Genomic DNA, 57186 nt, shown 5'->3' with positions numbered 1-57186 from the left:
GTCGACCCGGCCGGGGCGAAGCGGACCACCGAGTTCCGGCAGATGGTCGCCGGGGTCAACCAGGCCGGCCTGCGCGTGGTGATGGACGTCGTCTACAACCACACCTCGGCCGCCGGCACCGACCCGAAGTCGGTGCTCGACCAGGTCGTGCCCGGCTACTACCAGCGGCTGCTGGAGGACGGCACCGTCGCCAACTCGACCTGCTGCGCCAACACCGCCCCGGAGCACGCCATGATGGGCAAGCTCGTGGTGGACTCCCTGGTCACCTGGGCGAAGGCGTACAAGGTGGACGGCTTCCGGTTCGACCTCATGGGTCACCACCCGAAGGCGAACATCCTGGCCGTCCGCGCCGCCCTGGACAAGCTGACCCCGGCCCGCGACGGCGTGGACGGGAAGAGGATCCTGCTCTACGGCGAGGGCTGGAACTTCGGCGAGGTCGCCAACGACGCCCGGTTCGTGCAGGCCACCCAGGCCAACATGGCCGGCACCGGGATCGGCACCTTCAACGACCGGCTCCGCGACGCGGTGCGCGGCGGCGGCCCGTTCGACGGCAACCCGAGAATCCAGGGCTTCGCGTCCGGGCTCCTCACCGACCCCAACGGGGACGACGTCAACGGTTCGGCCGCCGAGCAGAAGGCGCGGCTGCTGCACCAGCAGGACCTCATCAAGGTCGGGCTGACCGGCAACCTGCGCGGCTACCGGTTCACCGACTCGTCCGGCCGGCCGGTCACCGGCGCGCAGGTCGACTACAAAGGCTCGCCGGCCGGTTACACCGCGGCGCCCGGCGAGGCGGTCACCTACGTCGACGCGCACGACAACGAGATCCTGTACGACGCGCTGGCGTACAAGCTGCCGCAGGGGACCTCGGCGCAGGACCGGGCCCGGATGCAGGTGCTCGCCCTGAGCACGGTGGTGATGGGGCAGGGGACCGGGTTCGTGACGGCCGGCTCGGAGCGGCTGCGCTCCAAGTCGCTGGACCGCAACTCGTTCAACTCCGGTGACTGGTTCAACCAGATCCGGTGGGACTGCGCCCAGGGCAACGGCTTCGGCGCCGGCCTGCCACCCGAGCAGGACAACAAGGACAAGTGGCCGTACGCGAAGCCGCTGCTGGCCGACCCGAAGCTGGTGCCGGACTGCGCCGCCGTCGACCTGGCCGACGCCCGGTACGCGGAACTGCTGACCATCCGGCGGTCCTCGCCGGTGTTCGGGCTGACCACCGCCGACCAGGTGCAGAAGCGGGTCACCTTCCCGCTCTCCGGCGACCGGGAGACCCCGGGCGTGATCACCATGACCCTCGACGCCCGCGGGCTGGGCGGGACGTGGAAGTCGGTCACCGTGGTCTTCAACGCCACCCCGGAGACGGCGACGCAGACCGTCACCGGCCTGCGCGGGGCGAACGTGGCGCTGCACCCGGTGCTGCGGAACTCCGCCGACCCGGTGCTCCGGACGGCGTCCTTCGACCGGGCCGGCGGCACGTTCACCGTTCCGGCGCGCAGCGTGGCGGTCTTCGTCCAGAGCTGACTCCGAACGCGGTCCGGCCCCCTGCCACGAAGTGGCAGGGGGCCGGACCTTTGCGTCGAGCCGTACGTCGACCGCTGCTCAGTTGAAGCAGTCTTCGACGGTGTTGGCGCAGTTGGTGGGGTCGTTGTTGGTGATGGTGGACTTGTCGTCGAGCTTGACCTTGCCCTCGTTGTTGAGGACGCCGCCGGCGACGCGGTGGAGCTTGGCGGTGTCGGTGGCGGTGTTCTTGGTGACGTGGGTCTTGGTCAGGGTGACCTTGCCCTTGTTGTTGAAGATGCCGCCGCCGTTGAGGGCGGTGTTCTTCTTGATTTCGGTGTCGCGCAGGGTGAGGGTGGCGTTGTCGTCCTTGTCCCTGTCGTTGCGCTCGGTGAAGCCGTCTTCGACCTTGACGAGCCATTCGCCGTTGAAGATGCCGCCGCCGAAGCGGTTGGCGGTGTTCTCGACGATGGTGCTGTCGGAGATGGTGGCGGTGGCGTCTTCCTTGTCGTTGGCGTAGCCCCAGTGCTTGCCGCCGGTGTTGACGATGCCGCCGCCGTTGCCGTCGGCGTGGTTCTTGGCGACGAGGACGTGGTCGAGCTTGAGAACGGTGTTCTCGGCGTAGATGCCGCCGCCGTTCTCGCAGGCGGTGTTGCCGGTGATGGCGGTGAAGCTGATGGTGACGAAGCCGCCGGAGCTGAACAGGCCGCCGCCGTTCTTGCCGGCGCGGTTGTCCGACAGGGTGCTCTTGACGGCGTCCTTGCCGTGGTCGGAGCCGACGATTTCGACGGTGCCCTCGTCGTGCTCGTCCTTGTTCTTGTCGTAGGGGTTCTCGATGCTGTTCGGGCCGTACTGGTCGTGCTTGGTGTTGTCGCCCTTACCGTTGGCGATGCCGCCGCCGTTGCCGCCGGCGGTGTTGTCGTCGACGTGGGAGTCCTTGACCTTGAGCACGCCCTCGTTGAAGATGCCGCCGCCGTCCTCGCGGGCGTGGTTGTTGGTGACCTTGCTGTCCTCGAGGCGGACCCGGCCGAAGTTGGCGATGGCGCCGCCGTTCTCCTCGGCGTTGTTGTCGGTCAGCTTCACCTTGATCAGGTTGGCGCTGCCGCCCCGCTCGACCAGCACGGCGCCACCGTCACCCTCGCCCCGCTTGTCCTTGTCCTTGTCCTTGTCCTTGCCGTCGTCCCACGACCCCGAACCCTGCGGACCGGAGTCCTGGGCGACCGGCGCACCCTGAGCCACCGGAGCGCCCTGGGCGACCGGCGCGGCCTGCACCGCGGTGGCGGTCTGGGCGCCCATGACGGCCGCCGGGGCGGCCGGAGCGGCCGGCGCGGTCTGGGCGGCGGGCGCCATCGGCGCGCCGTTGCCCGGGCCACCCGGGGCGCCGTTGCCCGGCCCGCCGCTGCTCGGCCCGCCGTTGCTCGGTCCGCCGCTGCTCGGTCCGCCGTTGCTCGGTCCGCCTCCGCCGCCGTACTTGAAGGCGGTGGCGTTGCCGCCCTTGACCGTGAGGTCCTTCAGGGTCAGCTCACCGCCGTCGACGACCCGGAAGATCCGGAAGGTGTCCTCGGAGTCCCGCTTGATCGTCGAGCCGTTGCCCTTGATCGTGATGTCCTGCTTGATCTCGGGCAGGGCCGCGCCGAACTTGCGGTCCTTGCGGTCCAGCTCGTAGGTGCAGTTCTCGGCCAGCTTCAGCGTGCCGCCGTGATCCCGGTTCGCCAGATCGAGCGCCTCGACCAGCTCGTCGTCGTCACACGGCACCTCCCGGACCTTCCCGTGGTCCGCGCCGTCCGCGTCCCACTCACCACGGTCCCGGGCGTCCTTGTCCTTGTCCTTGTTCTTCTCGTCCTCACGGGCGCCCTTGTCGCCGTCGGAGGCCTTCTGCGGCGCGGCCACGCGGTTCTCGGCCACCCGTTCCGGCGCGCCGGACTTGTCGTTGTCCCGGGCCGCGAGGCCACCGAGGGCCGCCAGCCCGACGACGCCGGTCAGCCCGGCCACGCCGGTGGCGACCAGGAGGGCCCGCCGCCTGCCTCCCGACGGGGTCATCGGGCCCCCGCCGTCGCTTTTCGTTACGTCGTTGGACATCAGAGCCTTCCGCCCTTTCGGTCTACCTAAAGGGGTCGCACCGCCCCAGGTCGAGCGACCAGCTACAAATCGGTTTGCAGCCTCTGATCGCCACCGTATGAGAAGGATCCTCGCGACGCGGACGGATCTAAAGAAATCGCGCATTTGACTCACGTTCGGCCCGACGGCCCAGCCGGGGCCGCAGGCCACCAAGCGGGCGCGAGCGCCGCAAACGACGACGGGCCCGGCACCGGCGTCGTTACCGCGAGGAACCTCGCAGACGCCGGCGGCGGGCCCGCCGGTGGTCGTGCCTGTCGGTCAGCCGGGCAGGCGGGGACCGGCCTCACGCTGCTCGGCCAGCCAGGTCTCCACCTCGTCGGAGCGGCGCGGCAGGCCGGCCGACAGGTTCACCGGGCCGTCGGCGGTGACCAGGATGTCGTCCTCGATGCGCACGCCGATGCCGCGCAGCTCCTCGGGGACCAGTTCGTCCTCCGGCTGGAAGTAGAGCCCGGGCTCGACGGTGAGCACGTAGCCCTCGCCGAGCGGCCCGTCCCGGTAGGTCTCCTTGCGGGCGTTGGCGCAGTCGTGCACGTCGAGGCCGAGCATGTGGCTGGTGCCGTGCAGCGTCCAGCGGCGGTAGACCGTCGACGCCGGGTCCATCGCCTCGTCGACGCTCACCGGCAGCAGGCCGAGGTCCTTCAGCGCCTCGGCGAGCACCCGCATGGCGGTCAGGTGGACCTCGCGGAACGCCACGCCCGGCTTGATGACGTCGATGCCGGCCTGCTGGGCGGCGTAGACGGCGTCGTAGACCTGGCGCTGGAGCGGGGTGAACCGGCCGTCGACCGGGAGTACCCGGGTGACGTCGGCGGTGTAGAGGTTGCGGTTCTCCACGCCCATGTCCATGAGCAGCAGCTCGCCCGGGCGGGTGGCGCCGTGGTTGTGCACCCAGTGCAGGATCGTGGCGTGCTCGCCGGCGCCGACGATCGAGCCGTAGCCGACGTCGTTGCCGTCGTGCCGGGCGCGCAGCGCGAAGACGCCCTCCAGCAGCCGCTCGGAGACCCCGCGGTCGGCCGGGAGCGCCCGGGCCACGTCCTCGAAGCCGCGGACGGTGGCGTCGCACGCCTCCTGGAGCTGGGCGATCTCCCACTCGTCCTTGACCAGCTTCAGCTCGGAGATCGCGATGGCCAGCTCGCGGTCGCGGCCCGGCTGCCCCTCGGCGCGGGCGCCGTCGTAGGGCCGGATCGCGGCGTCCACCCGGGCGTCGAAGCCGCGCAGCACCCGCGTGCGCCCCGGCGCCAGCTCGGCCAGCGCCGCGTCCAGCTCGGTCAGGTCGGCGGTGGGCAGGCCCAGCTCGGTCGACTTCTCCTTCAGCGTCGGCCGCCGGCCCACCCACAGCTCGCCGTGCCGGCTGCGGAAGAACTCGTCGGTCGCCCGTGACGACCGGGGCCGCATGAACAGGGTGGCCTCGCCGCCCGGCCGGAGCACGAGCACGCTGTCCGGTTCCAGGTCGCCGGTCAGGTACGCGAAGTCGCTGCCCGGCCGGAACCGGTGGTCGGTGTCGTTGGCGCGTACCTTCTCGGTGCCGGTCGGGATGACCAGCGTCTCTCCCGGGAAGGCCTCGGCCAGCGCGGCCCGCCGCTTGGCGTGGTTGGGCACCTCCGGCCGGGGACCGACCGGCAGCTCCGTGTCCCGCCAGCCCTGCCGCATGAAGGCCAGGAACGCCTCCGGGAAGTCCGGGTCGTGCGATTCGGTGCCGTCCGCCGGCTTGCCCTGCTGCTGTGCCCGCTCCTCGGCCATGATCCGCCTCCTTGCGCCTCGTCGCTGACGGAGACGGTACCGCGCGCGGGAGAGCGGGGAGTGCCTGCGGTGCCGCGACGGCGGCTTCCGGCGCGTGGGAAGATGATGACCATGTGCGGACTCCTGGCCTTCTTCAGCGCGCGCGGTGACGCCGCCGCTCACCGCGACCACATCGCCGGAGCACTGGAGTGCCTGCACCACCGCGGCCCCGACGAGACCGGGGTCGAGGTGGTCGGCGATGCCTCCGGCCGGTACGCGGACGGGGTGTTCGCGCACAAGCGGCTGGCGATCATCGACGTGGCGCTCAGCCACGAGCCGCTGCCCTACGCGGGCGGCCGCTACCTGCTCACCTTCAACGGCGAGATCTACAACTACATCGAGCTGCGCGACGAGCTGATCCGCGACTACGGCGCCCAGTTCGCCACCAACGGCGACGGCGAGGTGATCGTCGCCGGCTACCACTACTGGGGTGAGCAGGTGCTCACCAAGCTGCGCGGCATGTTCGCCTTCGTGATCTGGGACCGGCAGGAGCGGCGGGCCTTCGGCGCGCGGGACTACTTCGGCATCAAGCCGCTGCACTACCTGGAGACCCAGGACGGGCTCTACCTCGCCTCCGAGAAGAAGGCGCTGCTGCCCTTCGCGCACTCGGCCTACCAGGGCGACGCGGGGATCGACGCCGCCAACCTGAGCCACTACCTGACCCTCCAGTACGTGCCGGAGCCGGGCACGCTGCACCGGGGGATCAGCCGGATCGGGTCGGGGGAGTACCTGACCTGGACGCCGGGCGGCCGGATCGAGGTGCGTCGCTGGTACCGGCCGGTGTTCCGGCCCGCCCCGGTCTCCGACGAGCAGAAGCTCTACCACGAGATCCGGGAGACGCTGCGGGAGAGCGTCCGGATGCACATGCGCTCGGACGTGCCGGTGGGCTCGTTCCTCTCCAGCGGCATCGACTCGACCGCCGTGGTGGCCCTGGCCCGCGAGTTCAACCCGAACATCCTGACCTTCACCGTCGGCTACGACGTGCCGGGCTACTCCGAGATCGACGTGGCCCAGGACTCGGCCCGGCACCTCGACGTGACCACGATCCCGACCAAGATCGGGCCGCAGGACATGATCGAGGCGCTGCCGAAGATCGTCTGGCACCTGGACGACCCGGTGGCCGACCCCGCGCTGGTGCCGCTCTACTTCGTGGCGAAGAAGGCCGCCGAGCACGTCACGGTGGTGCTCTCCGGCGAGGGCGCCGACGAGTTCTTCGGCGGCTACACGATCTACCGGGAGCCGCTGTCCCTCAACGCGGTCAACAGCCTGCCGGGCGGGGTGCAGAAGGGCCTTCGGGCGGTCTCCAAGGCCATCCCGCAGGGCGTGAAGGGCAAGAGCTTCCTGGAGCGCGGCACCACCCCCATCGAGGAGCGCTACTACGGCAACGCCCGGATGTTCACCGAGGAGGAGAAGCAGCACCTGCTGCGCCGCTACGACCCCTCGGTGCGCTACACCGACGTCACGGCCCCCATCTACGCCGAGGCCACCGAGCTGGACGACGTCACCAAGATGCAGTACGTCGACCTCTACACCTGGCTGCGCGGCGACATCCTGGTCAAGGCCGACCGGATCTCGATGGCGCACTCGCTGGAGGTCCGGGTGCCCTTCCTCGACCGCGAGGTGTTCAACGTGGCGGCGGGCATCCCGGTCGACCTGAAGCTGCCGCCGCGCTCCGAGGCCACCAAGTACGCGATGCGCCAGGCGTTGCAGGGTGTGGTGCCGCCGGCCATCGTCAACCGCAAGAAGCTGGGCTTCCCGACCCCGACCCGGGTCTGGCTGCGCGGCGAGATGTACGAGTGGGCCCGGCACGTGCTGGCCACCTCCGGCGCGGGCGACCTCATCGACCTGTCGTACGCGATGCGGCTGCTGGAGGAGCACAAGCGGGAGGAGGCGGACCACTCCCGCAAGGTGTGGACCGTGCTGATCTTCTGCATCTGGCACGCCATCTTCGTGGCGAAGACCCTCGACCCGGGCATCCAGCGCAACCAGTCCGCCCTGCTCACCAAGCCGGTGGTCGGCAGCATGGTCCGCTGACGCGGAAGGCGCGGAAAGGGCCCCCGGGTACGCCCCGGGGGCCCTTCTCAGTGCGGCGTCACCGGCCGGTGCAGGTGACCGTGGGCAGGGTGTTGGTGCCGGAGAAGTTCGCCGTGAAGCCGAACGTGGTGGTGCCCTCCGGTGGAACGCTCCCGTTGTAGGCGGCGTTGGTGACCGTCACCGCCGCCCCGCTGCTGCTCACCGTGCCGTTCCACAGCTGGGTGATGCTCTGGCCGCTCGGCCAGGTCCAGTTCGCGGTCCAGCCGGCGTACGTCCGGGTGCTGTGGTTCATGATCATGACCTCGCCCTGGAAACCGCCCTGCCAGGCGCTGACCACCTTGTAGACCGCCATGCAGGCGCCCGACGGCATGGTCGGGGTCGGCGTCGGTGAGGTCGGGGTGGGGGTCGGGCTGGTCGGGCCCGGCGTCGGCGTGGTGGGGTTCGGCGAGGGCGTGCCGCCCGAGCCGATCCCGGTCACCTCACCGTTGCCGCCGTCGAAGGTGACGTCCGAGCAGCCGAAGAAGTTCTCCTGGCTGTCCGAGCGGACCCAGCGGGAGTAGATGATGTGCCGGCCGCTCTTGTTGGCCGGCAGCGAACCGGTGAAGTAGTAGTGCCCGTCGTTGGTGCCCACCGACCCCCGCTGCGGCGGGTTGGTCACCTGGAGGAACGGCTGCTCCTCCAGGTCGCTCCAGGCCAGCGGCCGGGTCGGGCTCCAGCTGTCCTTGGTCACGTAGAAGTAGAAGGTGCCCGGGTGGTGGGCCCAGTTGCTGTAGCGGAACTCCATCGACCGCCCGGCGGTCAGGTGGGTGACCGGCCAGTCGGTGCGGGCCAGGTCGTAGCCGCCGAAGTTCGGGTTGCCGCCGCTGCACAGCTTGCCGTCGGGGATGAACCCGACGGTCCGGCCGCCCGCGTCGGAGCGCAGCACGCTGAACCAGTTGTAGAGCGAGTTGGCGCCGCTCTGGGCGACCGCCGCCGAGCAGGCGGGGTTGTTCGGCCGGATCTCCCCGGTCGCGGTGAGACCGTCCTTCCAGCACAGGTAGGTCCGGGCGCCCGGTGTCATCGCCGCGCCGTGCGCGGCGGCCGGGTCGGGGCCGGTGACCAGGGCGAACGCGCCCAGGGCCAGGGTGGCGGCCGCGGTGAGCAGCGCGGCCGTACGGGATCGGTGCACGGGATCTCCTGACTCGCGGGGCGCGACCGCACCGGCCCGCCCCGCTGCGACGAGCGGATGCGACGATCGCGGTGCCACGCCCGGCGGTCGGAGTGCGGCCGGGGCCGTCGGGGGACGCGCACCGCCTGCGGTCCGTGCCACGGACCGGTGAGTGCCCTCGCGTCGGCTCGACCCGGCGGCCGGTGGCGCGGCAGCCCCCGCGCCCTCCCGGCACGCGCAATCCCATCACGTCCGGGCATCCCGCGCAATAGCCGCCCGTCGATGCGGGCGTCTCGTCGCGCCGGGCCCCCGCCATGCGCCAGGATCGGGGGTACGACGGACGGAAGGAGCCCTGATGGGGTACGCGGTGGTGCTCGGCGAGGCACTGGTCGACCTGCTCGACGCCGAGCACGACGGGGAACCCGTCTACCGGCAGGCGATCGGCGGCGGGCCGCTGAACGTGGCCGTGGCGGTGGCCCGGCTCGGCGGCGACGTCCAGTTCGTCGGGTCGCTCGGCGACGACGCGCTGGCCACGCGCATCCGCGGCTTCCTGGGCACCGCGGGCGTGGGGCTGGACGGGGCGGTCACCGTGCCGGCGCCGACCGCGCTGGCGGTCGCCACCTTCGCGGGCGCGGAACCGGACTTCCGCTTCTACGGCGAGCCCCGGTCGTACGCGCTGCTCACGGCCGACGACCTGGACGTGGCCCTGGTCGAGGGCGCGCAGGTGCTCTACTGCGGTTCGATCGTGCTGCTCGACCCGCCGGTGCTGGCCGCCGCCCGCCGGGCCTGGGCGATGGCCGGCGCGCTGCGCGTGTTCGACCCGAACGTGCGCCCGAGCCTGCTCACCGGCCCCGGCGCGCTGGACGGCCTGCGCGCGCTGGTCGCCGAGTTCGCCGCGAGCGCCCACCTCGTCAAGCTGAGCGCGGCCGACGCGCGCCACCTCTACCCGCGGGAGCCGGTCGAGGGCGTCGCCGCCTACCTGCGGGAACTGGGCGCGGGGACCGTCGTGGTCACCCTCGGCGCGGACGGCGCGCTGGTCGCCGCCGCCGACGACGTGGTACGCGTCCCCGCGCCGAAGGTCGACGCCGTGGACGCCACCGGCGCGGGCGACTCGGTGATGGGCGCCCTGATCGCCGATCTGCTGCACGCCGGTGAGCCGGTGGACCCGGCCGGCTGGCGCGACCGGGTGGCCTTCGCCCTGCGGGTGGCCGGCCTGGTCTGCGAGTCGCCCGGCGGGGCCACCGCGATGCCGACCCGGGAGGCGGTGGCCGAGCGGTTCCGCTGACCGGCCGCCCGGGTCAGCGCGGGCGGGCCAGGGTGAGCACGGCGGTGAGGGACAGGGCGGCGGCGCCCGCGAGCACGACCGCCATGGGCACGGCGCTGCCCTCGCCGCCGAGACCCACCAGGGGCGCGGCCAGCGCGCCGATCACCGACTGGACGGCGCCCATCAGCGCGGCGGCGGTGCCGGCGTGCCGGGCGTGCGCGTCCAGCGCCAGCGCGGTGCTGTTCGGCGTCACCATGCCCAGCGAGCCGACGAAGGCGAACAGCGTCACCGCGACCACGGCGAGGCTGCCGGCCAGCGCGCCGGTGAGCACGCCGGCCGCGGCCACCACGCCGACCACGAGCGCGGTGGCCAGCAGCCGGCGCGGGCTGAACCGGTCGAGCAGCCGCGCGTTGGCCTGCCCGGTGGCCACGAGAGCGAGCGCGTTGAGCCCGAAGAGCAGGCTGAACGCCGCCGCGGAGACGCCGAAGACGTCCTGGAACACGAACGACGACCCGGAGATGTACGCGAACAGCCCGGCGAAGGCGAAGCCCTGGGTCAGCGCGTACCCGAGGTAGACCCGGTCGGCGACCAGCGACCGCATGGTCCGGGCGGTGGCGGCAAGGCCGCCGGTGCTGCGGCGCTCCGCCGGCAGTGTCTCCGGCAGGCGCAGGGCGACCGCGACGGACAGCAGCAGCCCGATGGCGGCCAGGGTGAGGAAGACCGCCCGCCAGTCGCCGAACCGCAGCACGAGGCTGCCCACGCTGGGCGCGGCCACCGGCGCGACGCCGAAGACCAGGGTGAGGCGGGAGAAGTACTTGGCGGCCGCCCGGCCGGAGTAGAGGTCGCGGACCACGGCCCGGGCGACCACCACCCCCATGCCGCCGGCCAGGCCCTGGGCGAACCGCGCGGCGGCCAGCATCGGCGCGCTCGGCGCCGCCGCGCAGGCGAGCGCGAGCAGGGTGTACGCGACCACGCCGACCAGCACCGGGCGGCGCCGCCCCCACCGGTCGCTGAGCGGGCCGGTGACGAACTGGCCGACGGCGAGGCCGATGAGGCAGGTGGTCAGCGAGAGCTGGATGCCGGCCTGGTCGGCACCCAGATCGCGGGTCATGGCCGGGAACGCGGGGAGGTACATGTCCAGCGAGAGCGGGCCGATCGCGGTGAGCGTGCCGAGCAGCACCAGCAGCGTCGCACCACCACCGCCGGCGGCGGGCGGGTGGGCGGTCGGGCGCGCGGCGGTCCGCACGGTCTGGCTCACGAGGTCCCCCTGAGATCGGTGATCGCCGGGTAACCTTAGCTCTGGACTCAGAACTATTGCGCTGTGAAGCAGGTGACTCCGTGGCGAGTGAAGAGGCCGTCGCGCGGTTCGGCGCCGTCGTGGGGGAGCTGCACCGGCTGCTGCGCCGCAAGGTCGTCGCCCGGGTCCACCGGGATTCCCTGCCCGAGGCGCAGGTGGAACTGCTGCACCTGGTCCGCGCCGAGCCGGGGATCAGCGGCAAGGAGGTGGCGCGGCGGCTCGGCACCGCGCCCAACACGGTCAGCACCCTGGTCCACGACCTCACGGGCGCCGGGCTGCTGGCCCGCGAGCGCGACCCGAACGACCGCCGGGTGGTGCGGCTCACCCTCACCGACGCCGCCCGCACCCGGATGGCCGACCACGCGGCCCACCGCAGCGCCCTGCTCACCGAGGCCCTGGCCACCCTCGACCCGCCGGCCCGCGACGCGATCCTCGCCGCCGCCCCGCACCTCGACGCCCTGCTCGACGCCCTGCGCGCCCGCCCCTGACCGGGGGCGCCGGCCCCTGACCGCCCTGTGCGCCCGGCCCCTGACCGCGCGGGCGGTCAGGCGGCGCCGTCGAGCTCGGCGTAGCCGCGGCGGGCCGCGATGAGACCCGGGCGGGCGCCGAACGGCGACTCGGCGGCCACCCGCTCGGGCGGGGCGCTGCCGGTGTGACCGGCCCGGATCAGCCAGGCCTGCCGGGCGAGCTCGGCGTGCTGGGCCCGGACGAACGCCACGTCGACCGGGTCGCCGTGCCCGGGCACGACCACCGTGGCCGGCGTGGTCAGGCGGAGCAGCGCGGCCACCGCGTCCGGCCACTGCACCGGGTACGACTCCTCGAAGGCCGGCGGCCCGCTCTGCTCCACCAGGTCGCCGGCGACCAGCACGTCCGCGTCCGGCACGTGCACCACCAGGTCGGCGTCGGTGTGCCCGTGCCCGGGGTGGTGCAGCACCACCCGCCGGCCGCCGATGTCCAGCACCGCCTCGCCCTGGACCGGGTGGGTCGGGGCCAGCAGCTCGGTCCGGGCCAGCTCGGCGGCCAGCTCCGGCTGCTCCGCGCGCATCTCGTCCGACGCGGCCCGGCGCAGCTCGTCGGGGTGGTCCCGGAGCACCGCCGCGGCCTGGGCGTGCGCGTAGACCGGGCGGGGCGGGTCGGCGGCCAGCGTGGCGTTGCCGAAGCAGTGGTCGAAGTGGTGGTGGGTGTTGACGATCGTCCACGGGTGCGGGGTGACCGCCCGGGCCGCCCCGGCCAGCTCCCGGGCCTGGGCGGCGGTGGAGAGGGTGTCCACCAGCAGCGCCGCGCCGTCGCCCACCACCAGCGTCACGTTGACGTGCAGCAGCGGGTCGCGCAGCACGTGCACGCGGTCGGCGACTTCGACGAACCGGGCGGTCATGACGCCCGCACGGCGCGCTCGACGAAGCGCTGCCGGTCGACCAGCGCCCGCTCGACCCGCCCGGTGGCCACGACCTCGTTGCCGTCGGTCACGACCACCTCGAAGGTCAGCCGCCGGCCGTCGACCTTGACCAGCTCGGCCCGGGCGGCCACGGTCCGGCCGACCGGGGTGGCCGCGCGGTGCTCCAGCTCGACGCGGGTGCCGACGGTCGTCGACCCGGACGGCAGCCGGGTCGCGGTGGCGGCCACCGTTGCCGCCTCGGCCAGCGCGAGCACCCGGGGCGTGCCGAGCACCGGCACGTCGCCCGAGCCCACCGCCTGCGCGGTGTCCGTGTCGGTGACGGTCAGCTCGACCCGGGCGGTCAGGCCCGGGGCGAAGGGCGGCTCCGGCTGCTCCTGCATGCGCCGAGCCTAGTGCAGCGGCCCCGGGCCCGGGCGGCGTCCGGACCGCCCGACCGGCGGCCTCCGGCGGGGGCGATCGGCCCCGGCCGCGGCGGTCGGCGTCGGCGGTCCCGTCGCGCGCCGTTAACCTTGTCGGCGATGGCCGTGCTGACTGATCCCCCGCCCCCCGCCCCCGCCGGACCGACCGCGTCCCCCGACGGCGGGCGCCGTCGCGTGGTGGCGATGACCATCTGGGGGATCGCCTTCGTGGCCGCCTGGTTCGCCATCGGCCTGCCGACCGACCCGGCGTACGCGTTCCTCTGGATCTGGGCGGGCACCATCGCCTGGCACTCGTCCCGCCCGTGGCGCAGCCACCTGCGCTTCGCCCGGGACTGGATCCCCGTCGTGCTGCTGCTGGCCGCGTACAACCTGTCCCGGGGGTTCGCCGACAACGGCGCGACGCCGCACGCCATGGAGCTGGTCGTCGCCGACCGCTTCCTGACCGGCTGGGCCACCGGCGGCGAGGTGCCCACCATCTGGCTCCAGCAGCACCTCTACCGGCCCGACCAGGTGCACTGGTGGGACGTGCTGGTGAGCTGGATCTACTTCTCGCACTTCGTGGCGACGCTTGCCGCCGCCGCGGTGCTCTGGCTGCGCGACCGGTCGCGCTGGGGCGCGTACATGCGGCGGTGGGGTTTCCTCTGCGCGGCCGGGCTGGCCACCTACTTCCTCTACCCGGCCGCCCCGCCGTGGTGGGCCGCCCAGAACGGGCTGATCGGCGACGTCGCCCGGATCTCCACCCGCGGGTGGAAGGAGATCGGCATGCACGGCGCGGGTAACCTGCTCAACGCCGGGCAGATCGCCTCCAACCCGGTGGCCGCCATGCCGTCGCTGCACACCGCGTTCGCCCTGTTCGTGGTCCTGTTCTTCCTGCGCGCGACGCGGAAGCGCTGGTGGCCGCTGCTGCTGGCGTACCCGCTGGCCATGACCTTCACGCTGATCTACAGCGGCGAGCACTATCTGATCGACGTGCTGGTCGGCTGGGCGTACGTGGGGCTGACCTTCCTCGTCGTGGGGCTGGCCGAGCGCTGGTGGGCGGCCCACCGGGCGCGCCGCGCCGCGCTCGCCCCGGCCGGGGAGGCGGCGCCCGCCGACGTGCCGCCCCGGGCGGCCGACCCCGCCCCCGCCGCTCCGGCCACGCCTGCGGCCGACCCGGCACCTGCCACCGACCCGGCCACGGTGCCGGCCGAGCGCTGACCCCTCAGCCCGGCCGGCGGCGGGCGGCGTGGGCCCGTGCGGTCAGCTCCGCCGCCAGCTCCCACGCCTCGGCCAGGTCCCGGTCCAGGGCCGCCGCGCCCGAGCCGCCGGCGGTGTCCGCGTGCACGGTGGCCAGCCGCAGCCGCCGCTGCGCCGGGCCCTGGGTCACCCGCACACTCTGGATCCGCGCGTACGGGACCAGCGTCAGCCGGCGGGTCAGCAGGCCGGAGCGGGCCACGAAGACCTGCTCGTCGAGGCCGGCGCCGACTTTGGCCCGGCTCAGCGGGCGCAGCCAGCGGGCGCGCCGGGGCGGCAGCGTGGCGGGCAGCGCCGCCAGCCGTACGCCGGGGAGCACCTCCGTGACGACCAGCTCACCGGTGTGCGCGTCGCCGACCGGCAGCAGCCGGTCCGGGCGGTTCCGGTCGTCCGGCTCGGCGGCCGAGTAGCCGGCCACCTCCAGCCGCAGCCGCAGCCAGCCCTTCATCCGCCACAGCAGCGGCCAGGTCACGCCGATGGTCTGCACCCGGTGCAGCGGCACGGTCTGCACCCGGGTCTCCAGCAGCCCGTTGCGGACCCGCAGCGTGTCGCCGTCGCGGTCGAGGCGGAAGCTCCAGTCGTCGAGCACCCGGCGGACCGGTTGCAGCACCACGCCGGCCATGGCGGTCAGCGTGCTGGCCACCGCGATGAACGACCAGGACCCCTCGGAGACGAACTGCGCCGCCACGAAGGCCAGGCCGAACGGGAGCAGGAACGCCTGCGGGGTGAGCAGCTGGCTGACCAGCAGGTCCCGGTTGCGGACGGCGTGCAGCAGGCGGCCCGCCGGGGCGGGCGGGGCCGGCATGCCGGGGGCGGCGGGGACGGGCGGGGCGGCCTCGGGAGCGCGGCCGGCCACGGCGAGCAGCCGCTGCCGCAGCGCGGTCGCCTCGGCCACGCTCAGGTACGCCAGCGGCGCCTCGGTCTTGCCCCCGCCGACCACCTCCAGCCGCAGCTCGGCCAGCCCGGTGAGCTGCGCGAGCAGCGGCCGGACCACCTCCACGGCCTGCAGGCGTTCCAGCGGGATCGCCCGGGTACGCCGCCAGAGCAGCCCCTCGTGCACCCGCAGCTCGCGCCCCACCACGTGGTAGCCGGTGTTCCACCAGCTGACCACCGACAGCACGGTGGCGCCCAGGACGAAGATCGCGACCAGCACGGCGAACCAGCCGAAGCCGACCCGGGACAGCGTCGACCAGGAGAGCCCGGCGATCACCACGACCAGCGACTTCGCGCCGTGCAGCGCCGGGCTCAGCGGATGCAGCCGCTGCCGCGGCTCCTCCCCGGCCGGCGGCGGCGTTCCCGGACCGACCGGCGCGGGCGGCCCCCACGGGCCTGGTCCGGCAGGCCGGGGATGACCCGGCCAGGGCGGCCCGGGCGGGCCGAAACCGGGCGGCGGTGCCGGGTGGCCGTAGCCGGGCGGTGGCGCGGGTGGGCCCTGGCCGGGCGGTGGCGCGGGGTGCCCGTACCCCGGCCACGGTGCCGCCGGGGCGGGGCCGGGTGGGTGGTCGTACCCCGGTCGGGGTGGCCACGGGTGGCCGTTGCGGGGCGGCTCGGCGCCGGCCGGGGGCGGTGCGGCGGCGGGCGGGTGCGGCGGCGGGCCGCCGGGCTCCGGCTCGGCCGGGCCCTCGCTCACAGCCCCTCCGCCCGGTCCTCGCCGAGCGCGGTGAGCCGGTCCCGCAGCCGGGACGCCTCGGCCGGCCGCAGGCCCGGCACGCGGGCGTCGCTCGCCGCCGCGGCGGTGTGCAGCTGCACGGTGGCCAGGTCGAAGGCGCGTTCCAGCGGCCCGGCGCTCACGTCGACGAACTGCATCCGCGAGTACGGCACGATGGACAGCCGCCGCACCAGCAGCCCGTGCCGGACCAGCAGGTCGTCGGCGCGCTCGGCGTAGCCCCAGGCGCGCACCGCGCGGACGATGGTGACCGCCCGCCAGGCGGCCAGCAGCAGCGCCACGCCCAGGGCCGCGCCGAGCAGCCAGTGGCCGGCGACCGCCCAGGCCACGCCGAGCACCACGAGTGCCACGGCGAGACCGATGCCGAGCCGGATCAGCTCCACCCAGATCAGGTCGCGGGAGATCGGCTGCCACCGGACGGTGTCCGGCCAGGGCTCCAGGGGGCCGGTCGGTGCCGGCGGCCGGCCGGCGAGGTCGTCACCGTTCACCGGGTGATCCGCTGCGCTCGCTCACGATTCGAGCGTAGGCGATCCGGGCACCGGTGCGACCTCGCGCAGGAAGCCGCGCGCGTCGAGGAAGTCGCCCAGCGACCCGCGGTGCGCGGGACAGGCCAGCCACGTCTTGCGCCGCTCGGGCGGGTGCAGGCGGGGATTGTTCCAGCGCAGCTCCCACACGGCGGGCGCGCGACACCCCCGCGCCGAGCAGATCAGCGCGTCGTCGGGGGAAGTGGGAGTGGTCACCGGGGCGAGTCTAGGGCCGCACGCCGGGAGCTTTAGCGCCGGGCGGCCACGGGGGGAGCCGCCCGGCGACGGGGTGAATCGTACACACGCCGGACCCCTTGTTGTCCACCCGTGTTCAGGGTTTTCCGCGCCCGGGGACGGCGCGGCGAAAATCGTCCCTCTCCCGCCCTCGGCTCTCAGCAAGGCATGACAGTCTTGATACGCACCACGCCGCTACGACGACCATGCTGTGGAGGACCGGTGGCCCAGCCGACCACGCCCGACGCCCCGATGCCGACCGAGGCCGCGCCGGACGCGCCGCCCCCGGCGACCACCACCCCGGCGCAGGACGCCACCCTGCTGGAGCGGGCGCTGTTCGAGATCAAGCGGGTGATCGTCGGCCAGGACCGGATGGTCGAGCGGATGTTCGTGGCGCTGCTCGCCCGGGGCCACTGCCTGCTGGAGGGTGTGCCCGGCGTCGCCAAGACCCTCGCCGTGGAGACCCTGGCCCGGGTGGTCGGCGGGTCGTTCGCCCGGGTGCAGTTCACCCCCGACCTGGTGCCGGCCGACATCATGGGCACCCGGATCTACCGGCAGTCCAGCGAGAAGTTCGACGTCGAGCTGGGGCCGGTCTTCGTCAACTTCCTGCTCGCCGACGAGATCAACCGGGCACCGGCGAAGGTGCAGTCGGCGCTGCTCGAGGTGATGAGCGAGCGCCAGGTGTCCATCGGCGGCGAGACCCACCGGGTGCCCGACCCGTTCCTGGTGATGGCCACCCAGAACCCCATCGAGCAGGAGGGCGTCTACCCGCTGCCCGAGGCGCAGCGGGACCGGTTCCTCATGAAGATCGTGGTGGGCTACCCGACCGACGCCGAGGAGCGGGAGATCGTCTACCGGATGGGCGTCGCCCCGCCCGAGCCGGCCCGGGTGTTCGACACCCCGGACCTGATCGCGCTCCAGCACAAGGCCGACCAGGTCTTCGTGCACAACGCGCTGGTCGACTACGCGGTCCGGCTGGTCCTCGCCACCCGGGCCCCCGCCGAGCACGGGATGCCGGACGTCGCGCAGCTCATTCAGTACGGCGCGAGCCCACGAGCCTCGCTCGGCCTGGTCCGGGCCACCCGGGCGCTGGCCCTGCTGCGCGGCCGCGACTACGCCCTGCCGCAGGACGTGCAGGACATCGCGCCGGACATCCTGCGGCACCGGCTGGTGCTCAGCTACGACGCGCTCGCCGACGACGTGCCGGCCGACCACATCGTGCACCGGGTGATGTCGACCATCCCGCTGCCGGCGGTCGCGCCGCGCCAGCAGGCAACGCCGCCGCCACCGGCCGTCCCGCACGGTGGCTGGCCCGGGCAGCGGCCGTGACCCCACCAGCCCGGCTGCCGGCCAGCGGCGAGCGTTCCGGCGCCGTCCTCGCCCGGCTGCAGCTCATGGTCACCCGCAAGCTCGACGGGCTGCTCCAGGGCGACTACGCCGGGCTGCTGCCCGGCCCGGGCAGCGAGGCGGGGGAGTCCCGCGAGTACCGCCCCGGCGACGACGTACGCCGGATGGACTGGCCGGTCACCGCCCGCACCACGATGCCGCACGTCCGGCGTACGGTGGCCGACCGGGAACTGGAGACCTGGCTGGCGGTCGACCTCTCGGCGAGCCTGGACTTCGGCACCGGTCAGTGGCTCAAGCGGGACGTGGTGGTCGCCGCGGCGGCCGCCCTGGCCCACCTGACCGTCCGGGGCGGCAACCGGATCGGCGCGGTGGTCGGCACCGGCGCGCCGGTGCCGGCGGGCCGGTGGCGGGGCGGCGCGGCGCCCGCCGGGCCGGGGACCCTGCACCGGCTGCCCGCCCGGGCCGGCCGCAAGGAGGCGCAGGGCCTGCTGCGGGCCATCGCGGGCACGGAGATCCGGCCCGGCCGCAGCGACCTGGGTGTCCTCGTCGACACGCTCAACCGCCCGCCGCGCCGGCGGGGCGTGGCCGTGGTGATCTCCGACTTCCTCGCGCCGCCGCAGCAGTGGGGCCGGCCGATCCGTAAGCTCCGGGTCCGGCACGACGTGCTGGCCGTCGAGGTGGTCGACCCGCGCGAGCTGGAACTGCCCGACGTGGGGGTGCTGCCGGTGGTCGACCCGGAGACGGGGGAGCTGCACGAGGTGCAGACCGCCGACCCGAAACTGCGCCGGAGGTACGCCGAGTCGGCGGCCGCCCAGCGCGCGGCGATCGCCGCCGAGCTGCGCACCGCCGGCGCTGCCCACCTGCGACTGCGTACCGACCGAGACTGGCTGCTGGACATGGTGCGTTTCGTGGCCGCGCAACGGCACGCCCGCACCCGAGGGACGACGCGATGATCCGTTTTCTGCAACCGTGGTGGCTGCTGGCCGTGCTGCCGGTGCTCGCCCTCGCCGCCGCCTACGTCTGGCGGCAGCTGCACCGCCGGCAGTACGCGATGCGGTTCACCAACGTGGACCTGCTGCGCACCCTGGCCCCGAAAGGGCTGGGCTGGCGGCGGCACGTGGCGGCCACCGCCTTCCTGCTCTGCCTGCTGGTGCTCGCCACCGGGCTGGCCCGGCCGGCGATCGACACCAAGGAGCCCCTCGAACGGGCGACCGTGATGCTCGCCATCGACGTGTCGCTGTCGATGCAGGCCGACGACGTGGCGCCCAACCGGCTGGAGGCGGCGCAGGAGGCGGCCAAGCAGTTCGTCGGCGAGCTGCCGGAGAGCTACAACCTCGGGCTGGTCTCCTTCGCCAAGTCGGCCAACGTGCTGGTGCCGCCCACCAAGGACCGGGGCGCGGTGACCACCGCGATCGACGGGCTGGTGCTGGCCGAGGCGACCGCGACCGGTGAGGCGGTCTTCACCTGCCTGGAGGCGATCCGCTCGGTGCCGGCGGACGGCGCGGCCGGCATCCCGCCGGCCCGGATCGTGCTGCTCTCCGACGGCTACCGCACCTCGGGCCGCTCGGTGGAGGAGGCCGCCGCGGCGGCGCAGGCGGCCAACGTGCCGGTCTCCACCATCGCCTTCGGTACCGACTCGGGTCAGGTGGACATCGGCGGCCAGCTCCAGCGGGTGCCGGTGGACCGGATGGCGCTGTCGCAGCTCGCCGAGACGACCCAGGGCTACTTCTACGAGGCCGCCTCGGTCAGCGAGCTGAAGCAGGTCTACCAGGACATGGGCAGCTCGATCGGGTTCCGGACCGAGCCGCGGGAGATCACCCAGTGGTACGCGGGGATCGCGCTGCTCCTCGCGCTCTGCGCGGGGGCGTCGAGCCTGCTCTGGTCGTCCCGCCTGATCTGAGGCGGGACGGCCGGGGCCCGGCCGGTGGTGGTCAGTGACCGCCGCCGGCCAGGACGAAGAGGACGGCCACCCAGACGGCGGCGAGGGTGAAGCCCAGCGGGGCGACGTAACGGCTCATGGGACTGCTCCGTGGCGACGGCGGTCCGGGGCGGGGCGGACCGCGGGGGTGGATCAGGGCGTACGCACACGAAGTCGTGACCGGGGTGCTCCGCCGGCCGCGCGCCACGGGCGCCCCGGCCGGCGGCCGAGGAGAGCGGGGCGGTGCGGAGGGCGGGGAAGCGGGGTCAGCGCTGCCGACTGAGTCGTGGCTCAGCGGGGCTGACGGTCGGCCCGGCCACGACTGGGAGGATCGCTATCTCGCACAGCGATCACCTCCTGCGGTCGGCGGGGCTCGGCGGCGGGCGATCCACTGCCCGCAGACGTCGATCATCGTACACCCGGCGCACCCGCGGCACGCACTCGGCCGACCGGTCCACCGGACCCGTCCGACCGGGCCGCCGAACCGGCCCCCGACCTGGCACGGGTTAGCGCTTACCCCTCGGTAACCCCTAGGCTCGCCACCGATTGGGAGATCAGCTGAGCAGAGGGGGAACCGTGGCCCGTACCGTGCTGGTGACCGGCGGAAACCGGGGAATCGGCCTGGCCATCGCGCAGGCCTTCGCCAAGCAGGGCGACCGGGTGGCGGTGACCCACCGCAGCGGCGAGGCCCCGGCGGGGCTGTTCGGCGTGAAGTGTGACGTGACCGACGCCGAGTCGGTGGACGCCGCGTTCGCCGCCGTCGAGGCCGAGTTCGGCCCGGTCGAGGTGCTGGTGGCCAACGCCGGCATCACCGACGACACGCTGCTCCTGCGGATGTCCGAGGAGCAGTTCACCCGGGTGCTCGACACCAACCTCACCGGCGCCTTCCGCTGCGCCAAGCGGGCGTCGACGAAGATGCTCCGGGCGAAGTGGGGCCGGATGGTCTTCATCTCCTCGGTCGTCGGCCTCGCCGGCGGCGCGGGCCAGGTCAACTACGCGGCCAGCAAGGCCGGCCTGGTCGGCGTGGCCCGGTCGATCACCCGCGAGCTGGGCAGCCGCAACATCACGGCGAACGTCGTGGCGCCCGGCTTCATCGACACCGACATGACCGCCGGGCTGTCCGACGAGCGCAAGGCGGAGATCCGCAAGTCGATCCCGGCGGGCCGGATGGCCAGCCCCGACGAGGTCGCCGCCGCGGTCACCTGGCTCGCGTCGGACGCGGCCGCGTACGTCTCCGGCGCCGTCATCCCGGTCGACGGCGGCCTTGGCATGGGTCACTGAGAAAGTACGGAGGGAACTGCGCAATGTCCGGACTCCTGGCCGGTAAGCGGCTGCTGGTCACCGGCGTCATCACCGACGCCTCGATCGCCTTCTCGGTGGCGAAGCTCGCCCAGGAGAACGGCGCCCAGGTCGTGCTCACCGGCTACGGCCGGCTCTCCCTGGTCGAGCGGATCGCCAGGCGGCTGCCCGAGCCGGCGCCGGTGATCGAGCTGGACGTCACCAACGCCGAGCACCTGGCCGGCCTGGCCGACAAGGTGCGCGAGCACGTCGACGGCCTCGACGGCGTGGTGCACTCGATCGGCTTCGCCCCGCAGAGCTGCCTCGGCGGCGGCTTCCTCGACGCGCCCTGGGAGGACGTGGCGACCGCGCTCCAGGTCTCCACCTACTCCTACAAGTCCCTGGCCATGGCGGCGCTGCCGCTGATGTCCGAGGGCGGCGCCGTGGTGGGCCTCACCTTCGACGCCACCAAGGCGTGGCCGGTCTACGACTGGATGGGCGTGGCCAAGGCCGGGCTGGAGTCCGCCTCCCGCTACCTGGCCCTGCACCTGGGCAAGCGGGGCATCCGCAGCAACCTGGTCGCCGCCGGGCCGCTGCGCACCATCGCCGCCAAGTCCATCCCCGGCTTCGAGCAGTTCGAGGACGCCTGGGCCGAGCGCGCCCCGCTGGGCTGGAACCTGACCGACCAGGAGCCGGCCGCCCGGGCCTGCCTGGCGCTGCTGTCCGACTGGTTCCCGGCGACCACCGGCGAGATCGTCCACGTCGACGGCGGCTACCACGCCATCGGCGCCTGAGACCCGGACCGCACGTCCCGGGGTGCCCGCCGGACCGTCCCGGCCGTCGGGGGAGAATGCCAGCATGGCGTACGACGCGTTGGTGCTGGTCTCCTTCGGCGGCCCGGAGCGGCCCGAGGACGTGCTGCCCTTCCTGCAGAACGTGACCCGGGGTCGGGGCGTGCCGCCGGAGCGGCTCGCCGAGGTCGCCGAGCACTACCTGCACTTCGGCGGGGTGTCCCCGATCAACCAGCAGTGCCGTGACCTGCTGGCGGCCATCCGGTCGGACTTCGCCGCGCACGGTCTCGACCTGCCGCTCTACTGGGGCAACCGCAACTGGGACCCGATGCTCGCCGACACGGTGGCGCAGATGCGCGACGACGGCGTCCAGCGGGCCCTGGCGTTCGTGACCAGCGCCTACGGCGGCTACTCGTCCTGCCGGCAGTACCAGGAGGACATCGCCGCGGCCCGGGCCGCGGTCGGCCCGGACGCCCCGCTGATCGAGAAGCTGCGCCAGTTCTGGGACCACCCGGGCTTCGTCGAGCCGCACGCCGACGCCGTCCGGGCCGCGCTGGCGCAGCTCGACCCGGCCCGGCGGGACAGCACCCGGCTGGTGTTCACCGCGCACTCGGTCCCGGTGTCGGCGGCCGCCACCGCCGGCCCGCACGGTGGCCGCTACACCGCCCAGCTCGCCGAGACCGCCCGGCTCGTGCACGCCGCCGCCGCGCCGGACCTGCCCTACGACCTGGTCTGGCAGAGCCGCTCCGGGCCGCCGCAGGTGCCGTGGCTGGAGCCCGACATCAACGACCACCTGGCCACGCTGCCCGGCCAGGGCGTGACCGGCGTGGTGGTCAGCCCCATCGGGTTCGTCTCCGACCACCTGGAGGTGGTCTGGGACCTGGACACCGAGGCCCTCGACACGGCCAAGCAGCTCGGCCTGGACTTCGTCCGCGCCGGCACGCCGGGCACCGACCCGCGGTTCGTGGCGATGGTCCGCGAGCTGGTGCTGGAACGGCACGCCCCGGACGGCGAGCGGTGGTTCCGCCGCCTCGGCGACCTGCCCACCTGGGACACCTGCCCGGCGCTGTGCTGCGTGCCCCCGGCCCGCCGGCCCTGAGCCGGACCACCTTCGACAACCCCAGGGGACGACACATGCATGACCGCAAGCCGGTGCAGAGCTGGCTCACCGACATGGACGGCGTGCTGGTGCACGAGGGCCAGCCGGTGCCCGGCGCACCCGAGTTCGTCAAGAGGCTGCGCGCCTCCGGCAAGCCGTTCCTGGTGCTGACGAACAACTCGATCTACACGCCGCGCGACCTCCAGGCCCGGCTGGCCCGGATGGGGCTGGACGTGCCGGAGGAGTCGATCTGGTCGTCCGCGCTGGCCACCGCCCAGTTCCTGGCCGACCAGCGGCCGGGCGGCACCGCGTACGTGATCGGCGAGGCGGGGCTCACCACGGCGCTGCACGCGGTGGGCTACGTGCTCAGCGACTTCGCCCCCGACTACGTGGTGCTGGGGGAGACCCGCACCTACAGCTTCGAGGCGATCACCAAGGCCATCCGGCTGATCAACGACGGGGCCCGGTTCATCTGCACCAACCCGGACGCCACCGGCCCGTCGGTGGAGGGCGCGCTGCCGGCCGCCGGTTCGGTCGCCGCGATGATCTCCAAGGCGACCGGGGTGGAGCCGTACTTCGTCGGCAAGCCGAACCCCATGATGATGCGCTCGGCGTTGAACACCATCGACGCGCACTCCGAGTCCACCGCCATGATCGGCGACCGGATGGACACCGACATCCTGTGCGGCCTGGAGGCCGGCCTGGAGACGATCCTGGTGCTCACGGGGATCAGCAGCCGGGCCGAGGCCGAGCGCTACCCCTACCGGCCGTCCCGGATCGTCAACTCCGTGGCCGACCTGATCGACGAGGTCTGAGCGGGCGCTAGGGACGCAGCGGGGCGTTGCAGGCGGCGACCAGGGCCTGCCGGCAGGCGGTGGTCAACGGCCGCAGCGCCGCGTCCCGCTGCTGCGCCTCGAAGGTGTTCACCGCGCCGCCCGGGGCGCTCTCCCCGGCCAGGGCGAGCACCCGGTCCAGCACGGCCGCGCGGGCGAACAGCCGGCGGGACCGCGGGTCGAAGCCGGGCGGCAGGTCCGTCCCGCCGTCCGGGCGGCGCAGCGCGGCGAGGGCGCCGGCCAGCTCGGGCCGCCACTGGGCCACGTCGAGCCGGGTCAGCGCGGCGGTCGTCTCGGCCAGCGCGGCGGCGAGTTCGGCCTCCGCCTCGGCCGCGCCGGGGGCGGTCAGCGACGCCTTCGGCGCGTCGGCCGGCAGCGGGTAGACCCGCCAGAGCACCGTCTCCCAGGTCATCCCCGAGCCGGAGGTGTGCGTGCGCACCTCCGGCACGAACCCGAGCCCGCTGGCCACCACGGCCTCGCCGGCCAGCAGCGCCGCCCCCGCGAAGTCGCCCGGACCGGGCAGCCCGCGCGGGTCACCCGGTGCGGGCAGCACCAGGCGGATCTCGTCCGGGGAGAGCTTGGCCAGGCTGGGCAGCGCATCCCGGAGGGACACGTCGGTCCAGGTGCCGGGGGCGTCGGCGACCAGGTGCTCCTCGTCGCCGGCGATCTCGTCGGCGACCTCGTCGAACGGCACCAGGCCGGCGCGCCAGGCGCGTACCCAGGCGACGAAGCGGCTCGACCGGCGCGGAGCCAGCGTGGCCGCGCCCGTTGCGGGGGAGGACATGCCGAAAGGGTACGTGCTCGCCGCCGTCGCTGTCTCGGCTGCCGCTCCGGCGGCGTGACCTGCCCCGAACTACCCCCTTCGCCCCTTTCTGTGCCGCCGGTGGGGCACCTGGTCGGCGCGTCGCCGGGCGACGCGCCGGGCCGGTGGCTAGCGTGATCACATGGCGGGGCGATACGACGGCGACGTGCTGGCGGGCGACTGGCGGCGGCGGAAGGTGATCCCGGAGGTCGACGCCGAAACCGACCTGGTGGTCGAGGACGCCGACTCCGGGTTCTGCGGCGCGGTGGTCGGCTTCGACTCCGGCGCCGTGGTCCTCGAGGACCGGCACGGCCGGCGGCGCAACTTCCCGCTGCTGCCCGCCGCGTTCCTGCTCGACGGCCAACCGGTGACCCTGCGCCGCCCGGCCCGCGCCCCGGTGCCCGCCGCCCGCCGGCGCACTGCATCCGGCTCGATCGCCGTCGACAACGTCCGGGCCCAGGTCGCCAAGGCCAGCCGGATCTGGGTGGAGGGCGTGCACGACGCGGCGCTGGTCGAGCGGATCTGGGGCGACGACCTGCGGATCGAGGGCGTGGTGGTGGAACCCCTCGACGGCATCGACGACCTCGCCGCCGAGGTGCGCGCCTTCGAGCCCGGCCCGGGTCGGCGGCTCGGCGTGCTGGTCGACCACCTGGTGCCCGGCTCGAAGGAGAGCCGGATCGTCGCGCAGGTCACCTCGCCGCACGTGCTGGTCACCGGTCACCCGTACGTCGACGTGTGGCAGGCCGTGAAGCCGCGGGCGCTGGGCATCGCGGCCTGGCCCGTGGTGCCGCCGGGGCGGCCCTGGAAGGAGGGCGTCTGCGCGGCGCTCGGGGTGGGCGAGCCGGCGGAGATGTGGCGGCACATTCTGTCCCGGGTGGACAGTTTCGCTGATGTGGAGACGCCGTTGATCAACGCGATGGAGCGGTTGATCGACTTCGTGACCCTGCCTGCTTAGTGGTTGCGGTTCAGGGCCGGGGCGACCGTGCCCGGCTCCGGGCGGTCAGGGTTCCTGGTCCGGGGATCTGGTGAAGACGAAGGTGGCGATGTCGAGGGCCACCGGGTGGCCCTCCTCGTCGCGGATGACGGTGAGGAGTTCGCCGTCCTGGGAGCCCGAGTGGCCGCGCCAGCGGTCGGGGGCCTCGGGGGTGAAGCGCAGCAGGGGGCGACCGACCGGGCCGCCCACCAGGTCGCCGGCGGGGTCGATGCGGAACTCGTACTCGTTGGCCATCCACCACCAGCGGCCGGTCAGTCCGGCCAGGTCGGCGGGCGGCGCCTCGGCCGGGCGCCACGGGGCGGGCGCGGCCGGCTCGGCGTCCAGCACCAGGGTGAGGATGTCGCGGGCCAGGCCGACGACGTGGTGGCCGGCGCGCAGCCCGTACGAGTTGGCGAAGTCGACAACGGCGGTGCGGGTCGGGCGGTGCACGGCCAGGCCCGCCACGTACCCGGGCATCGAGCCGCCGTGGCCCACGTACACGCGGTCGCCGACCCGGTAGAGCTCGACGCCCAGGCCGTGGCCGCCGGTCCAGGCGTCCAGGTCGCTGATCACCACGGGCGCGCACATCTCGGTGAGCGTCTCCGGGGCGAGCACGTCGGGAGCCGGGTCGGCCAGGAAGGCCGCCCAGCGGGCCAGGTCCTCGACCGTCGACCAGAGCTGGCCGGCCGGCGCCATCGCCCCGGTGTCGGTACGCGGCTCCTCCCGCAGCGTCTCGTGCCAGGGGTGCACCACGTAGCCGCGGGCGTACGGCTCGGTGGGGTGGTAGGTGGTGCGGCGCATGGCCAGCGGTTCGAGCAGCCGCTCGCGGAGCAGGTCGGCCCAGGGCGTGCCGGTGATCCGCTCCAGCACCCCGCCGAGCAGCCCGTACGCCAGGTTGGAGTAGTGGTAGACGCGGTGCGGCGGGTAAGCGATCTTCGCCGGGGTGAGCCCGGCGAGCAGGCTCTCCAGGTCGGCGCCCGCGGCCCGCTCCCACCACTGGCCGTCCGGCTCCCGCTGGAGGCCGCTGGCGTGCCCGAGCAGCTGGCGCAGGGTCAGCGCGCCGACCGGGGTGCCGGGCAGGTGCTTGTCCAGCGGGTCGTCCAGGGCCAGCCGGCCGGCGTCGCGCTGCTGCATCACCAGCACGGCGGTCATGGTCTTGCTGATCGAGCCGATCCGGTACTGGAGGTCCGCGTCGGGGCGGGGCTGCTCGCCGGCCAGGGCGACGTGCGCCAGGGCGCCGTCCCGGACGACGCCGAGGGCGAGGGAGGGGCCGCGCCCCTCGGCCTGGGCCCGGGCGACCAGCAGGTCCACCTGTCGGGCGGTCTCGGGCAGCAGGGCCATGGCGTCCTCCTCGGCGGTCGTCGGCGCGGTGCCGAGCTTAGGTGATCATGCGGGTCGTTGTGGGGTGCGTCGGCGTGTCACGATCTAAGGGTGGACGCCGTGTTCTGGATCGTGCTGGGTGTGCTGCTGGCGGTCGCCGAGATCTTCACGACGACGCTCTTCCTGATCATGTTCGCCGCCGGCGCGTTCGCGGCGGCCGGTGCCGCCGCGCTCGGCGCTCCGGTCGCGCTCCAGGCGCTGGTCTTCGCGGTGGTCTCCGCGCTGTCGGTGGCCCTGGTCCGGCCGGTGATCAAGCGGCACGCCATGCCGGCGCTGGAGAGCGGCGACCAGCCGTTCGGCGTCGAGGCGATCGAGGGGTCCACGGCGGTGGTGCTGGAGCCGGTCGACGCCGAGCGAGGGCTCGTCAAGATCGACGGTGAACTGTGGACGGCCCGGGCGTACGACGCGACGCGCAGGTACGCGGCGGGCGAGCGGGTGCAGGTGATAAAGGTCCGGGGCGCGACCGCCCTGGTCTGGCAGGACGAGATCTCCACCCCGGGCGGGCTGCCCGATGGGGAAAGGTGAAAATATGGAGTTTGCAGCGATCCTGTTGATCGCCGTCGCCGTGATCGTCGTGGTGACGCTGGTGAAGGCGGTGCGGATCGTGCCGCAGCAGCGCCAGGACGTGGTGGAGCGGCTGGGCAAGTACAAGCGGACGTTGAACCCGGGCCTCAACCTGCTGGTGCCGTACATCGACGCGGTGCGGACCAAGGTGGACATGCGGGAGCAGGTGGTCAGCTTCCCGCCGCAGCCGGTGATCACCTCGGACAACCTCGTCGTCTCGATCGACACGGTGCTCTACTTCAAGGTGGTCGACTCGGTCCGGGCCACCTACGAGATCTCCAACTTCCTCCAGGCCATCGAGCAGCTCACCGTCACCACCCTGCGCAACGTGATCGGCTCGCTGGACCTGGAGCGGGCGCTGACCAGCCGTGAGGAGATCAACCGGCACCTCTCCGGCGTGCTGGACGAGACCACGGGCCGGTGGGGCATCAAGGTGACGCGCGTCGAGATCAAGGCGATCGAGCCGCCGCCGAGCATCCGCGACTCGATGGAGAAGCAGATGCGCGCCGAGCGGGACCGCCGGGCCGCCATCCTCAACGCCGAGGGGCACAAGCAGTCGCAGATCCTCACGGCCGAGGGCGAGAAGCAGGCCGCCGTGCTGCGCGCCGACGGTGACCGGCAGGCCCGGATCCTCCAGGCGGAGGGCCAGGCCAAGGCGATCCGCACGGTCTTCGACGCGATCCACCAGGCCAACCCGAGCCAGAAGGTGCTCGCCTACCAGTACCTCCAGGCCCTGCCGCAGATCGCCAACGGCACCGCCAACAAGGTCTGGATCGTCCCGACCGAGCTGACCAAGGCCCTGGAGGGCATGGGCGGCGCGCTGGGCGGGCTGGCCAACATGGTCGGCGACGTGCCGTCGCCGGAGGCCACCCAGAGCGCCGGCGAGGTCGAGCGGGAGGCCGCCGAGGCCGCGCAGGCCGCCGCCACGGCGGCCCAGGAGATCCACAACGAGGTACGCGTCGCCGAGGCGCAGGCCACCGGTGGCAACGCCCCGCAGGGGCTGCCGGCGCCCGAGCCGGTCTCTCCGCAGAGCCTGCTGAACGACCCGTCGGACCAGCGCGAACGGGGCTGACCAGCCCCCGTCGGCAAATCCGAGAACCACTCATACGGCGCCCCGGCGCCTGCCACCATCGGTCTGAGGACGGGTGGTGACCAGGGCCGGGGCGCCGTTGCGCGTTCCCCCGCCGCCCGCTGGTGGAGCGAGGTGACGCATGAAGGATCCGGCGAACCGGCTGTTCTCCAGGACCCCGGTCCCGGGCGCGCACGACCCGGCCGGGCCGCTCGGCACCCGGCGTACCGGGGGCGGGTTCGGGGTGCTGCCGTTCGTCTCCGAGCCCGGGCCGGCCGCCCCGGCCACGGATGCGAGCTGGGCCTGGTCGGTCCGCCGGTTCGCCCGCGCGGCGGTCTGGCTGCTGCCCGCCTACGCGGTCCTCTACGGTCTGGTGGCGATGGCCAGCGACGGCGGTGTGGGCAACGACCCCTACCCGGCCGACGGCCAGCCGGTCTACCTCGTCGGCTGGGTGGCCGCGGTCTGGCTCGGGCTGCTCGCCCTGCTGGCCCTCGCCGGCCTGCTCGCCGCCACGCGGTGCCGGCGGATCGCCCTGGTCGGGCTGCTGGCCAGCATCGGCGGCATGGTGCTGATGCTGCCGTTCGCCGGGCTCGCCGAGCAGGCGCCGGTCTTCGGCACCACGGCGCGCAGCATCGTCCTGGTCGGCGCCACCTTCTACAGCCTGGGCTGGTTCCTCACCGGCTGGTCGGTCGCCCGGTCCGGGATGTTCTCCTACGGGGACGGGATCATGCTGATGATCGCCGCACCGCTGCTCGGGCTGGGCGGCGCGCTCATCGGCTCCCTGCAGACCTTCGGTGCGATCTTCGTGCTGGTCGCCGGCATCGGCATCGGCTACCGCTCCGGCCGCCTCGTCCCGGCGGTGATCGCCCAGGACGCGCTGGCCGCCAGCGTGACGGCAACCCCACCGCCAACCGGAGGCCCCCGCCCCACCTGACCCCTAGGCGGTCGTCCCGCCCGGTGATCATGAAGTTGGCGGCACTCAAGGAGATCCAGATCGCCGTCAACCTCATGATCGACGGATGTCCGGCGGGCTGGGAGGTCGCCGTGAGGTAACTGACAGTTGCCTGGTGAGGTGGCCGAATCGCCGTATTCGCGGTAATCCTGGGGTGCATGCCGTCTCCCCGGTCGCCGCTGTCGCGGCTCTTCACCGTGCTCCTCGCCGGCGTCCTCGCCGGGCTCGTCCTCGCGCTCGCCGCACTCCCCAGCGGCCTGCTCGGCGGGCTCGCGGCCAAGGCCGGCCTGAGCGCGTACGCGGAGCTGCCCGACGCGCTGCGCACCCCCGCGCAGCCGCAGCGCTCCTACCTCTACGCGAACGACGGCAAGACCCTGATCACCACGTTCTACGACGTCAACCGCACCGACGTCCCCCTCGCCGAGATCGCCCCGGTGATGCGGCAGGCGATCATCGCGGCCGAGGACCGCCGCTTCTACTCGCACGGCGGCGCCGACCTGCGCGGCATCGCCCGCGCCCTGGTCGCCAACGTGAGGGGCGGCGGCACCGAGCAGGGCGGCTCGACGCTGACCATGCAATACGTCCGCAACGTGCTCAAGAACGACCCGACCCGCACCGCCGAGGAGCGGCAGGCCGCCACCGAGCAGACCGTCGGGCGCAAGCTCCAGGAGATCCGGTACGCGAACGCGCTGGAGGAGTCGCTCAGCAAGGACGAGATCCTCAACCGCTACCTCAACATCGCGTACTTCGGCTCCGGGGCGTACGGCGTCGGCGCGGCCAGCCAGCGGTACTTCGGGAAGGCGCCGGCCGACCTGACCCTGGGCGAGGCGGCGCTGCTCGCCGGCCTGGTCCAGTCGCCCGACGAGTACAGCCCGATCGACGGCGACAAGGAGCAGGCGCTCGCCCGCCGGGGGTACGTGCTGGACTCGATGGCCGAGACCGGCGCGATCACCGCGCAGCAGGCCGCCGCGGCCAAGGCGCAGCCGCTCACCCTGCACCCGACCGCCCAGCCCAACGGCTGCACCGCGGTCGCCCAGGGCCACGACGACTGGGGCTTCTTCTGCGACTACCTGCGCCAGTGGTGGCTCGCCCAGCCGGCCTTCGGCAACACGGTCAAGGAGCGCGAGCAGGCGCTGCGCCGCGGCGGCTACCGCGTGGTCACCACGCTCGACCCGAAGATCCAGCAGACCGCCCAGAAGCAGGCCACCGCCGTCTACGGCTACGGCAACAAGCGGGCCCTGCCGATCGCCGCCGTCGAGCCGGGCACCGGCCGGGTGCTCGCCATGGCGGTGAACCGGCACTACAGCCTCGCCGACAACCCGGCCGGGCAGGCCAACCACCCGAACACCGTCAACCCGCTGATCTCCGGCGGCGCCAGCGTCGACGGGTACCAGGCGGGCTCGACCTTCAAGCTGTTCACCATGCTCGCCGCGCTGGAGGCCGGCAAGCCGCTCGCCACCGGCTTCGACGCCCCGGCGAAGCTGCCCACCCGCTACGGCTCCGACGCCGAGGGCAACTGCGACGGCAAGTGGTGCCCGGCCAACGCCAACCCGGAGTGGATGGACGGCTACCGCATGATGTGGGACGGCTTCGGCCGCTCCGTGAACACCTACTTCGTCTGGCTGGCCGAGCAGGTCGGCGAGGACAAGGTGGTGGAGATGGCGCAGCGGCTCGGCATCACCTTCCGGGCCGACTCCGATGCCGCCTTCGCCAAGGACGACGCGGAGAACTGGGGTGCGTTCACCCTGGGCGTCGCCGCCACCACCCCGCTCGACCTGGCCAACGCGTACGCCACCGTGGCCGCCGAGGGAACGTACTGCACGCCGCTGCCGGTGGTCTCGGTGACCGCGGCCAACGGCGAGAAGGTCGATGTCGGCCAGCCCTCCTGCAAGAGGGTGCTCGACGCCGACGTGGCCCGGGCGGCCACCGACGCGGCCCGCTGCCCGGTCGGCCAGCAGTCGGCGTACGGGCAGTGCAACGGTGGCACCGCCACCGCCGTCAACCGGATCGTCGACCGGCCGGTGGCCGGCAAGACCGGTAGCTCCGAGCAGAACGCCACCGAGACCTTCGTGGGGTTCACCCCGCAGGTGGCCGTGGCCGGCATCGCCGCGAACCCCGACGACGCGACCGACCTGGTCGGCTCGGCCGTGCAGGCCAGGGTGATCGACGCGGTCGCCAAGGTGATCAGGACGGCGGTGGACGGCAAGCCGGTGAAGGACTTCACGGCGCCCAGCCGCGAACTGGCCGGCAACCCGCAGCGCCCGCAGCCGCGCCCCACTCCCACCCCGCAACCCGACCGGCGCCAGCAGGAGCGGGACAACCTCCCCTCGGACCTGCTCCGCTGGCTCCAGGGCCGCGACCGCGGCTGACCTCGATCCGCGGTGTCACCCCGTTACCAGGGGTGACACCGCCCGGTCGAGGGCGGCGGCCACCTCGTCGGGGGTCGCGTCGCCGTCGAGCACCACGAACGACGGAAACTCGGGCAGCGCGCGGTAGGCGGCGTCCAGCGCGCGCAGGTGGGCCAGTTCCTCGGTGTCGATGCCCCGGGCGGCCACCCGCTGCTGCGCGACCTCGGGCGCGGTGGCCAGGAAGCAGACCACGGTGGGACGCGGGAAGATCGCGTACGCGGCCCGGACCGCGCGCCGCCCCCGGTCGCCGCGGGCGGTCATGATCACGTCCTGGCACCAGGTCCACCGGTCCAGCACCGCGGTGCGCCCGGTCAGCCGCGCCACCAGCACGGTGCGGGCCATCGCCAGCGCGCGCACCGTCGCCTCCAGCGCCGGATAGAGGGTACGGCCGAACAGCGCCACCCCGTCCGGCCGGCCGAGTGCCCGGGCCAGCCCGTTCCACAGCGGCCGGCCACCGGCGTTCTCGAAGTAGGCCGCCGGGACGCCCCGGTCCGTCAACCGGCGGGCGAGCGCCCGCGCCTGGGTGCTCTTGCCGGAGCCGTCGACACCGACGAGGGCGATCATCACGGAGCGGGCCACGAGTTCGGACGGTAGCCGCCCCGGGCAAATCTCCCTGAGAAAAGTCCGCGCCGGCTGTCGGATCCGGTCGGCCGGCTCCGACCCACCGGTGAGCGCGCCCGCCGGGGGCGCCGCCGGAAGCGGAGGACACCATGCGCAAGCTCGTCTACTGGGTGCACCAGTCGGTCGACGGCTTCATCGAGGGGCCGAACGGGGAGTTCGACTGGGCGGAAATGGGGCCGGAGCTGTCCGCGTACTCCATCGAGCTGACCGACCGGGCCGACGCCTTCCTCTACGGCCGCAAGGTGTGGGGGTTGATGTCCTGGTACTGGCCGCGCGCGGAGCAGATGTCCCAGGACCAGCACGACCTGGAGTTCGCCCCCATCTGGGCCCGCACCCCGAAGATCGTCATCTCCCGCACGCTGGAGAGCGCCGAGTACGGCGCCCGGGTGATCGGCCGCGACCTGGCCGCCGAGGTCGCCGAGCTGAAGGCGCAGCCGGGCAGGGACCTGCTGCTCACGGGCGGCTCCGGCGCGGCGGCGGCGCTGACCGAGCTGGGGCTGATCGACGAGTACCAGGTGGTGGTGCACCCCGTGGTGCTGGGCGGCGGCACGCCGGTCTTTCCCGGCAAGGACCGCCTCGGCCTGCGGCTGACCGGGACCCGGGGCTTCGACGGCCGGTCGGTGCTGCTGAGCTACGAGCGGGCGTGACGCCTCACCGGCCGCGGCGGCGGGGCCGGTACGTGGCGAGGACCGAGGGCAGCCCTCGCCGGAGGATCTCCGTGCGGTCACTGTCCCCGCGCAGCACCGCGGCGGCCGTCTTGCGGGCCTGCTCGGCGGTGAAGTGCGGCGGCAGCATGAGCTCCGCCGGGTCGACGACCGCGTTCACCACCACCGGCCGGTCGGCGCTCAGCGCCCGCCGCCACAGGTCCGGCACCTGGTCGGGCGAGTCGACCAGCACGCCGCCGAGGCCCAGCACCTCCGCCCACCGGTGGTACGCCACGTCCGGCAGGTCCTGGCTCGCCGGGAACATCGGGGTCCCCTCGCCGGAGCGCTGCTCCCAGCTCACGAAGGACAGGTCGCGGTTGTTGAGCACCAGCACCACGAACCGCGGGTCGGCCCACTCCCGCCAGTACTTCGACACGGTGATCAGCTCGTTGACCCCGTTCATCTGCATGGCGCCGTCTCCGATCAGCGCGATCAGCGGGCGGTCCGGGTGGGCGAACTTCGCGGCGAGGGCGTACGGCATGGCCCCGCCCATCGAGAGCAGCGTGCCGGAGAGGCTGGCCAGCATGCCGGGGCGGACCCGGACGTGGCGGGCGTACCAGGCGGTGGCCGTGCCGCAGTCCACCGCCAGCATGGCGTCGTCCGGCAGGGCGTCGTCGAGCGTGGCGAAGAGGAGCTGGGGGTTCACCGGGTTGGCCGGCTGCTCGGCCACCTCCCGCTGGGACCGCCGCCACTTGCTCGTGGCGTCGGCCAGGGTGGCTCGCCAGGCGGTCGGCACCGGCCCGGTGCCCAGCTCGCGCAGCAGCGCCCGCAGGGTCGGTGCGGCGTCACCGGTCAGGTTCACCTCGGTCGGGTAGCGCAGCCCCATCCGGCTGCCGTCCAGGTCGATCTGCACGGCCCGGGCCCTGCCCTGCGGCGGGTAGAACTCCGAGTACGGCATGTTGCTGCCCACGATCAGCAGCCGGTCGCACTCCTGCATGAGCTGCCAGCTCGGGCGGCTGCCCAGCAGGCCGATCGCGCCGGTCACCCAGGGCTCCCGGTGGTCGACGGCGGTGAAGCCGAGCAGGGCGGTGGCCACCCCGGCCCCGAGCCGGTCGGCGACGCGGCGGACCTCGTCCTCCGCGCCGAGCGCGCCCTGCCCGACCAGCATGGCGACCTTCTCGCCGCCACGCAGCACCTCGGCCGCCCGGCGCACCTCCTCCTCCGGCGGCACGGTCGGCATGCTGCTCGGGACTGCGCTGGTGTGGTAGTAGCCGTGCGCGTACGGCGGCTCCGGCACCGCCGGCTCGTCCTGCACGTCGGAGGGGAGGACCAGGGCGGTGACCGTACGCCGGGCCAGGGCGGTGCGGCAGGCCCGGTCGACCAGGTGCCGCGCCTGCGACGGGTCGTCGAGCTGGGCGAGGAAGGCCGACGCCACGTCCTTGTAGAGGGCGAGCAGGTCGACCTCCTGGTAGTAGCCGCCGCCCTCGGCGGGCAGCGCCGTGTGCCCGAGCAGGGCCACCACCGGCTGGTGGTCGAGCTTCGCGTCGTACAGGCCGTTGAGCACGTGGATGGCGCCCGGGCCGCTGGTCACGACGACGCAGCCGAGCGGGCCGCCGCCGTACTTGACGTGGGCGCTGGCCGCGAAGCCGGCCGTCTCCTCGTGCCGGACCTGGACGAACCGGGCGCGGCCTTCGGTGCGTTGGAGCGCGGACGTCATGCCGTTGATGCCGTCGCCGGGGTAGCCGTAGTAGCGGTGCACACCCCACTCGGCCAGCCGGGCCACGATGTAGTCGGCGACCGTGGCGTCCCGGGGCAGCCGGCCGTCGCCGGTGGGGTCCGCGCTCATCGTGGTGATCCCTTCGTCGCTGTCCGCTTTCCGGGGCTCCGTTCCCCGCCCGGAGCGGCGGAAACCCGGGCCGCGCCGGACCGGCCGGGCCGACCAGGCAGAATCGTGCGGTGCCCGTCCACGAGATCACCGACCCCGACGACGACCGGATCGCCGACTACCGCGCGCTGACCGACGTGGAGCTGCGGACCCGCTGGGAGCCCCCGCACGGGCTGTTCATCGCCGAGGGGGAACTGGTGCTGCGGCGGGCGCTGCGGGCCGGCTACCCGGCCCGGTCGTACCTGGTCGACGCCAAGCGGGTGGACCAGCTCGCCGACCTCGACACGGGTGACACCCCGGTCTACGCGGCCACCCCGGACGTGCTCCAGCGGGCCACCGGCTTCCACGTGCACCGGGGCGTGCTCGCCTCGTTCCGCCGCAAGCCGCTGCCGTCGGCCGCCGAGGTGCTGGCCACCGCCCGGCGGGTGGCGATCCTGGAGGACGTCAACAACCACACCAACCTCGGCGCGATCTTCCGGGGCGCCGCCGCCCTCGGCATCGACGCCGTGCTGCTCTCCCCGACGTGCGCCGACCCGCTGTACCGGCGGAGCGTACGGGTCAGCATGGGGGAGGTCTTCGCCGTGCCGTACGCCAAGTTCGAGCGCTGGCCCGCGGGCCTGGACCAGGTGCGCGAGGCGGGTTTCACGGTGCTCGCCATGACGCCCGCTCCGGACGCCGTACCGATCCAGCGGCTCGCCCGGGCGCAGCGGGAGCGGGCGGCGCTGCTCCTGGGCGCCGAGGGTCCCGGCCTCACCGCCGCGGCCCAGTCGGCCAGCGACATCCGGGTGGTCATCCCGATGCGGCGCGGAGTGGACTCGTTGAACGTGGCCGCCGCAGCCGCCGTGGCGTTCTGGGAACTGGGTCGCGACGATGCACCGCCCGGCAACGGGTAGCCGCTGCGGGTGGTCGACGCCCCGGGTGGCGAGCGTCATGCTTGCATGACCATGCGTCTCGGTGAATAATCTTCCTCGTGTCCAAGGTTCTCACCTCCCTGCCCGTCGGCGAACGTGTCGGCATCGCGTTCTCCGGCGGCCTCGACACCTCGGTCGCGGTCGCGTGGATGCGGGACAAGGGCGCCGTTCCGTGCGCCTACACCGCTGACATCGGCCAGTACGACGAGCCCGACATCGCCTCGGTGCCCGGTCGCGCGCTCAGCTACGGCGCCGAGGTCGCCCGACTGGTCGACTGCCGCGCCGCCCTGGTCGAGGAGGGCCTGGCGGCGCTGACCTGCGGGGCCTTCCACATCCGCTCGGGCGGGCGGGCGTACTTCAACACCACCCCGCTGGGCCGGGCCGTGACCGGGACCCTGCTGGTGCGGGCGATGATCTCCGACGACGTCCAGATCTGGGGCGACGGCTCGACCTTCAAGGGCAACGACATCGAGCGGTTCTACCGTTACGGCCTGCTGGCCAACCCGCAGCTGCGCATCTACAAGCCGTGGCTCGACACCGACTTCGTCACCGAGCTGGGTGGGCGTAAGGAGATGTCGGAGTGGTTGCTCGAACGTGGCCTGCCCTACCGGGACAGCACCGAGAAGGCATACTCCACCGACGCCAACATCTGGGGCGCCACGCACGAGGCGAAGACCCTCGAGCACCTCGACACGGGTATCGAGACGGTCAACCCGATCATGGGAGTCCGGTTCTGGGATCCGTCGGTGGAGATCCCGACCGAGGACGTCACGATCGGCTTCGAGCAGGGCCGTCCGGTGACGATCAACGGCAAGGAGTTCGGCAGCCCCGTCGACCTGGTGCTGGAGGCCAACGCCATCGGCGGCCGGCACGGCCTGGGCATGTCGGATCAGATCGAGAACCGGATCATCGAGGCCAAGAGCCGGGGCATCTATGAGGCGCCCGGTATGGCGCTGCTGCACGCCGCGTACGAACGGCTGGTCAACGCCATCCACAACGAGGACACCCTGGCCAACTACCACAACGAGGGCCGCCGCCTCGGCCGGCTGATGTACGAGGGGCGCTGGCTGGACCCGCAGGCGCTGATGCTGCGCGAGTCGTTGCAGCGCTGGGTCGGCACGGCGGTCACCGGCGAGGTGACGTTGCGGCTGCGCCGGGGCGAGGACTACTCGATCCTGGACACCACCGGCCCGGCGTTCAGCTACCACCCCGACAAGCTGTCGATGGAGCGTACCGAGGACTCGGCGTTCGGCCCGTCGGACCGGATCGGCCAGCTCACCATGCGCAACCTGGACATCGCCGACTCGCGGGCGAAGCTGGAGCAGTACGCCTCGCTCGGCATGGTCGGCGGCGCGACTCCCCAGCGGGTGGTCGGCGCCGCGCAGGCCGCCTCGACCGGGCTGATCGGTGCGATGCCACAGGGCGGCGCGGAGGCCATCGCCTCCCGGGGCGTCTCCTCCGTCGACGACGAGGCACTCGATCGCGCCGCCATGGAGCTGGGCGTCGACTGAGCGACGCGACGGCCCGCTGTGACGCCGGGGGCGGCCCCTGCCGCCCCCGGCGCCGCGGTCAGGCGAAGTACTTCGACCAGAGGTTGTGCGTCGGCCAGCTGGTCACCGCCCGCGAGGCGGTCCAGAGCGCCGAGTCGATCGGGGCGTAGCTGAGCCCGGACTCGTCGTCGCGCTGGTTGAACACCGCCGCCCAGCTCATCCCGTGGTAGGTGCGCACCAGGATGCTGTACGTCCCGGCGAAGCTGCCGGTGTGCCACGTGTTGCGGCCGGTGCCGCCGGTGACCGGGCGGACCGCCCAGCCGAGGCCGTAGTACCAGCCGTCGGCGTTGACCCCGGTCGGGCTGGGCACCGCGAAGACCCGGCCGGTCGAGGTGCTGTTCAGCACGGGGCTGCCGGTGTCGAACGCGGTCGCCCAGCGGACCAGGTCGACCGCCGAGGCGAGCCAGCCGCCGTTGGCGTCGTGGATGCGCATGCTGAACGTGCCGTACGGGGCGTCGACCACGGTGCCGGAGTTGTCCAGCACGGTCGGGCCGGTGTACTGCGAGCGGTAGCCGACCTCGCCGGGATGCCGGCTGACCGTCCAGCCCAGCCCCATCCGCGTGATGCCGAGCGGCGCGAGCAGCTTCTGCTTCACGTACGTCTCGTAGGGCAGGCCGCTGACCTTCTCGATGATCCGGCCGGCGAGCAGGTAGCCGTAGTTGCTGTAGGACACCGTCGAGCCGGGCTCGTGCATGAGCGGCTGGCCGGACATGAACCGGATGACGTCGGCGTGGGTCAGCTCCATCGGCACGCCCAGCGCGTTGGCGATGATCCGGTCCTTGAACACCGGGTCGAACGCCGTGAGGTCCCGGTCCCAGCCGCCGGTGTGCTGGAGCAGCCGCCACAGCGTGACCTTGGCCAGCCGCGGGTCGGCGGTCTGCCCGGCCGGCGGGGTCAGGTCCAGGAACTTGGTGATCGGGTCCCCGAGGCTGAGCTTGCCGTCCTGGGCGAGCCGGACCACCGCCGCCGCGGTCAGCGACTTGGAGAGGCTGGCCACCCGGAACGGCGAGGTGGGCTGGATGAGCATCGGCGAGTTGTTGCCGTAGCCCCGGGCCAGCACCAGCCGGCCCTGGTAGGTGACCGCGAGCTGGCCGGCGTCGATGTGCCGGGCCTGCATGAAGCTCTTCATCGTGTCGTCGAACGCGCTCAGCGCGCTCACCGCGGTGCCGGTGGCCGTCCACGTCTCCGGCGCGGCCTGCGCCGGTGCCGCCGACACCGCGCCCGCGCCCAGCGCCCCCGCCCCCGCGGCGGTGACCAGCTTCGCGAACGCCCGCCGGCTGACCGTCGTCCCGTCCATGCCTCCCCTTCCGATTGATCACGATCACCGGCACGCTACTAAAGGTGATCGAGGAGCGGGGGACCGCCCGGCACGCTCGGAATCGGCGGTGACGCAGGGTAGCGTGTCGCCCGTGTTCCCTACCGTCCGTGAGGTGCTCGCCCTGGTACCGGTGCGCCACGGCGCGCCGCGCCTGGTCGCCGGGGACGCGGGCCTGGACCGGCCGGTCCGCTGGGTGCACGTGGCCGAGGTGCCCGACATCGCCACCCTGCTCGGCGGCGGGGAACTGGTGCTCACCACCGGGATCGGGCTGCCCGCCGACGACGCGGGCCTGCGGGCGTTCATCGGCGACCTGGCCGACGTCGGGGTCTCCGGGCTCGTGGTGGAGCTGGGCCGCCGCTACGTCAGCGGGGTGCCCCGCGTGATGGCGGCCGCCGCCGAGCGGCGCGGGCTGCCCCTGGTCGAGCTGCGCCGGGCCACCCCCTTCGTGCGGATCACCGAGGCGGTGCACGCGCTGATCGTCGACGCCCAGCTCACCGAGCTGCGCGCCACCGAGGAGATCCACCAGCGGTTCACCGAGCTGTCCGTGGAGGGCGCCGAGCCGGCCGAGGTGGTCCGGCAGGCCGCCGAGCTGGCCGGCTGCCCGGTGGTGCTGGAGAACCTGTCCCGGCAGGTGCTCGCGTACGACCCGGCGGGGGAGAGCGCCGAACTGCTGCTGGACGGCTGGGAGCAGCACTCCCGGCGGATCCGGCCGGCCGGGCGCACCGCGTACGACCCGGACAGCGGCTGGCTCGTGACCACCGTGGGCGCCCGGGGCCAGGACTGGGGACGGCTGCTGCTGCGCTGGCCGGCCGTCGCCGAGCTGACCACCCGCGGCCCCGCCCCGACGCAGGGCGAGGCGCACCCGGATCCGGTGGAGACCGCCGCGGCGGCCGACCGCACCGACGGCAACCCGGCCGACGGCGGGCCGTCACCGCATCGGAGCCCCGGGACCGGCGCCACCCCGCCCACCCGGCTCACCATCCTCATCGAGCGGGCCGCCTCCACCCTCGCCCTGGGCCGGTTGATCCGGCGCGACGCCGAGGGCCTGGAACGGCAGATCCACCGCACCCTGCTCACCGCCCTGATCGACCACTCCCGCCCGGTGGACGAGGTGGCGCTGCGGGCCAAGGCGCTCGGCGTCACCCTGGACCGCCGCCACCTGGTCGGCGTGGTGGTCCGGCACCGCGCCGACGACCCGGCCGAGAGCGGCGGCCCGGGCCCCGACGCCGGCCCGGAGGCCGGTCCGGCCCGGCTGCGCGACCTCGCCGAGGCCGTCGGCCAGGCGCTGCGCGAGGCCAAGCTCACCGCGCTGACCAGCGCCGTGGACGACCAGGCGGTCGGCGCGCTGCTGGCCCTGCCCGACCCGGCGGCCGAGGAGAAGGCACTCGCCGCGTTCGCCGCCGCGCTGCGCCGGGTACGCCTCGACGCCGACCCGGCCCGCCCGCCGGCGCCCCGGTCCGCCCGCCCCGCCGACCCGGCCGCCCGGACGGTGGCGGTCGGTGCCGTACGCGCCGCCGATCCGGCGTCCCGCCCGCGCCCGGCCGGCCCGGCCGTGATCGTGGCGGCCGGTTCCGGGGTGGGGAGCCTGCGGGAGGCGCGCCGCTCGCTCGTGGAGGCGCGGCAGATCGCCGAGGCGGCCCGCCGGGACCGGCGCGACCTGCCCTACTTCCGGCTGCCGCACGTCGGGCTGGCCGGCCTGCTGCACCTGCTCCGGGACGAGCCGCGCCTGCAGACCTTCGTCGAGCGGGAACTCGGCGGGCTGCTGGCGTACGACGCGCAGCACCCGAGAGAGCAACTGCTCGGCACCCTCCGGGCGTACCTGGAGCAGGGCCGCAACAAGTCCGCGGCGGCCGCCGCCGCCCACCTGTCCCGGCCGGCCTTCTACGAGCGGCTGGCCCGCATCGGCCGCATCCTCGACGTCGACCTCGACTCGGTGGACCAATGCCTTTCGCTCCATGTGGCCCTGCTGGCGCTGGACGCCGTCCGCACCCCCTGACGGCTCAGGTGGTCAGGTCAGGGCCGTGAGGGCCTTGGCGTAGGGGGCCGGGACGTAGGTCGGGCCGCCGGGGGTGAAGACGTCGGAGGTGGCGGCGGTCGACCAGGCCGTCGCCGGGACCGCGTCGACCAGGGCGCGGACCACCGGGGCGTCGCGCCACTGCTCCTGCTCGGCGAGCAGGCTCAGCGCGACCACCGACTCCTCCACCTCGCCGACGCACTCGAACGGCTTGTGCCCGTCGACGCCGAGCAGCTCCCGGTAGCCGGGGATCTGGGACGCGTCGGCCAGCAGGTCACCGCCGAAGATCGCGGTGATCCGCTCCCGGGACATGAACGGGGCCATGGCCAGGAAGACGAACCGGCACTTCGGGCAGTCGCGGCACCAGCGCTCGCTCGCGTCGCGCAGCTTGAACGCGGCGTTGCAGCTCGTCACCACGGCGTCGTACCGGTCGGTCTCGGCGAAGAGCCGGGCGATGTGCAGCTCGGACAGCGACCGCAGCAGCGAGAAGTACGGCTCGGTGAGCCCGGCGTGCTCGGCCAGCGCGGCACGCAGCAGCCCCTCCGCCTCGACGCCCTTGGACCACTGGTGGTTGATCTCGTGGCCCTGCCAGACCAGGTTGGGGTCGGACGCCGAGCGCTCGTTGGACATCACCACCGGCCCGAGGCCGTGCAGCACGGCCGTGGCGACCGCGATCAGCGAGTTGATCGCGGTGACCGGGATGTGGCCGTTCCGCGCGCCGGCCGCGTTGAGGTCGAACAGCACCGGGTCGATGCGCCGGCGGGCGGCCAGCGGCACCAGGTCGGACGCCTCGTTGACCGAGACGATGACGTGGTTCGGGTTGACCGAGAAGGGCACCGGGTCGAAGCCGGCCCGGCGCAGCGCCTCCAGCGTGACGATCGAGTCCTTGCCGCCACCCACGGCCGACAGCGGCCGGCGGTCCGAGTCGTCGTAGACCCGGGGCGGGGAGACCTCGCCGGCCGGCACCTCCGGCCGCAGCTCCAGCACGTGCGGCAACTGGTTGCGATAGGCGTACTCGGCGAGGCCCTTGGTGTAGACGGCGGTGACGAGGTCGGCGGCGGCCGCGCCCAGCGGCGCCGGCAGCACGAGCCGGGGCGGTGCGGCGGTCTTGTAGTAGCTGACGCCGGCGACCACGTGCAGCAGTTCGAGGACCCGGGCGAGGGTGGCCGCGGTCTCGTCGGACACCGGCTCGGCCGGCAGTGGCAGGGTGACCACCTCGGTGAACCGCTGCTCGCCGTCGGGGCCGGTCAGGGCGTAGTCGAACAACACCTCGCCGGTGGCGAAGTCGATCGAGTAGGACGGGAAGGTGAAGGCGTCCATCCGCCGCAGCTGCTCGTTAGGCACACGCCATACTACAGCGTGTCTCAAAAGTCCGTTGGGTCATGAGACACCGCCCTTCTCGGGCGTCCCTGCCGTCACGGGTGTCCGTGGCGGTGGGTTCCTCCGTCGTCAGGGCTGGTTGCACCGGCGCGTGGGCGCTGGACAGAGCCGGTCCCTCGGGAGGCGTTGGTGACCGGGCCTCGTGCTTCGGGGTCCCGGGTCTGGGCATGGTGTTGCTCGGCCCAGACGGCGAGGTTGACCGCTGCGTTGACGTCGCGGTCCGCCGTATGCCCGCACTCGTCGCAGCGGAAGACGCGCACAGACAGGGGTAGGGCGGGGCCGATGATGCGGCAGGCACTGCACATTCTGGTGGACGGGTACCAGCGGGGTGCCCGGATGGCCTGCCCGCCCCGCCAACGTTGTTTGTAGCCGATGATGCGGGCGAGGTCAGCCCAACCCGCATCGGAGATGGCGGCGGCCAGACGCCGGTTGCGTAGCAGACCGGCGGTGTACAGGTCTTCCAGAGCCAGCCGGTCGTGGGTCTTGACCAGCTGGTTGGCGACCTTGTGCAGAAAGTGGCGACGCACATGCGCGACACGATGGTGGGCACGAGCTAGCCGGGTGACAGCCTCGGCCCGATTGCGGGAGCCTCGCTGTTTGCGGGTGACCTGGCGGGATAGCCGCCGTAGCCGAGGCAGGGCGGCCCGCAGCGGGCGCGGTGGATCAGTGACGCGCAGCCGCTGTCGGCCGGTGGTGTCGGCGGCCACCACGAGGGCAGCGAGGCCGCGGTCGATGCCTACCCAACCACCGTCGTCTGCGTCAGGGCGTGGCGGGTGCTGGCGGGCGGGATGCAGGTCCGCCGCCTCCACCGTCACGGTGACGGTCCATCGGCCGGCGCGGCAGGAGACGGTGGCATACCGGATGTGGGCTCGGCCCATGCGAATCATCCGCCGTAGTCGGCGGGTGTCCTCCCGTACCCTCAGGACTCCGATCCGCGGCAGACAGATACTCCGAGGACCCGCCATCGGATCCCCCACCCGGATGCTCGCCCGACCCGCCTTGGTCTTGCAGCGGATCCGGAACGACGGCTGGGTGCGGCTCTTGCGTTTGAATGTCGGGAACCCCACTCGACGACCCGGCCGCTTCCCCGATCGCGAGTCGGCCCAGGCGGTCAGGGCGCGGCCCAGGTCGACAGCGGCTTCCTCACACACCTGCTGACACACCTGTGCGCGCCACGACAATCCCGTCGCCGCGATCTCGGCCGAACCCGCCGAGTCGACTACAAAGCGGCGGCCCGCCTGCGCCGAGACCTTCCACGAGTTGAACGCGTTGATCAGGTCGAAACCCGACCACGGCACTACCACCGACCCGCCCCGGTGCCTCGCATCCAGGGCGTCCTTCACCAGAGCCAGGCACTGGTTGAACGCGAACCGAGCCGCCCCCGTATGACGGACCAACACCATCACCTGCGACGGTGACGGGTCAGCTGTGAACCGGAACGCGGTAAACCTACCCACAGCCCCACAGCATGCCTGCCACCTACGACACAACAGTCCGCGTCGCGGCAGGATGGGGCGGGAATTTCCGGCCCTGACGAACGGCCGGTGCCAGGAGGGGCAACAGCGGGCGCCCAGGCGTTCGAACGCCCGTGAACCTTAGCCTGTATAGGCTGCAATCGCCCTCATCCTTCATGAGGGGGAGGATGTCAACGAGGAGAGCCTGTGCGCCTGTCTGATCTGCGCGGACGTCATGTCGCCGTCTGGGGCGCCGGCCGGGAGGGCCGGGCCGCGGTGATCGCGATCGCCGCGCACGGCCCGGCCGACCTGGTGGCCGTCGACGACAGCGCGAACTTCCTCACCCTGCCCTGGGAGGGCCCGCTCGCCGCGGCCGCGCCGCTGGTCACCGGGGAGGACGGCTTCGCCCGGCTGGCCGCCGCCGACGTCGTGGTCCGTTCGCCGGGCGTGCCGAACACCCACCCGTGGATGGTGGAGCTGCGCCGCCGGGCCGTCCCGGTGACCCAGGGCAGCGCGCTCTGGATGGCCGACCACGCGGACCGGACCATCGGGGTGACCGGCAGCAAGGGCAAGAGCACCACGTCCAGCCTCATCAGCCACCTGCTCACCGCCATGGCCCGGCCGAACGTCTTCGGCGGCAACATCGGCGTGCCGCTGCTCGACCTGCCCGAGGCCGAGCTGTACGTGCTGGAGCTCTCCAGCTACCAGTGCGCGGACCTGACCGACTCGCCCCGGGTGGCCGTGGTGACCGCGCTGTTCCCCGAGCACCTCGACGCGCACGGCGGGGAGCGGGAGTACTACCGGGACAAGCTCAACCTGCTGGCGCACGGCCCGCACACCGTGGTGGTCAACGGCGCCGACCCGCGCCTGGCGCTCGAACTGGGGGACCGGTCGGCGGTCCGGGCCGGCTCGCCGGACACCACCCACGTGGCGAGCGGCCCGGACGGCGCCCCCTGGTTCCACCTGCGGGACACCCCGCTCTTCCCGCGCGCCGTGCTGCCCCTGGTCGGCCGGCACAACGAGGGCAACCTCTGCGTCGCCCTCGCCGTGCTCGACGCGCTGGGCATCGACGTGGTGGCCCGCAAGGACAGCCTCGCCATCGCGGTCGCGGAGTTCCAGGGCCTCGCCCACCGGCTCACCGAGATCCCCGACCCGTCCGGGCTCACCTTCGTCGACGACACCCTCGCCACCAGCCCGTACGCGGCCATGCACGCGATCGACGCGTACGAGGGGCGGCCGCTGACCGTCATCGTCGGCGGGACCGACCGGGGGCTGGACTACACCCCGCTGCGGGAGCACCTGGCCGAGCGGGACATCACGGTGATCGGCATCCCGGACAGCGGCCCCCGCATCGTCGAGGCCCTGGCCGGGCTGCCCACGGTGCGGACCGAGAGCGCCGAGGACCTGGTCGCCGCGGTGGGGCTGGCCCGCAAGCTGACCCCGGCGGGCGGGGTGGTGCTGCTCTCCCCGGCCGCGCCCAGCTACGGCCGGTTCCGCAACTTCGAGCACCGCTCCGAGGTGTTCGCCCAGGCGGTCGCCGACACCGCCCGCTGACACGGGCCCGGCCGGCAACTGGCCGGTGCTGGCCCGCCGGGCTAACGTCGTGATCATGGCGGTGACGGTGCAGGTGGATCCGGAGCGGCTGGTGGTGCGGCTCAGCGGGGCCGACCGGTTCTGGGCCCTCGCGGCGGGAGTCGAGGTGCCCACCGGCGCGGTCACCTCGGTCCGCCTGGTCTCCCGCGCCGAGGCGTACGCCCGGGGCTCCGGCTTCCGGTTGCCGGGCACCTACTGGCCCGGGCTGATCATGGCGGGCAGCTACGTCTCCCGGTCGACCGGGCGGTCGTTCTGGTGCGTGCACCGCGCCGACCAGGTGCTGCTCGTGGAGCTGGAGGGGCAGCGGTACGACCGGCTCGTCCTGGAGGTGGACGAGCCGGCGGAGGTGTCCCGGGCGATCGCCCGGGCCCGCTTCCGCTGACTCAGGGCCGGTCGCCCGGCGCCGCCTCCGGCATGCCCACCCGGGCCTCCGCCTGCGCCGGGCCGGTCTGCGCGGGTGGACCTGGCGCCGGCGCGGGCGTCTCGTCGGCCTGCGGCACGGGTGCCGCTCGTGCGGCCCGGGGCGGCTTGGCCGGGGTCCAGGCGAAGGCGAGCGCCCCGCCGACCAGGGCCAGCAGCATCCCGACGAGGAAACCGCCCAGGTTCGAGGTCAGCCAGGAGACCAGGCCGAGCACCAGGGTGAGCAGCGCGTAGAAGACCCGTTGCTGCGGCGTGGCGATCAGCAGCACGCCGCACAGCACCAGGACGACCGGCACCAGGTACGCGGCCAGCCCCTGCGGCCCGACGTGCAGCAGCACGCCGAGCGGGGCGCGCAGCGTCAGGAGCATCTCCGCGCCGCCGAGCGCGACCAGCACCCCGGCGGTGAACGGGCGGCGCCGCCGCCACTGGCGCCAGCGGCGGGCGGGCGGCGGCGCCTCCGCCGCCTCCGCCGTCTCGTGTCGTCCGGCGGTCATGTCAGCACCCGTCGGAGCTGAACGCCATGTGAAGGTTGGGCAGGGTGAAGACGGCGGCCGTGGTGGCGTAGTTGTTCTGCCGCAGGTTGGTGATGGTCACGGTGTCGGCCTGCTGCGCGAAGACGCCCGGGTTGCCGCGCACGCCGGGCACCTGGTCGACGGTGCTGGCGTCCTGCCCGACGTTGATGTTCCGGAACGAGGCGTTGCCGGCGACCTCGTCGCCGTCGACCACGAGGGTCCGGGCGGTGACCGGCTTTCCGGCGCCGCCCGCGGTGATCCGCAGGTTGATCCCGCCCAGGCTGATGCTCTGGCACAGGTTGGTCAGCTCGGCCCTGTCGATAGCCGACACGATCACCACGACCTGCCCGCCGGTGTCGCCCTGGTTGGGGCTGTCGGGGATCATCTGGTCGAGCGTGGCGAACTGCTCGAACCCGGTGCCGGTGAGCTTGTCGGCGGTGACCGTGAACGGCATGCCCGAGATGGCGAACTGCGCGCCGAGCACGCCCTGCGCGGTCAGCACGACCATGCCGGCCGCGCCCGCTACGACGGTACCCATGGTGAGGGCGAACCGGCGCCAGCGCACGCCGCTGCGCGGCGGCTCGGGCTCGTGCGGTGAGATCTGCTCCGACATGGCGGCTCCTTTTCGAGATCAATTCATCGACGACGATGCGAAGTGAGATCTGAATTGGTTAGCAGAAATTTCTCGCGCTGAATGCGCAGAGCCGAAGTTACCGCTGGGTAAAGGGCGGGTCAACAGCCTGTAGCAGCCAGTTGGGCGGCATCTGCGAATTGCGGCCAAAGTGAAAAACCGCTGCGGTTTTCGACCGCGACGCAGGTCAGGAGTGGACCGTCGGTGCGCAGGGAGCGGCGGCACTCGGGCCGTCGTCCGGTCGGATCGGCCGGGTGGCCCGGACCGCGCCCTCGGTGCCGAGGAACGGGGCGGTGGCCGCGTAGGTGAGCACCGGCAGCAGCTGGGGCAGCTCCTCCGCGCGGCCCCGCGCGACCCGGGCGCGGATCGTCGCGTGGAGGCCGCCGACAACGGTGGACACCAGCGTGTCCCGGTCCACACCGGCCTCGACGGGGCCGGGGCCCGCGTCGGCGAAGAACCGGCGGAAGCTGCCCAGCAGGGCATCCCGTTCCCGGCGGGCGTCCGGGCCGGCCGCGTCCACCTCGACCAGCGCCATCCGGGCGAACGCCGGCACGCTGGCGAGCACCTCCAGCAGGGTGCGCAGGGCGGCGCGGGCGGCGTCCGGCCAGGCCGGTCCCGCCTCGCGGTAGGCGCTCTCCATGAGCTGCGACACCACGGCGATGCCGTGCCGGTAGGCGGCGAGGAACGCGTCCTCCTTGCCGGTGAAGAGGGCGTAGAAGGCCGGCCGGGTCACCCCGGCGGCGTGGCAGATGTCGCTGACGCGGGCGTTGTCGTAGCCCCTCGTCGCGACCTCCTGGACCAGCCCGTCGAAGAGGCGGTCGCGCTGGGTGGCAGCCACCACCTCGGCGGAGACCCGGCGCGGGCCGCGCTTGATGGCGCGGCCCGGGTCGCGGCCGGGGCGCGCGCCGGGCAGTGGGACCGGCGCCGGCTGCGGGCGGCGCTGCGTGGTCAACTTATCGACCTCCCTGGATGCATTGACTTTACGACCCTCCGGGGTTTACAACTATCTGCACGCTGAGTTGGCGCCCCGTCACCGATGGTGATCTCGCCAGATGGTCACCCCTGGCTCGTCGAAGGAGGGTTCGATGGCTGTCATTATCACCGAGCGCGCGTGCCCTCCCAAGACCGGAAAGGCGCAGGTGACGCGGCTCCGCCGCGGTGCGCCACGCCGGCCCGCCCGCTGACGTCGGCGGCAGCTCCGCCACCGCCCCGGCCGGCCCTCGACGGGCCGCCGCCGGGCACCCCACCGCGTCCGTCCGACACGGACGGTCGCGCCCGCCGCCCGGCCGTCCCCGCCGGGCGGGGACCGCTTGTGCGGTCCGATCGTCCCCGTCCCACCGCCGGAAGGAAGAACCATGCCCAGGTACGGACGAATCGGCGCGGGCCTCGCCGCCCTGGCGCTGCTGACCGGTGTCGTCGGCGCCGCCCCCGCTGTCGCCGCTCCCACCTCGTCGCTCGCCAGCGCCGTGCTCACCTACCCGACCCCCGGCGGCACCGCCGTCGCCGTCAACGACGTCGTCCAGGCCAGCCTGAAGACCGGCACCAACGCCACCTTCTACTCCTCGGCCACCGGCACCACGGGCGTGAAGTGCGCCGCGTCCAGCTTCAGTGCCACGGTGCTGAGCAACCCGACCGCTCCGGGCACCGCCACCGAGAGCCTCACCGCGCAGACCTTCACCAGCTGCACCACCAACGTGTTCGGCACGACCGGGGTGCAGAGCGTGACCGTCAACAACCTCCCGTACGCCACGTCGGTCACCAGCGCCGGCGTCGTCACCATCTCCGGCACGGCGGCCGCGCCGATCCAGAGCACGGTCGTGCTGAACAGCCTGCTCGGCCCGATCACCTGCGTCTACCGGACCGGCACGAACAGCCTCACCGGCACGGCGGCCAACGCCACCAACTCGATCACGTTCACCAACCAGGTGCTGACCAAGTTCTCCGGGCCCAGCCTCTGCTTCGGCACCGCGTACTTCTCGGCGACGTACTCGCCGGTGCGGGACACCAGCCGGACCGGCAGCCCGGCCGTCTACGTCAACTGACCACCCGTCCACGGGCCGGTGCGCGGCGGTTCGCCGGGCACCGGCTCCGCCCCGGTCAGCCGGCCGCCAGCGCCGCGTGCAGCGCGCGCATCGACCGCACCGCCGAGCGGATCTCCTGGAGGTAGCGCCCCGGGGTGAGGGTGGGCTCGGGCACCGGGACCGGCGCGGCCAGGGCCGGGTCCACCCCGACGGTGTCGATTCCGCAGCCGAACGGCACGGCGAGGGTGCGCAGCGCGTCGCAGTGCTGGAACGGCACGTAGATCGGCGCGGTCACCATGAGCACCGGATCGCCCTCGCGCAGCCGGACGTGCTCGGCCCAGAACCGCTGGGTGTCGGCGGTGTGCGCCCGGCGGCGGTGCGGCTCGCCGGAGGGCGCGGCGAGCACCCGCACCGGGGGCAGCCCGGCCGGCCGGTAGGTGCGGGAGGACCAGGCCCGGTGCGGGTGGTCCGCGGTCTCGCCGGTCTCCTCGCTGGGCGCGTCCACCCCGAAGGCCAGGCGCACCCCGGCGTCGAGGGCGTCGACCTCCGTGGCGCAGCCGTGCACGCCGGCGTCGGCGAGCAGCCGCGACTCGACCGGGGAGAGGGCCCGGAAGCTGCCCAGCACCGCCACCTCGCCGGTCACCCCGGCGACCGTCCGGGCCAGGTGCGCGGCGTACGCGGTGCGCCGCAGGCAGGCGTGCGCCAGGCCGCCGAGGACGAGCAGGTGCGCGTACCGGGGCAGGGTGGGCGGGAGCGACCGGACCAGGCCGAGCGCCGCCGCCGCGTCGTGCACCAGCCCGACCGTGGCGGGGTCGAACGCCGGCTCGCGGGCGTCGGGGCGTTCCCGCCCGGCGCGGAAGTCCCAGTGCCGGGCGGAGAACTCGTCCAGCCCGGCCAGCACCGCGCCCAGGTCACCGGCCGGCCAGGCGCCGCCGAAGTGCCCCACGAGGGCCCGCATCGGGGGCGAGCCCGCCCAGGCGTCGATCCCCGCCGTGAGTGCCACCCGGGTCGTCCCCGCCGCGCCGGCCGGCAGCGCCACCTCCGTCGTCCGCACCCGGCGGATGCTACCGGCGGCGAACGGGCGCCGACCGGCCGTTGTGGATCGTGGCTACCCTGAGCACACCGAGTGACCGGGGGTGGCCGATGGCGGGTGCGGCGATGCGGCGGCGGGCGCGGGGCCGGACCGGCTCGGGCGAGCACCTGGTGCGGCTGGTCACGCACGCCGACCCGGTGGCCCTGGTCGGCATCACGCTCTCCATCCTGCTGTCCGTGGCGCTCGACCTCACCAACGCGGCCACCGGCGTCGAGTCGCTGCTGGCCGGGCTCATGGGCATCACCATCTCGCTGGTGCTCGACTCGCTGGCCCGGGCCGAGCGCCGGTTCCAGCTGCGCACGCTCCTCGACGGGCCGCCCTGGCTGGTCGGCGCCACCCCGCAGCTCGCCGGCGCGCTGCGCGAGGCGGCCGAGCGGCACGCCGGGACCCGGGTGGCGGCCGAGGCGCAGCGCCGCTTCGAGGAGTTCCGCCGGGAGGCCGAGCAGCTCGCCGCGGGCCGGATCATCCGGCCCGGCGACGACGCCGAGGACCTGATCGGCGCCACCCGGGACTGCGCTCGGGAGCTGGTCGGGCTCACCAACGTGATGCCCCGGGTCAGCGGTGAGCTGAGCTGGTGGCGCGGCGACGTCGGCCGCCGCTACTGGGAGGCGAACCTGGCGGCCCTCGCCCGGGGCGTACGGATCACCCGGATCTTCACGTACGCCACCCTCACCCCCGAACTGTCCGAGCTGATCGAGACGCAACGGCGCGCCGGCGTGCGGGTCGGGCTGCTGCCGCTCGGCGGCGTCAGTCCGCACCTTCACGTCAACCTCGTGGTCTGGGACGGATCGAGCTGCTGGGAGGGGCGGATGACCGCGCACGGCGAGATCAGCGAGCACGAGTTCTCCGTCCACCCGGCCGACGTGGAGCGGCTGACCCGCGTCTTCCGGCTCTGCGCCGACATCGCCACCTTCCCGGGCTGACCGCCATGACGTGGACCGCCGTGCTGCTGGTGACCGCCGTGGTCTGGGCGGTCAGCGTGCTCCGCTCGGTGCGGTTGCGCGCCTTCGTCTACAGCCTGCCGCTGCCCATGACCCTGGCCCTGGTCACCACCGGCCACCGGGTGGAGGGAGCGCAGGTGCTCGGGGTGGTCGGCCTCAACCTCTTCTTCGTCACGGTGGCGGTCACCCACCGCCGGTTGCGCTGGCCGATCCTGCTGGCCGACCTGGCCGGCGTCGCGGCCTACGTGGCGTTCAGCGCCGGCGTGCTGGCGGTGCCGCTGCCGTTCGAGGCGGCGCTGGCCGGCACCGTGGCGCTCTGGGCGCTGACCATGCTGCTGCTGCGCCGCCGGGCCGCCGGTGCGCCGGAGCAGGAGCCCGTGGATGCCCGGCGGGACGGCCTCGCCGCCCCGGTCAAGCTGGTGGTGATCTTCGTGGGCGCGCTGCTCACCGGGCTGCTCGGCGAGCTGCTGCGCGGCATGGTGGTCACCTTCCCGTACTCCGGGGTGCTGGTCGCCGTCGAGGCCCGCCGCCAGCTCGTCGAGTTCAGCCGGCACTTCGCCCGCAACAGCCTGGCCCTGGTCGGCTTCCTCGCCGGCTGCCACTACCTCCAGGACACCTCGCCGGGCCTCGCCCTGGCCGCCGGCTGGGCCGCCTTCGCGCTGGTCGCCGCCGCCCTGCACCTGCCCCGCGCCGGTGCGCTGCTACGGATCGAGTGGCCGCCGAGCCGTCTGACCAGCGGAAGGGTGAGCGCCAGCCGGATTTCGCTCCGGAAACCGCAACAGGGTGGTTGACGTGGTGTCAGGCGGGCGGCCCCGCTGCGCTACACAGTGACAGTTGTCCCTGCCTCCGCGTGATGAGAGCGTGCGGGGGACCAACCGCCGCTGAAGGGTGCGCCGATGACCTCCGACGACCTGCTGGCCCGGCACCGGGCCGTGCTCCCGTCCTGGATGCCGCTCTACTACGCCGAACCGCTGGAACTGGTCTCCGGCTCCGGCCGCCGGGTCACCGACGCGGCCGGACGCACCTACCTGGACTTCTTCGGCGGCGTGCTGACCAACATGATCGGCTACGACATCCCGGAGATCCGGGAGGCGGTCGAACGGCAGGTGCGCACCGGCATCGTGCACAGCTCGACGCTCTACCTGATCCGTCAGCAGGTCGAGCTGGCCGAGAAGATCGCCCGGGTCTCCGGCATCCCCGACGCGCGGGTGTTCTTCACCAACTCCGGCACCGAGGCCAACGAGGCGGCCCTGCTGGTCGCCACCAACCACCGCCGCTCGCACCAGGTCCTCGCCGTGCGCAACAGCTACCACGGCCGGTCGTACGCGGCCATGGGCGTCACCGGCAACCGGGGCTGGTCGGCCAGCGCCCTCAACCCGCTCCAGGTGGCCTGGCTGCACTCCGGCGAGCGGCTGCGCGGCCTGCTGGCCCGGCTGGACGAGAGCGACCGGATCGACGCCGCCGTGGAGGACCTGCGCGAGGTGCTCGCCACCCAGACCGCCGGCGACGTGGCCTGCCTGATCGCCGAGCCGATCCAGGGCGTCGGCGGCTTCGTGCACGGCCCGGACGGGCTCTTCGCCGCCTGGAAGAAGGTGCTCGACGAGCACGGCATCCTGCTCATCTCCGACGAGGTGCAGACCGGCTGGGGCCGCACCGGCGAGCACTTCTGGGGCTACGAGGCGCACGGTGTCACTCCGGACCTGCTCACCTTCGCCAAGGGCATCGGCAACGGCTTCGCCCTGGCCGGCGTCGTCGGCCGGGCCGAGGTGCTGGAGTCGGTGCCGGCGATCAGCTTCTCCACCTACGGCGGCAACCCGGTCTCCACGGCGGCCGGCAACGCGGTCGTCGACTACCTGCTGAACCACGACCTCCAGGCCAACGCCGCGCGGGTCGGCGCGATCCTCGGCGACGGCCTGCGGGCCGCCACCGCCGACCTCGACTCCGTCGCCGAGGTCCGCGGGAAGGGCCTCATGCTGGGCGTCGAGTTCGTCCGGCCGGGCACCACCGAGCCCGATCCCACGCTCACCACCCGGGTCTTCGAGGCCTGCCGGGAGGGTGGCCTCCTGGTCGGCAAGGGCGGCCTGCACGGCAACGTGGTGCGGATGGGACCGCCGCTGACCCTCACCGAGGACGAGGCCCGCGAGGGCCTGGCCATCCTGGTCGAGGCCATCCGCTCGTCCGTCGCCGCCGCTGAGGTGATCGCATGAGCACCATCGGGCACTTCGTCGACGGGAAGCGGATCAGCGGGGACTCCGACCGGCGCGGGGACGTCTTCGACCCGGCGACCGGGCGGCGTACCGGGCAGGTGGCGCTGGCCTCCGCCGCCGACGTGGCGGGCGCGGTCGAGGCCGCCGAGCGGGCCGCCCGGTCCTGGCGGGACGCCTCGCTGGCCAAGCGGACCGCCGTCATGTTCGCCTTCCGCGAGCTGGTCAACGCCCGCCGCGACCGGCTCGCCGAGGTGATCACGGCCGAGCACGGCAAGGTGCTCGCGGACGCCGCCGGCGAGGTGCAGCGCGGCCTCGAGGTGATCGAGTACGCCTGCGGCATCCCCTCGGCCCTGCGCGGCGGCTTCAGCGAGAACGTCTCCACCGAGGTCGACTCGTACAGCCTGCGGCAGCCGCTCGGTGTGGTGGCGGTGATCTCCCCGTTCAACTTCCCGGTGATGGTCCCGCTCTGGTTCGTCCCGGTGGCGATCGCCTGCGGCAACGCCGTGGTGCTCAAGCCCAGCGAGAAGGACCCGAGCGCCGCGCTGCTGCTGGCCGAGTGGTTCACCGAGGCCGGGCTGCCGGACGGCGTGCTCAACGTGGTCAACGGCGACAAGGAGGCGGTCGACGCGCTGCTCGACCACCCGGGCGTCAAGGCGGTGTCGTTCGTCGGCTCCACCCCGGTGGCCCGGTACGTGCACCAGCGCGGCTCGCTGGCCGGCAAGCGGGTGCAGGCGCTCGGCGGGGCGAAGAACCACATGGTGGTGCTCCCCGACGCCGACCTGGACCTGGCCGCCGACGCCGCGGTCAACGCCGGCTTCGGCTCGGCGGGGGAGCGGTGCATGGCGATCTCCGCGCTGGTCGCGGTCGAGCCGGTGGCCGACGCCCTGGTCGCCCGGATCGCCGAGCGGATGGGCCGGCTGCGCACCGGCGACGGCCGGCGGGGTTGCGACATGGGCCCGCTGGTCACCGCCGCGCACGCCGAGCGGGTCCGCTCCTACGTGGAGTCCGGGATCGCGGCCGGCGCGGTGCCGGTGGTGGACGGGCGCGAGGTGACTCCGGACGGGGACGCCGACGGGTTCTGGCTCGGCCCGACCCTCTTCGACCACGTCACGCCGGAGATGTCGATCTACACGGACGAGATCTTCGGCCCGGTGCTCAGCGTGGTCCGGGTCGGCTCGTACGACGAGGCCGTCGAGCTGGTCAACGCCAACCCGTACGGCAACGGCACGGCGATCTTCACCAACGACGGTGGCGCCGCCCGGCGCTACCAGCACGAGGTGGAGGTCGGCATGATCGGCGTCAACGTGCCGATCCCGGTGCCGATGGCCTACTACTCGTTCGGCGGCTGGAAGGCCTCCCTCTTCGGCGACCTGCACGCGCACGGCGCCGACGGGGTCGCCTTCTTCACCCGGGGCAAGGTGGTCACCAGCCGCTGGCTCGACCCGCGCCACGGCGGGGTCAACCTCGGCTTCCCCACCCAGACCTGAGCAGCCGCAGCACCCCCGCCCCGGCCAGGTACGCCACCAGTGCCGGGGCGGGCACCCCCAGCGGCTCGGGCGCGGTCTTGCGGGTGAGGCTGTTCAGCAGCAGTCCGGCGACGAGCCCCGCGTACCCGAGGACGGCCAGCGCGGTGCGTAGCCGGCGGGCGCCGTCGCCGGCCGGGCCGGCCGCGGGCGGGCGGCGCGTGCGGGCCTCGATCGGACCGAACACGGCGACCAGCGCGGCCAGCACCACGGCGAGGGCGAGCAGCCAGGGGACCCGCCAGCCCCACCAGGCGGCCGAGCCGACCGGCGGGGTGGGCAGGGCGCCGAGCGCGTCGAGCAGCCCGACCAGCAGCACCGCGGCGGTGAGGTGCCAGAGGAAGACGGTCAGCACCACCGCATTGACCGCGATCGTCGCCTGCCAGGGGCCGGACCGGCGCAGCCAGCGCCCGGCCGGCTCCCGCAGCAGCAGGATCAGCCCGAGCTGGGCGGTGGCCACGGCCAGCAGTGCGAGGCTCGGCGGCGCCGCGTTGTCCAGGCGCTCGCCCGGCACGTTGAGCATCGCCACCGGATACGGCCCGACGACCGTCAGCAGCACCACCGCGACCAGCCCGCCGGTGAGCAGGGCCGTCCCGGCGGCACGGGACAGCGGCAGCCGGCGCCGGCGCAGGCCCCGCGGCGCGGCCGGCTCGCCCGGGGCGCGGCCCCGGGTGCGGCTGTCGTACCAGGCGAAGCCGAGCTGGTGGACGGCCAGCCAGCCGAACACGTAGTTGCCCGTGGCGAGCCCCACCGGGCCCCAGATCCGGCCCAGGTCCCCGAGCGCCACGAGGCCGACCAGCACCAGGGGCACGGCGAGGCCGAAGCGGCGGTGCAGCGCGTACATGGGCGGGGTCAGCGGCACCACGATCAGGTAGGCCACCAGGAACCACAGCGGGATGGTGGCGAACCAGACCACGGTGCGGACCTCCACCGGGTCGGCGCCGCGCAGCGTGGCCACCCCGGCGCCGGCCGCCAGCACCAGCAGCAGCGCCGTGGTGGGCCGGGCCAGCCGGGCGCTGCGGTCGACCAGCCACCCGGTGGCGGTTCCCCCGCGGCGCCGGCGCGCGGTCAGCGAGGCGGCGTTGGCATAGCCACCGACCAGGAAGAACACCGGGATCACCTGGGCCACCCAGGTCAGCGGCCAGGCCCACGGCAGGTCACCGAGGGCGGAGTGGCCGGCGGGGCGGCCGGCCCGGTCGTACCCGATGACGGTCACGCCCCAGTGGCCGAGCACGACCATGGTGATGGCGAGCGCCCGGAGCAGGTCGGCGTAGCGCTCCCGAGTGGCCGGCGTGCGCTCGGCGAGCTGCCGCAGGCGGCGCATGGGCCCAGGCTATGCCAGCCGCGACCGACCGGTACGGATAACGGTTCGGTCCTGAGGTCTTGTGGTCCGGGCCGCGCTGCCGTAGAAATTCTTCAGCAACATCAAGTTAATTGAAGACAAGCGACAGCTGGCCTCCCCGAGCCTCGATGTTTACCCGAACCGAGGAGATGCGATGAACAGGCGTGAGATCCTCCGGCGGACCGCGGCCGCCGGTCTGCTGGCCACCCCCGCCGCCGGCCTGCTCGCCGGCTGCGCCACCTCCGGTGGCGACGACGACAAGGGCGACTCCGGCGCCTACAAGGGCACCAAGAGCGAGCAGAACCCGCTCGGTGTCAAGGAGGACGCCCCGCTCGAGGTGGTGATCTTCAACGGCGGCTTCGGCGAGCAGTACGCCAAGGCCCACGAGGCCATGTACAAGGAGAAGTACCCGAAGGCGGAGATCAAGCACTCGGCCACCCAGGAGATCAACAAGACCCTCCAGCCGCGCTTCGTCGACGGCACCCCGCCGGACGTGGTCAACAACTCCGGCGCCGGCCAGATCGACTTCAACGGTCTGGTCAGCCAGAACGCCATCGCCGACCTGGGCGACCTGCTGGCCGCGCCCAGCCTGGACATCCCCGGCAAGTCGGTGAAGGACACCCTGCTCCCCGGCGCGGTCGAGGTCGGTTCGTACGACGGGAAGTTCCTGGTCCTCAACTACACGTACACCGCCTACGGCATCTGGTACTCCACCAAGACCTTCACCGAGCGCAACTGGCAGTACGCGAAGACCTGGGACGAGCACATCGCGCTCTGCAAGCAGATCAAGGCCGCCGGGGTCGCCCCCTGGACGTACGCGGGCAAGCACCCCCGCTACATGAGCTGGCCGCTGATCGCCACCGCGATCAAGTTCGGCGGGCCGTCGGTGGCGGTCGCGATCGACAACCTCGAGCCGAACGCCTGGAAGTCCGACGCCATGAAGGCGGCGGCCGACGCCTGGTACCAGATCGTCAAGGACAAGTACATCCTGGACGGTTCGCCGGGCCTGGACCACATCCAGTCGCAGACCGCCTGGTGCCAGGGCAAGGCCGCCTTCATCTCCTGCGGTTCCTGGCTGGAGAGCGAGCAGGCGAAGGTGACGCCGGCCGG

50 protein-coding genes (2 of these 50 cut by a window edge) are annotated in these 57186 nt (G+C 73.6%); 29 read left to right on the top strand and 21 right to left on the bottom strand.

Annotated elements, in window-relative coordinates; all coding sequences use genetic code 11:
* A protein-coding gene (gene pulA, locus GA0070214_RS05690) for a pullulanase-type alpha-1,6-glucosidase (protein WP_091259701.1) crosses the window boundary here: on the top strand, positions 1-1521 show its end. Its footprint begins 3978 nt before the window's first position; 1521 of the gene's 5499 nt are visible here — the last part of the coding sequence; the start codon falls outside the window, past its left edge; the stop codon is at positions 1519-1521.
* Positions 1522-1599: 78 nt separating this feature from the next.
* Here pulA and GA0070214_RS05685 read toward each other — a convergent pair whose 3' ends face one another.
* Both GA0070214_RS05685 and GA0070214_RS05680 read right to left on the bottom strand, forming a co-directional pair.
* The gene (locus GA0070214_RS05685) at positions 1600-3537 is read right to left on the bottom strand and encodes a hypothetical protein (protein WP_244167556.1); all 1938 of its coding nucleotides are present in this window, start codon (positions 3535-3537) and stop codon (positions 1600-1602) included.
* Between the two features lie 336 nt (positions 3538-3873).
* Positions 3874-5352, bottom strand: a complete 1479-nt coding sequence (locus GA0070214_RS05680; RefSeq protein ID WP_091259697.1) for an aminopeptidase P family protein — start codon at positions 5350-5352, stop codon at positions 3874-3876.
* 111 nt (positions 5353-5463) lie between these two features.
* Between GA0070214_RS05680 and asnB the strand changes: the two genes are divergently transcribed.
* Positions 5464-7425 (top strand): asparagine synthase (glutamine-hydrolyzing), encoded by a 1962-nt coding sequence (gene asnB, locus GA0070214_RS05675; RefSeq protein WP_091259695.1) that lies wholly within the window; start codon positions 5464-5466, stop codon positions 7423-7425.
* Positions 7426-7483: 58 nt separating this feature from the next.
* On the opposite strand, the gene GA0070214_RS05670 is transcribed toward asnB, so the two are convergent.
* Entirely contained in the window at positions 7484-8593 is a 1110-nt protein-coding gene (locus tag GA0070214_RS05670) for a lytic polysaccharide monooxygenase auxiliary activity family 9 protein (protein WP_091259693.1), read from the bottom strand.
* Positions 8594-8927: 334 nt separating this feature from the next.
* Between GA0070214_RS05670 and GA0070214_RS05665 the strand changes: the two genes are divergently transcribed.
* Complete coding sequence (locus GA0070214_RS05665; RefSeq protein WP_091259691.1) at positions 8928-9857, top strand: carbohydrate kinase family protein; 930 nt, start codon at positions 8928-8930, stop codon at positions 9855-9857.
* Positions 9858-9870: 13 nt separating this feature from the next.
* Here GA0070214_RS05665 and GA0070214_RS05660 read toward each other — a convergent pair whose 3' ends face one another.
* A complete protein-coding gene (locus tag GA0070214_RS05660; RefSeq protein ID WP_091259689.1) occupies positions 9871-11094 on the bottom strand; it encodes a multidrug effflux MFS transporter in 1224 nt (407 codons plus the stop codon).
* Positions 11095-11174: 80 nt separating this feature from the next.
* On the opposite strand from GA0070214_RS05660, the gene GA0070214_RS05655 reads away from it, so the two are divergent.
* Positions 11175-11621 (top strand): MarR family winged helix-turn-helix transcriptional regulator, encoded by a 447-nt coding sequence (locus GA0070214_RS05655; protein ID WP_091259687.1) that lies wholly within the window; start codon positions 11175-11177, stop codon positions 11619-11621.
* A 56-nt stretch (positions 11622-11677) separates the two neighbouring features.
* Here GA0070214_RS05655 and GA0070214_RS05650 read toward each other — a convergent pair whose 3' ends face one another.
* Positions 11678-12508, bottom strand: coding sequence for an MBL fold metallo-hydrolase (locus tag GA0070214_RS05650; protein WP_091259685.1), 831 nt, complete (start codon positions 12506-12508; stop codon positions 11678-11680).
* Positions 12505-12909: a thioesterase family protein gene (locus GA0070214_RS05645; RefSeq protein WP_091259683.1), complete on the bottom strand. Its 405-nt coding sequence runs from the start codon at positions 12907-12909 to the stop codon at positions 12505-12507. Before GA0070214_RS05645 ends, GA0070214_RS05650 begins: the two co-directional genes overlap by 4 nt.
* A gap of 138 nt (positions 12910-13047) precedes the next feature.
* Between GA0070214_RS05645 and GA0070214_RS05640 the strand changes: the two genes are divergently transcribed.
* Entirely contained in the window at positions 13048-14145 is a 1098-nt protein-coding gene (locus GA0070214_RS05640) for a phosphatase PAP2 family protein (RefSeq protein WP_091259681.1), read from the top strand.
* A 4-nt stretch (positions 14146-14149) separates the two neighbouring features.
* Here GA0070214_RS05640 and GA0070214_RS05635 read toward each other — a convergent pair whose 3' ends face one another.
* From GA0070214_RS05635 to GA0070214_RS05625, 3 genes are all read right to left on the bottom strand, one after another.
* Complete coding sequence (locus GA0070214_RS05635) at positions 14150-15439, bottom strand: PH domain-containing protein (RefSeq protein ID WP_091259934.1); 1290 nt, start codon at positions 15437-15439, stop codon at positions 14150-14152.
* 368 nt (positions 15440-15807) lie between these two features.
* A complete protein-coding gene (locus GA0070214_RS05630; RefSeq protein ID WP_091259679.1) occupies positions 15808-16335 on the bottom strand; it encodes a PH domain-containing protein in 528 nt (175 codons plus the stop codon).
* A 21-nt stretch (positions 16336-16356) separates the two neighbouring features.
* Positions 16357-16587 carry a hypothetical protein gene (locus GA0070214_RS05625; RefSeq protein ID WP_091259677.1) on the bottom strand — a complete coding sequence of 77 codons (231 nt, stop codon included), beginning with the start codon at positions 16585-16587 and terminating at the stop codon, positions 16357-16359.
* 240 nt (positions 16588-16827) lie between these two features.
* On the opposite strand from GA0070214_RS05625, the gene GA0070214_RS05620 reads away from it, so the two are divergent.
* The 7 genes from GA0070214_RS05620 to GA0070214_RS05585 all read left to right on the top strand — a co-directional run bounded on the left by GA0070214_RS05620 (position 16828) and on the right by GA0070214_RS05585 (position 23853).
* The gene (locus GA0070214_RS05620) at positions 16828-17934 is read left to right on the top strand and encodes an AAA family ATPase (RefSeq protein ID WP_091259675.1); all 1107 of its coding nucleotides are present in this window, start codon (positions 16828-16830) and stop codon (positions 17932-17934) included.
* A complete protein-coding gene (locus GA0070214_RS05615) occupies positions 17913-18905 on the top strand; it encodes a DUF58 domain-containing protein (RefSeq protein ID WP_167364204.1) in 993 nt (330 codons plus the stop codon). Before GA0070214_RS05620 ends, GA0070214_RS05615 begins: the two co-directional genes overlap by 22 nt.
* The gene (locus GA0070214_RS05610) at positions 18902-19852 is read left to right on the top strand and encodes a VWA domain-containing protein (RefSeq protein WP_091259671.1); all 951 of its coding nucleotides are present in this window, start codon (positions 18902-18904) and stop codon (positions 19850-19852) included. Before GA0070214_RS05615 ends, GA0070214_RS05610 begins: the two co-directional genes overlap by 4 nt.
* A 594-nt stretch (positions 19853-20446) precedes the next feature.
* On the top strand, positions 20447-21151 hold the full coding sequence (gene fabG, locus GA0070214_RS05600) for a 3-oxoacyl-ACP reductase FabG (protein WP_091259667.1): 705 nt from the start codon (positions 20447-20449) through the stop codon (positions 21149-21151).
* Positions 21152-21174: 23 nt separating this feature from the next.
* Positions 21175-21942 carry an enoyl-ACP reductase FabI gene (fabI, locus tag GA0070214_RS05595; RefSeq protein ID WP_091259665.1) on the top strand — a complete coding sequence of 256 codons (768 nt, stop codon included), beginning with the start codon at positions 21175-21177 and terminating at the stop codon, positions 21940-21942.
* A 64-nt stretch (positions 21943-22006) separates the two neighbouring features.
* Positions 22007-23038: a ferrochelatase gene (locus GA0070214_RS05590; protein ID WP_091259664.1), complete on the top strand. Its 1032-nt coding sequence runs from the start codon at positions 22007-22009 to the stop codon at positions 23036-23038.
* Positions 22987-23853: an HAD-IIA family hydrolase gene (locus tag GA0070214_RS05585; protein ID WP_208602666.1), complete on the top strand. Its 867-nt coding sequence runs from the start codon at positions 22987-22989 to the stop codon at positions 23851-23853. The genes GA0070214_RS05590 and GA0070214_RS05585 overlap by 52 nt, the downstream gene beginning before the upstream one ends.
* A 7-nt stretch (positions 23854-23860) precedes the next feature.
* On the opposite strand, the gene GA0070214_RS05580 is transcribed toward GA0070214_RS05585, so the two are convergent.
* Positions 23861-24655 (bottom strand): hypothetical protein, encoded by a 795-nt coding sequence (locus tag GA0070214_RS05580; RefSeq protein WP_091259662.1) that lies wholly within the window; start codon positions 24653-24655, stop codon positions 23861-23863.
* Between the two features lie 160 nt (positions 24656-24815).
* Here GA0070214_RS05580 and GA0070214_RS05575 point away from each other — a divergent pair, with 160 nt between their 5' ends.
* Complete coding sequence (locus GA0070214_RS05575) at positions 24816-25628, top strand: DUF3097 domain-containing protein (RefSeq protein ID WP_091259659.1); 813 nt, start codon at positions 24816-24818, stop codon at positions 25626-25628.
* Between the two features lie 45 nt (positions 25629-25673).
* On the opposite strand, the gene GA0070214_RS05570 is transcribed toward GA0070214_RS05575, so the two are convergent.
* Positions 25674-26987 (bottom strand): serine hydrolase domain-containing protein, encoded by a 1314-nt coding sequence (locus GA0070214_RS05570; protein ID WP_091259657.1) that lies wholly within the window; start codon positions 26985-26987, stop codon positions 25674-25676.
* A 90-nt stretch (positions 26988-27077) separates the two neighbouring features.
* Between GA0070214_RS05570 and GA0070214_RS05565 the strand changes: the two genes are divergently transcribed.
* From GA0070214_RS05565 to GA0070214_RS05550, 4 genes are all read left to right on the top strand, one after another.
* Positions 27078-27551 (top strand): NfeD family protein, encoded by a 474-nt coding sequence (locus GA0070214_RS05565; protein WP_091259655.1) that lies wholly within the window; start codon positions 27078-27080, stop codon positions 27549-27551.
* A gap of 4 nt (positions 27552-27555) precedes the next feature.
* Positions 27556-28662: an SPFH domain-containing protein gene (locus tag GA0070214_RS05560; RefSeq protein WP_091259653.1), complete on the top strand. Its 1107-nt coding sequence runs from the start codon at positions 27556-27558 to the stop codon at positions 28660-28662.
* A gap of 139 nt (positions 28663-28801) precedes the next feature.
* Positions 28802-29593, top strand: coding sequence for a hypothetical protein (locus tag GA0070214_RS05555; protein ID WP_091259651.1), 792 nt, complete (start codon positions 28802-28804; stop codon positions 29591-29593).
* A gap of 176 nt (positions 29594-29769) precedes the next feature.
* Positions 29770-31980 (top strand): transglycosylase domain-containing protein, encoded by a 2211-nt coding sequence (locus tag GA0070214_RS05550; protein ID WP_091259649.1) that lies wholly within the window; start codon positions 29770-29772, stop codon positions 31978-31980.
* A gap of 15 nt (positions 31981-31995) precedes the next feature.
* Here GA0070214_RS05550 and GA0070214_RS05545 read toward each other — a convergent pair whose 3' ends face one another.
* Positions 31996-32598, bottom strand: a complete 603-nt coding sequence (locus GA0070214_RS05545) for a dTMP kinase (RefSeq protein ID WP_091259647.1) — start codon at positions 32596-32598, stop codon at positions 31996-31998.
* Between the two features lie 131 nt (positions 32599-32729).
* Between GA0070214_RS05545 and GA0070214_RS05540 the strand changes: the two genes are divergently transcribed.
* A complete protein-coding gene (locus GA0070214_RS05540) occupies positions 32730-33287 on the top strand; it encodes a dihydrofolate reductase family protein (protein ID WP_091259645.1) in 558 nt (185 codons plus the stop codon).
* Positions 33288-33291: 4 nt separating this feature from the next.
* On the opposite strand, the gene GA0070214_RS05535 is transcribed toward GA0070214_RS05540, so the two are convergent.
* Positions 33292-35130 (bottom strand): thiamine pyrophosphate-requiring protein, encoded by a 1839-nt coding sequence (locus tag GA0070214_RS05535; RefSeq protein WP_091259642.1) that lies wholly within the window; start codon positions 35128-35130, stop codon positions 33292-33294.
* 110 nt (positions 35131-35240) lie between these two features.
* On the opposite strand from GA0070214_RS05535, the gene GA0070214_RS05530 reads away from it, so the two are divergent.
* Both GA0070214_RS05530 and argG read left to right on the top strand, forming a co-directional pair.
* Positions 35241-36062, top strand: coding sequence for a TrmH family RNA methyltransferase (locus GA0070214_RS05530; RefSeq protein ID WP_091259640.1), 822 nt, complete (start codon positions 35241-35243; stop codon positions 36060-36062).
* Between the two features lie 77 nt (positions 36063-36139).
* Positions 36140-37591: an argininosuccinate synthase gene (argG, locus tag GA0070214_RS05525; RefSeq protein ID WP_091259638.1), complete on the top strand. Its 1452-nt coding sequence runs from the start codon at positions 36140-36142 to the stop codon at positions 37589-37591.
* 58 nt (positions 37592-37649) lie between these two features.
* On the opposite strand, the gene GA0070214_RS05520 is transcribed toward argG, so the two are convergent.
* A complete protein-coding gene (locus tag GA0070214_RS05520; RefSeq protein WP_091259636.1) occupies positions 37650-38927 on the bottom strand; it encodes a serine hydrolase domain-containing protein in 1278 nt (425 codons plus the stop codon).
* 112 nt (positions 38928-39039) lie between these two features.
* Between GA0070214_RS05520 and GA0070214_RS05515 the strand changes: the two genes are divergently transcribed.
* The gene (locus GA0070214_RS05515; protein ID WP_446686028.1) at positions 39040-40944 is read left to right on the top strand and encodes a PucR family transcriptional regulator; all 1905 of its coding nucleotides are present in this window, start codon (positions 39040-39042) and stop codon (positions 40942-40944) included.
* A 12-nt stretch (positions 40945-40956) separates the two neighbouring features.
* Here the strand turns inward: GA0070214_RS05515 and GA0070214_RS05510 are convergent, their stop codons facing one another.
* Positions 40957-42306, bottom strand: a complete 1350-nt coding sequence (locus GA0070214_RS05510; protein ID WP_091259633.1) for a MurL-like N-terminal domain-containing — start codon at positions 42304-42306, stop codon at positions 40957-40959.
* A gap of 71 nt (positions 42307-42377) precedes the next feature.
* A complete protein-coding gene (locus tag GA0070214_RS05505) occupies positions 42378-43799 on the bottom strand; it encodes an RNA-guided endonuclease InsQ/TnpB family protein (protein ID WP_279615640.1) in 1422 nt (473 codons plus the stop codon).
* A gap of 204 nt (positions 43800-44003) precedes the next feature.
* Between GA0070214_RS05505 and murD the strand changes: the two genes are divergently transcribed.
* Both murD and GA0070214_RS05495 read left to right on the top strand, forming a co-directional pair.
* On the top strand, positions 44004-45350 hold the full coding sequence (gene murD / locus GA0070214_RS05500) for a UDP-N-acetylmuramoyl-L-alanine--D-glutamate ligase (protein ID WP_091259622.1): 1347 nt from the start codon (positions 44004-44006) through the stop codon (positions 45348-45350).
* 55 nt (positions 45351-45405) lie between these two features.
* Positions 45406-45771, top strand: a complete 366-nt coding sequence (locus GA0070214_RS05495) for a hypothetical protein (RefSeq protein ID WP_139141756.1) — start codon at positions 45406-45408, stop codon at positions 45769-45771.
* 1 nt (position 45772) lies between these two features.
* Here the strand turns inward: GA0070214_RS05495 and GA0070214_RS05490 are convergent, their stop codons facing one another.
* The 3 genes from GA0070214_RS05490 to GA0070214_RS05480 form a co-directional block, all read right to left on the bottom strand.
* Entirely contained in the window at positions 45773-46303 is a 531-nt protein-coding gene (locus tag GA0070214_RS05490; protein ID WP_244167555.1) for a DUF6114 domain-containing protein, read from the bottom strand.
* Position 46304: 1 nt separating this feature from the next.
* Positions 46305-46934: a DUF6230 family protein gene (locus GA0070214_RS05485; RefSeq protein WP_091259614.1), complete on the bottom strand. Its 630-nt coding sequence runs from the start codon at positions 46932-46934 to the stop codon at positions 46305-46307.
* Between the two features lie 205 nt (positions 46935-47139).
* Positions 47140-47904 carry a TetR/AcrR family transcriptional regulator gene (locus GA0070214_RS05480; RefSeq protein ID WP_091259610.1) on the bottom strand — a complete coding sequence of 255 codons (765 nt, stop codon included), beginning with the start codon at positions 47902-47904 and terminating at the stop codon, positions 47140-47142.
* 403 nt (positions 47905-48307) lie between these two features.
* Here GA0070214_RS05480 and GA0070214_RS05475 point away from each other — a divergent pair, with 403 nt between their 5' ends.
* Entirely contained in the window at positions 48308-48994 is a 687-nt protein-coding gene (locus GA0070214_RS05475; RefSeq protein ID WP_091259606.1) for a Tat pathway signal sequence domain protein, read from the top strand.
* 55 nt (positions 48995-49049) lie between these two features.
* Here GA0070214_RS05475 and GA0070214_RS05470 read toward each other — a convergent pair whose 3' ends face one another.
* On the bottom strand, positions 49050-50027 hold the full coding sequence (locus tag GA0070214_RS05470; protein ID WP_244167554.1) for a hypothetical protein: 978 nt from the start codon (positions 50025-50027) through the stop codon (positions 49050-49052).
* Between the two features lie 89 nt (positions 50028-50116).
* Between GA0070214_RS05470 and GA0070214_RS05465 the strand changes: the two genes are divergently transcribed.
* The 4 genes from GA0070214_RS05465 to GA0070214_RS05450 all read left to right on the top strand — a co-directional run bounded on the left by GA0070214_RS05465 (position 50117) and on the right by GA0070214_RS05450 (position 54701).
* The gene (locus tag GA0070214_RS05465; RefSeq protein WP_091259599.1) at positions 50117-50989 is read left to right on the top strand and encodes a hypothetical protein; all 873 of its coding nucleotides are present in this window, start codon (positions 50117-50119) and stop codon (positions 50987-50989) included.
* Between the two features lie 5 nt (positions 50990-50994).
* Positions 50995-51798: a hypothetical protein gene (locus tag GA0070214_RS05460; protein WP_091259597.1), complete on the top strand. Its 804-nt coding sequence runs from the start codon at positions 50995-50997 to the stop codon at positions 51796-51798.
* A gap of 105 nt (positions 51799-51903) precedes the next feature.
* Positions 51904-53214: an aspartate aminotransferase family protein gene (locus GA0070214_RS05455; RefSeq protein WP_091259594.1), complete on the top strand. Its 1311-nt coding sequence runs from the start codon at positions 51904-51906 to the stop codon at positions 53212-53214.
* The gene (locus GA0070214_RS05450) at positions 53211-54701 is read left to right on the top strand and encodes a CoA-acylating methylmalonate-semialdehyde dehydrogenase (RefSeq protein WP_091259591.1); all 1491 of its coding nucleotides are present in this window, start codon (positions 53211-53213) and stop codon (positions 54699-54701) included. The genes GA0070214_RS05455 and GA0070214_RS05450 overlap by 4 nt, the downstream gene beginning before the upstream one ends.
* On the opposite strand, the gene GA0070214_RS05445 is transcribed toward GA0070214_RS05450, so the two are convergent.
* Positions 54673-56058, bottom strand: coding sequence for an acyltransferase family protein (locus tag GA0070214_RS05445; RefSeq protein WP_091259584.1), 1386 nt, complete (start codon positions 56056-56058; stop codon positions 54673-54675). The genes GA0070214_RS05450 and GA0070214_RS05445 overlap by 29 nt on opposite strands.
* Before the next feature lie 172 nt (positions 56059-56230).
* Between GA0070214_RS05445 and ngcE the strand changes: the two genes are divergently transcribed.
* Positions 56231-57186: the 5' portion of an N-acetylglucosamine/diacetylchitobiose ABC transporter substrate-binding protein gene (gene ngcE / locus GA0070214_RS05440; RefSeq protein WP_091259581.1), read on the top strand. It continues 463 nt past the right edge of the window; the window shows 956 of its 1419 coding nt (coding positions 1-956); the start codon lies at positions 56231-56233; its stop codon lies off the right edge, out of view.

The organism is Micromonospora chaiyaphumensis (assembly GCF_900091435.1).
GTDB classification, from domain to species: domain Bacteria; phylum Actinomycetota; class Actinomycetes; order Mycobacteriales; family Micromonosporaceae; genus Micromonospora; species Micromonospora chaiyaphumensis.
Note: the sequence above shows the minus strand (reverse complement) of the source record. Positions and strands in the feature narration are given on the sequence as shown.

Bases quoted from the DNA above. Each gene is read 5' to 3' on its own strand.
- GA0070214_RS05685 (WP_244167556.1), bottom strand. From the start codon at position 3,537: ATGACCCCGTCGGGAGGCAGGCGGCGGGCCCTCCTGGTCGCCACCGGC.
- GA0070214_RS05680 (WP_091259697.1), bottom strand. From the start codon at position 5,352: ATGGCCGAGGAGCGGGCACAGCAGCAGGGCAAGCCGGCGGACGGCACC.
- asnB (WP_091259695.1), top strand. From the start codon at position 5,464: ATGTGCGGACTCCTGGCCTTCTTCAGCGCGCGCGGTGACGCCGCCGCT.
- GA0070214_RS05665 (WP_091259691.1), top strand. From the start codon at position 8,928: ATGGGGTACGCGGTGGTGCTCGGCGAGGCACTGGTCGACCTGCTCGAC.
- GA0070214_RS05650 (WP_091259685.1), bottom strand. From the start codon at position 12,508: ATGACCGCCCGGTTCGTCGAAGTCGCCGACCGCGTGCACGTGCTGCGC.
- GA0070214_RS05645 (WP_091259683.1), bottom strand. From the start codon at position 12,909: ATGCAGGAGCAGCCGGAGCCGCCCTTCGCCCCGGGCCTGACCGCCCGG.
- GA0070214_RS05640 (WP_091259681.1), top strand. From the start codon at position 13,048: ATGGCCGTGCTGACTGATCCCCCGCCCCCCGCCCCCGCCGGACCGACC.
- GA0070214_RS05610 (WP_091259671.1), top strand. From the start codon at position 18,902: ATGATCCGTTTTCTGCAACCGTGGTGGCTGCTGGCCGTGCTGCCGGTG.
- fabI (WP_091259665.1), top strand. From the start codon at position 21,175: ATGTCCGGACTCCTGGCCGGTAAGCGGCTGCTGGTCACCGGCGTCATC.
- GA0070214_RS05590 (WP_091259664.1), top strand. From the start codon at position 22,007: ATGGCGTACGACGCGTTGGTGCTGGTCTCCTTCGGCGGCCCGGAGCGG.
- GA0070214_RS05580 (WP_091259662.1), bottom strand. From the start codon at position 24,655: ATGTCCTCCCCCGCAACGGGCGCGGCCACGCTGGCTCCGCGCCGGTCG.
- GA0070214_RS05575 (WP_091259659.1), top strand. From the start codon at position 24,816: ATGGCGGGGCGATACGACGGCGACGTGCTGGCGGGCGACTGGCGGCGG.
- GA0070214_RS05570 (WP_091259657.1), bottom strand. From the start codon at position 26,987: ATGGCCCTGCTGCCCGAGACCGCCCGACAGGTGGACCTGCTGGTCGCC.
- GA0070214_RS05560 (WP_091259653.1), top strand. From the start codon at position 27,556: ATGGAGTTTGCAGCGATCCTGTTGATCGCCGTCGCCGTGATCGTCGTG.
- GA0070214_RS05555 (WP_091259651.1), top strand. From the start codon at position 28,802: ATGAAGGATCCGGCGAACCGGCTGTTCTCCAGGACCCCGGTCCCGGGC.
- GA0070214_RS05550 (WP_091259649.1), top strand. From the start codon at position 29,770: ATGCCGTCTCCCCGGTCGCCGCTGTCGCGGCTCTTCACCGTGCTCCTC.
- GA0070214_RS05540 (WP_091259645.1), top strand. From the start codon at position 32,730: ATGCGCAAGCTCGTCTACTGGGTGCACCAGTCGGTCGACGGCTTCATC.
- GA0070214_RS05535 (WP_091259642.1), bottom strand. From the start codon at position 35,130: ATGAGCGCGGACCCCACCGGCGACGGCCGGCTGCCCCGGGACGCCACG.
- GA0070214_RS05520 (WP_091259636.1), bottom strand. From the start codon at position 38,927: ATGGACGGGACGACGGTCAGCCGGCGGGCGTTCGCGAAGCTGGTCACC.
- GA0070214_RS05495 (WP_139141756.1), top strand. From the start codon at position 45,406: ATGGCGGTGACGGTGCAGGTGGATCCGGAGCGGCTGGTGGTGCGGCTC.
- GA0070214_RS05490 (WP_244167555.1), bottom strand. From the start codon at position 46,303: ATGACCGCCGGACGACACGAGACGGCGGAGGCGGCGGAGGCGCCGCCG.
- GA0070214_RS05485 (WP_091259614.1), bottom strand. From the start codon at position 46,934: ATGTCGGAGCAGATCTCACCGCACGAGCCCGAGCCGCCGCGCAGCGGC.
- GA0070214_RS05475 (WP_091259606.1), top strand. From the start codon at position 48,308: ATGCCCAGGTACGGACGAATCGGCGCGGGCCTCGCCGCCCTGGCGCTG.
- GA0070214_RS05465 (WP_091259599.1), top strand. From the start codon at position 50,117: ATGGCGGGTGCGGCGATGCGGCGGCGGGCGCGGGGCCGGACCGGCTCG.
- GA0070214_RS05460 (WP_091259597.1), top strand. From the start codon at position 50,995: ATGACGTGGACCGCCGTGCTGCTGGTGACCGCCGTGGTCTGGGCGGTC.
- GA0070214_RS05455 (WP_091259594.1), top strand. From the start codon at position 51,904: ATGACCTCCGACGACCTGCTGGCCCGGCACCGGGCCGTGCTCCCGTCC.
- GA0070214_RS05450 (WP_091259591.1), top strand. From the start codon at position 53,211: ATGAGCACCATCGGGCACTTCGTCGACGGGAAGCGGATCAGCGGGGAC.
- GA0070214_RS05445 (WP_091259584.1), bottom strand. From the start codon at position 56,058: ATGCGCCGCCTGCGGCAGCTCGCCGAGCGCACGCCGGCCACTCGGGAG.